50 protein-coding genes (1 of these 50 cut by a window edge) are annotated in these 57119 nt (G+C 57.5%); 24 read left to right on the top strand and 26 right to left on the bottom strand.

Going from position 1 to position 57119, the window contains the following annotated elements; genetic code table 11:
* Positions 1–643, top strand: the 3' portion of a protein-coding gene (locus ACR0A1_RS13245; RefSeq protein ID WP_480751388.1) for a TenA family protein. 11 nt of this gene lie to the left of the window's left edge; only the last 643 of its 654 coding nucleotides appear in the window; its start codon lies beyond the left edge, outside the window; the stop codon is at positions 641–643.
* Positions 640–1383, top strand: coding sequence for an ABC transporter permease (locus ACR0A1_RS13240; RefSeq protein ID WP_480751391.1), 744 nt, complete (start codon positions 640–642; stop codon positions 1381–1383). Before ACR0A1_RS13245 ends, ACR0A1_RS13240 begins: the two co-directional genes overlap by 4 nt.
* Positions 1384–1641: 258 nt before the next feature.
* Here the strand turns inward: ACR0A1_RS13240 and ACR0A1_RS13235 are convergent, their stop codons facing one another.
* The 3 genes from ACR0A1_RS13235 to ACR0A1_RS13225 all read right to left on the bottom strand — a co-directional run bounded on the left by ACR0A1_RS13235 (position 1642) and on the right by ACR0A1_RS13225 (position 5130).
* Positions 1642–2571 carry a glycosyltransferase family 2 protein gene (locus ACR0A1_RS13235; protein WP_480867880.1) on the bottom strand — a complete coding sequence of 310 codons (930 nt, stop codon included), beginning with the start codon at positions 2569–2571 and terminating at the stop codon, positions 1642–1644.
* Entirely contained in the window at positions 2561–4309 is a 1749-nt protein-coding gene (locus ACR0A1_RS13230) for an ABC transporter ATP-binding protein (protein WP_480436466.1), read from the bottom strand. The genes ACR0A1_RS13235 and ACR0A1_RS13230 overlap by 11 nt, the downstream gene beginning before the upstream one ends.
* Before the next feature lie 137 nt (positions 4310–4446).
* Entirely contained in the window at positions 4447–5130 is a 684-nt protein-coding gene (locus ACR0A1_RS13225) for a DnaA N-terminal domain-containing protein (RefSeq protein WP_480867878.1), read from the bottom strand.
* A 470-nt stretch (positions 5131–5600) separates the two neighbouring features.
* Here ACR0A1_RS13225 and ACR0A1_RS13220 point away from each other — a divergent pair, with 470 nt between their 5' ends.
* Both ACR0A1_RS13220 and ACR0A1_RS13215 read left to right on the top strand, forming a co-directional pair.
* On the top strand, positions 5601–6908 hold the full coding sequence (locus ACR0A1_RS13220) for an AAA family ATPase (RefSeq protein ID WP_170423104.1): 1308 nt from the start codon (positions 5601–5603) through the stop codon (positions 6906–6908).
* Positions 6905–8011 (top strand): ParB/RepB/Spo0J family partition protein, encoded by a 1107-nt coding sequence (locus tag ACR0A1_RS13215; protein ID WP_480867876.1) that lies wholly within the window; start codon positions 6905–6907, stop codon positions 8009–8011. The genes ACR0A1_RS13220 and ACR0A1_RS13215 overlap by 4 nt, the downstream gene beginning before the upstream one ends.
* Positions 8012–8892: 881 nt before the next feature.
* Here the strand turns inward: ACR0A1_RS13215 and ACR0A1_RS13210 are convergent.
* The 8 genes from ACR0A1_RS13210 to ACR0A1_RS13175 are packed head-to-tail and all read right to left on the bottom strand — an operon-like array spanning position 8893 to position 16177.
* Positions 8893–9735: a fumarylacetoacetate hydrolase family protein gene (locus ACR0A1_RS13210; RefSeq protein ID WP_170423108.1), complete on the bottom strand. Its 843-nt coding sequence runs from the start codon at positions 9733–9735 to the stop codon at positions 8893–8895.
* 17 nt (positions 9736–9752) lie between these two features.
* Positions 9753–10508 (bottom strand): SDR family oxidoreductase, encoded by a 756-nt coding sequence (locus tag ACR0A1_RS13205; protein WP_480867873.1) that lies wholly within the window; start codon positions 10506–10508, stop codon positions 9753–9755.
* 8 nt (positions 10509–10516) lie between these two features.
* On the bottom strand, positions 10517–12019 hold the full coding sequence (locus ACR0A1_RS13200; RefSeq protein WP_480867872.1) for an aldehyde dehydrogenase (NADP(+)): 1503 nt from the start codon (positions 12017–12019) through the stop codon (positions 10517–10519).
* A gap of 12 nt (positions 12020–12031) precedes the next feature.
* Positions 12032–13144 (bottom strand): fumarylacetoacetate hydrolase family protein, encoded by a 1113-nt coding sequence (locus ACR0A1_RS13195; protein WP_480867870.1) that lies wholly within the window; start codon positions 13142–13144, stop codon positions 12032–12034.
* A gap of 1 nt (position 13145) precedes the next feature.
* A complete protein-coding gene (locus ACR0A1_RS13190) occupies positions 13146–13976 on the bottom strand; it encodes an amidohydrolase family protein (RefSeq protein WP_480867868.1) in 831 nt (276 codons plus the stop codon).
* Positions 13973–14401, bottom strand: a complete 429-nt coding sequence (locus ACR0A1_RS13185) for an RbsD/FucU domain-containing protein (RefSeq protein ID WP_170608945.1) — start codon at positions 14399–14401, stop codon at positions 13973–13975. Before ACR0A1_RS13185 ends, ACR0A1_RS13190 begins: the two co-directional genes overlap by 4 nt.
* Positions 14391–15443, bottom strand: a complete 1053-nt coding sequence (locus ACR0A1_RS13180; protein WP_480867866.1) for an aldo/keto reductase — start codon at positions 15441–15443, stop codon at positions 14391–14393. Before ACR0A1_RS13180 ends, ACR0A1_RS13185 begins: the two co-directional genes overlap by 11 nt.
* The gene (locus tag ACR0A1_RS13175; RefSeq protein ID WP_170561785.1) at positions 15440–16177 is read right to left on the bottom strand and encodes a GntR family transcriptional regulator; all 738 of its coding nucleotides are present in this window, start codon (positions 16175–16177) and stop codon (positions 15440–15442) included. Before ACR0A1_RS13175 ends, ACR0A1_RS13180 begins: the two co-directional genes overlap by 4 nt.
* A gap of 84 nt (positions 16178–16261) precedes the next feature.
* Between ACR0A1_RS13175 and ACR0A1_RS13170 the strand changes: the two genes are divergently transcribed.
* From ACR0A1_RS13170 to ACR0A1_RS13145, 6 genes are all read left to right on the top strand, one after another.
* Entirely contained in the window at positions 16262–17815 is a 1554-nt protein-coding gene (locus ACR0A1_RS13170; protein WP_480867864.1) for a UxaA family hydrolase, read from the top strand.
* A 29-nt stretch (positions 17816–17844) separates the two neighbouring features.
* The gene (locus ACR0A1_RS13165; RefSeq protein WP_480751418.1) at positions 17845–19383 is read left to right on the top strand and encodes a sugar ABC transporter ATP-binding protein; all 1539 of its coding nucleotides are present in this window, start codon (positions 17845–17847) and stop codon (positions 19381–19383) included.
* The gene (locus ACR0A1_RS13160) at positions 19380–20387 is read left to right on the top strand and encodes an ABC transporter permease (RefSeq protein ID WP_170394139.1); all 1008 of its coding nucleotides are present in this window, start codon (positions 19380–19382) and stop codon (positions 20385–20387) included. The genes ACR0A1_RS13165 and ACR0A1_RS13160 overlap by 4 nt, the downstream gene beginning before the upstream one ends.
* Before the next feature lie 47 nt (positions 20388–20434).
* Positions 20435–21379 (top strand): ABC transporter substrate-binding protein, encoded by a 945-nt coding sequence (locus ACR0A1_RS13155; protein WP_170407420.1) that lies wholly within the window; start codon positions 20435–20437, stop codon positions 21377–21379.
* An 839-nt stretch (positions 21380–22218) separates the two neighbouring features.
* Entirely contained in the window at positions 22219–23469 is a 1251-nt protein-coding gene (locus ACR0A1_RS13150) for an aminotransferase class V-fold PLP-dependent enzyme (protein ID WP_480562151.1), read from the top strand.
* Positions 23470–23490: 21 nt separating this feature from the next.
* On the top strand, positions 23491–25935 hold the full coding sequence (locus ACR0A1_RS13145; RefSeq protein ID WP_480867860.1) for a GcvT family protein: 2445 nt from the start codon (positions 23491–23493) through the stop codon (positions 25933–25935).
* A 16-nt stretch (positions 25936–25951) separates the two neighbouring features.
* On the opposite strand, the gene ACR0A1_RS13140 is transcribed toward ACR0A1_RS13145, so the two are convergent.
* Entirely contained in the window at positions 25952–26839 is an 888-nt protein-coding gene (locus tag ACR0A1_RS13140; RefSeq protein WP_170394131.1) for a LysR substrate-binding domain-containing protein, read from the bottom strand.
* A gap of 203 nt (positions 26840–27042) precedes the next feature.
* Here ACR0A1_RS13140 and ACR0A1_RS13135 point away from each other — a divergent pair, with 203 nt between their 5' ends.
* From ACR0A1_RS13135 to ACR0A1_RS13105, 7 genes are read left to right on the top strand one after another with little or no spacing between them, the layout of a single operon-like run.
* Positions 27043–28398 carry an MmgE/PrpD family protein gene (locus ACR0A1_RS13135; RefSeq protein ID WP_480867859.1) on the top strand — a complete coding sequence of 452 codons (1356 nt, stop codon included), beginning with the start codon at positions 27043–27045 and terminating at the stop codon, positions 28396–28398.
* A 16-nt stretch (positions 28399–28414) separates the two neighbouring features.
* Positions 28415–29656 (top strand): FAD-dependent oxidoreductase, encoded by a 1242-nt coding sequence (locus tag ACR0A1_RS13130; protein WP_480867857.1) that lies wholly within the window; start codon positions 28415–28417, stop codon positions 29654–29656.
* A 1-nt stretch (position 29657) separates the two neighbouring features.
* Positions 29658–29921, top strand: coding sequence for a sarcosine oxidase subunit delta (locus ACR0A1_RS13125; RefSeq protein ID WP_170423136.1), 264 nt, complete (start codon positions 29658–29660; stop codon positions 29919–29921).
* Entirely contained in the window at positions 29921–32758 is a 2838-nt protein-coding gene (locus ACR0A1_RS13120) for a 2Fe-2S iron-sulfur cluster-binding protein (protein WP_480867855.1), read from the top strand. The genes ACR0A1_RS13125 and ACR0A1_RS13120 overlap by 1 nt, the downstream gene beginning before the upstream one ends.
* Positions 32758–33309: a hypothetical protein gene (locus ACR0A1_RS13115; protein ID WP_480867853.1), complete on the top strand. Its 552-nt coding sequence runs from the start codon at positions 32758–32760 to the stop codon at positions 33307–33309. Before ACR0A1_RS13120 ends, ACR0A1_RS13115 begins: the two co-directional genes overlap by 1 nt.
* On the top strand, positions 33306–34271 hold the full coding sequence (locus ACR0A1_RS13110) for a D-2-hydroxyacid dehydrogenase (protein ID WP_480867851.1): 966 nt from the start codon (positions 33306–33308) through the stop codon (positions 34269–34271). Before ACR0A1_RS13115 ends, ACR0A1_RS13110 begins: the two co-directional genes overlap by 4 nt.
* A gap of 4 nt (positions 34272–34275) precedes the next feature.
* On the top strand, positions 34276–35814 hold the full coding sequence (locus ACR0A1_RS13105; protein WP_480568324.1) for a trimethylamine methyltransferase family protein: 1539 nt from the start codon (positions 34276–34278) through the stop codon (positions 35812–35814).
* 42 nt (positions 35815–35856) lie between these two features.
* On the opposite strand, the gene ACR0A1_RS13100 is transcribed toward ACR0A1_RS13105, so the two are convergent.
* The 6 genes from ACR0A1_RS13100 to ACR0A1_RS13075 form a co-directional block, all read right to left on the bottom strand.
* On the bottom strand, positions 35857–36597 hold the full coding sequence (locus tag ACR0A1_RS13100) for a maleate cis-trans isomerase family protein (protein ID WP_480867848.1): 741 nt from the start codon (positions 36595–36597) through the stop codon (positions 35857–35859).
* Positions 36594–37661, bottom strand: coding sequence for a pyridoxal phosphate-dependent aminotransferase (locus ACR0A1_RS13095; protein ID WP_480867847.1), 1068 nt, complete (start codon positions 37659–37661; stop codon positions 36594–36596). The genes ACR0A1_RS13100 and ACR0A1_RS13095 overlap by 4 nt, the downstream gene beginning before the upstream one ends.
* Entirely contained in the window at positions 37658–39310 is a 1653-nt protein-coding gene (locus ACR0A1_RS13090) for a hydantoinase B/oxoprolinase family protein (RefSeq protein ID WP_480867845.1), read from the bottom strand. The genes ACR0A1_RS13095 and ACR0A1_RS13090 overlap by 4 nt, the downstream gene beginning before the upstream one ends.
* Complete coding sequence (locus ACR0A1_RS13085; RefSeq protein ID WP_480867843.1) at positions 39310–41406, bottom strand: hydantoinase/oxoprolinase family protein; 2097 nt, start codon at positions 41404–41406, stop codon at positions 39310–39312. Before ACR0A1_RS13085 ends, ACR0A1_RS13090 begins: the two co-directional genes overlap by 1 nt.
* A 257-nt stretch (positions 41407–41663) precedes the next feature.
* The gene (locus tag ACR0A1_RS13080; protein ID WP_480439034.1) at positions 41664–41873 is read right to left on the bottom strand and encodes a hypothetical protein; all 210 of its coding nucleotides are present in this window, start codon (positions 41871–41873) and stop codon (positions 41664–41666) included.
* 94 nt (positions 41874–41967) lie between these two features.
* Positions 41968–42534 carry an ABC transporter substrate-binding protein gene (locus ACR0A1_RS13075; RefSeq protein WP_480706409.1) on the bottom strand — a complete coding sequence of 189 codons (567 nt, stop codon included), beginning with the start codon at positions 42532–42534 and terminating at the stop codon, positions 41968–41970.
* A gap of 17 nt (positions 42535–42551) precedes the next feature.
* On the opposite strand from ACR0A1_RS13075, the gene ACR0A1_RS13070 reads away from it, so the two are divergent.
* Genes ACR0A1_RS13070 through ACR0A1_RS13060 form a run of 3 tightly spaced genes read left to right on the top strand, consistent with a single transcriptional unit; the run spans position 42552 to position 45923 of the window.
* The gene (locus tag ACR0A1_RS13070) at positions 42552–43376 is read left to right on the top strand and encodes an ABC transporter permease (protein ID WP_480586088.1); all 825 of its coding nucleotides are present in this window, start codon (positions 42552–42554) and stop codon (positions 43374–43376) included.
* Entirely contained in the window at positions 43373–44293 is a 921-nt protein-coding gene (locus ACR0A1_RS13065; RefSeq protein ID WP_223118569.1) for an ABC transporter permease, read from the top strand. Before ACR0A1_RS13070 ends, ACR0A1_RS13065 begins: the two co-directional genes overlap by 4 nt.
* On the top strand, positions 44283–45923 hold the full coding sequence (locus ACR0A1_RS13060; RefSeq protein WP_480867840.1) for an ABC transporter ATP-binding protein: 1641 nt from the start codon (positions 44283–44285) through the stop codon (positions 45921–45923). Before ACR0A1_RS13065 ends, ACR0A1_RS13060 begins: the two co-directional genes overlap by 11 nt.
* 46 nt (positions 45924–45969) lie before the next feature.
* Here the strand turns inward: ACR0A1_RS13060 and ACR0A1_RS13055 are convergent, their stop codons facing one another.
* The gene (locus ACR0A1_RS13055; RefSeq protein WP_170511620.1) at positions 45970–46212 is read right to left on the bottom strand and encodes a hypothetical protein; all 243 of its coding nucleotides are present in this window, start codon (positions 46210–46212) and stop codon (positions 45970–45972) included.
* Between the two features lie 506 nt (positions 46213–46718).
* Here ACR0A1_RS13055 and ACR0A1_RS13050 point away from each other — a divergent pair.
* On the top strand, positions 46719–47030 hold the full coding sequence (locus ACR0A1_RS13050) for a helix-turn-helix domain-containing protein (RefSeq protein WP_480867837.1): 312 nt from the start codon (positions 46719–46721) through the stop codon (positions 47028–47030).
* An 83-nt stretch (positions 47031–47113) separates the two neighbouring features.
* Here the strand turns inward: ACR0A1_RS13050 and ACR0A1_RS13045 are convergent, their stop codons facing one another.
* The 7 genes from ACR0A1_RS13045 to dctP form a co-directional block, all read right to left on the bottom strand.
* Positions 47114–47764, bottom strand: coding sequence for an adenylate kinase (locus ACR0A1_RS13045; RefSeq protein WP_480459561.1), 651 nt, complete (start codon positions 47762–47764; stop codon positions 47114–47116).
* 145 nt (positions 47765–47909) lie between these two features.
* Entirely contained in the window at positions 47910–48317 is a 408-nt protein-coding gene (locus ACR0A1_RS13040; RefSeq protein WP_170423167.1) for a universal stress protein, read from the bottom strand.
* Between the two features lie 127 nt (positions 48318–48444).
* Positions 48445–49959 carry a malonate--CoA ligase gene (locus ACR0A1_RS13035; RefSeq protein WP_170465649.1) on the bottom strand — a complete coding sequence of 505 codons (1515 nt, stop codon included), beginning with the start codon at positions 49957–49959 and terminating at the stop codon, positions 48445–48447.
* A gap of 5 nt (positions 49960–49964) precedes the next feature.
* Positions 49965–51221: a malonyl-CoA decarboxylase gene (locus ACR0A1_RS13030; RefSeq protein WP_480762848.1), complete on the bottom strand. Its 1257-nt coding sequence runs from the start codon at positions 51219–51221 to the stop codon at positions 49965–49967.
* Positions 51218–52534 carry a TRAP transporter large permease gene (locus ACR0A1_RS13025; protein ID WP_170423173.1) on the bottom strand — a complete coding sequence of 439 codons (1317 nt, stop codon included), beginning with the start codon at positions 52532–52534 and terminating at the stop codon, positions 51218–51220. The genes ACR0A1_RS13030 and ACR0A1_RS13025 overlap by 4 nt, the downstream gene beginning before the upstream one ends.
* A 5-nt stretch (positions 52535–52539) precedes the next feature.
* Complete coding sequence (locus ACR0A1_RS13020) at positions 52540–53082, bottom strand: TRAP transporter small permease (protein WP_170423175.1); 543 nt, start codon at positions 53080–53082, stop codon at positions 52540–52542.
* A gap of 101 nt (positions 53083–53183) precedes the next feature.
* Positions 53184–54170 (bottom strand): TRAP transporter substrate-binding protein DctP, encoded by a 987-nt coding sequence (gene dctP, locus ACR0A1_RS13015; protein ID WP_170596400.1) that lies wholly within the window; start codon positions 54168–54170, stop codon positions 53184–53186.
* Positions 54171–54308: 138 nt separating this feature from the next.
* On the opposite strand from dctP, the gene ACR0A1_RS13010 reads away from it, so the two are divergent.
* From ACR0A1_RS13010 to ACR0A1_RS13000, 3 genes are all read left to right on the top strand, one after another.
* The gene (locus tag ACR0A1_RS13010) at positions 54309–54965 is read left to right on the top strand and encodes a GntR family transcriptional regulator (protein WP_170423179.1); all 657 of its coding nucleotides are present in this window, start codon (positions 54309–54311) and stop codon (positions 54963–54965) included.
* Between the two features lie 180 nt (positions 54966–55145).
* Positions 55146–55403: a metal-sensing transcriptional repressor gene (locus tag ACR0A1_RS13005; protein WP_170465639.1), complete on the top strand. Its 258-nt coding sequence runs from the start codon at positions 55146–55148 to the stop codon at positions 55401–55403.
* A gap of 4 nt (positions 55404–55407) precedes the next feature.
* Positions 55408–56745, top strand: a complete 1338-nt coding sequence (locus ACR0A1_RS13000; RefSeq protein ID WP_480867833.1) for an MFS transporter — start codon at positions 55408–55410, stop codon at positions 56743–56745.
* The last annotated feature ends 374 nt before the right edge of the window (positions 56746–57119 follow it).

Genomic DNA, 57119 nt, shown 5'->3' with positions numbered 1-57119 from the left:
CGAAACTCTCAGGGCGCTGAACCAGGACAACTGGACAGCGGCCACGACACATGACTTTACCAATGCGCTGGCTACCGGAACGCTCGATCACGGCAAAATGGCTGGCTATTTACAGCAGGATTACCTTTTCGTGGAAGGCTTCGTGCGTCTGCTGGCCTCAGCAGTGGCGCATGCACCCAACCTCGCCGATGCTGTGCCGGGCGCGCGCTTTCTGGGCCAGATCTGCGGGCCAGAGAACACGTACTTCCTGCGTGCATTAGACGCGCTGGACGTGCCCCAGGCAAGCGAAGCCGCACCAGAAACCCTGGCGTTTCAGGCCCTGATGGACGAAGCCCGCACATCCGGGCGCTACGAGCGGATGCTGGCGGTGTTGGTGGTCGCGGAATGGGTCTATCTGGATTGGGCCAGCCCGGTCGAAGCCCGCGCCGAAGATCTGCCGTTCTGGCTGGGGGAATGGATCACTCTGCACTCAGGCGACGGGTTCGAAAGTGTGGTCGCCTACCTACGTGGACAATTGGACGCGATCTGGTCGACCCTTTCGGACCAGGCACAGGCCGAGGTCGCTGAAGCCTTCGGCAAGGCCGTCGCCCTTGAACGTGCCTTTTTCGATGCCGCATGGGCAGGCTTCCCGGTAGCCCGATGACAGGTTGGCGTGCGGGTATCGCCGCCACCGCAATGGCAGTAGCGCTTTGGCAACTGGTGGTTTGGGCCACCGGCTTGCCGCGTTTTATCTTGCCCCCGCCAGCGCTGGTTTCCGAAACCATTTGGAACAGCCGCAACCTTCTGCTGGAGCATGGGCTGGTCACCGCGACCGAAGTGCTGATCGGGCTGGCCCTTGGCGCAGTGCTGGGCGGGCTGTCGGCCATCGGCCTTGCCGCCTCACCGCTAGTACGCGCGCTGGTGCGACCAATTTTGGTGTTTTCCCAGACCATCCCCGTCTTTGCCCTCGCACCGATTCTGACCCTGTGGCTTGGCTTCGGGCTCGAGGCCAAAATCGCCATGGCGCTGCTGATCATTTATTTCCCGGTTACTTCGTCTTTCTTTGATGCACTGATGCGCAGTAATCGCGACTGGCTGGATCTGGCTCGGGTCATGGGGGCGTCACCTGCCCGAGTAATGTGGCACATCCGTATTCCATCTGCTCTGCCCGGATTTGCCAGCGGCCTGCGTCTGGCTGCCGTCTATGCCCCGATCGGTGCCGTCATCGGTGAATGGGTCGGAGCGTCGCGTGGGCTGGGATATCTGATGTTGCTGGCCAATGGCCGTGCCAAAACCGATCTGATGTTCGCCGCGCTGATCGTGTTGGCGGTACTCACCATCATCCTGCACGCAACGGTCAACGCCCTGTGCAATCGGTACCTGGATCAGCGTGATCAGATATGAACAAAGTACTGACCATCAATATACGCGAACGCGGAGATCGACTTTAATCGTGCCACCAGCTGTGATGAAAGAGCTCAAAGCTAGAGTACATTGATTTCCAGAGCGCCAAGTTAAACAAAGCTAATTGGTCGAGCGGCGAACACAGAGTGTGCCGCAGTCACTTGTCCAAGAGTCCTACCTTAAGGATCAACTTGAATTAAGCCGAACCAGAACGCGTAGCGTCATGGTCTGAAGGTGGTTTATCATTGCCAGTGGCCACTACTTCCGCTGGTCAGGCCTCCGCAGCCAGAGAAGCCGAATGGTTTCCGTAATCTTTGCAACGCGGATCACATAGTGAACGCCCCACACACCAAAAGCCTGTTTGGTTGACAGATTCTGATTCCTCAGAAGGTTTTTCAACGTCTTGAAGGAAGGGATCAATTTCTGCACAGGCGGGATGTAATTTACGATGCCGCGCTTGGCATTGCGGCGCAGCCTAGCCCCCTCAATACGACGGGCTTTGGTGATGTGATCCTCAAGACTGTCGCGCGCCGGATGACGGACGATGGCGTCTTCGGCAAACACAATCGCTTCGCCCGCAGATTGAGCACGATCATTCCATTCCATGTCCCCGCCGGACAACACCGTGTCGTTGAACCGACCGATGCGATCCATAAGCTCCCGCCGAACGATCAGATTGGCCGTAACCGCGCGCCCACGCTCCACCCATTTTTTTTGCTCTAATCCCAAATGAACATCATAGAGTTCGGTCGTCTTCCAATCCTGCCCGTTCGGGATCAGCACAACATTGCCGCCAAAGCGATTAACCTCGGGGTGGTCTTCGGCTATTTTCAACCCGGCCTCTAGATAGAGCGGGTCAGGCTGACAATCGGAGTCGGTGAAAAACAGTAGCTCCGAGGCGGCTTCTTCGATTCCCCGGTTGCGCGCTGCGTATGAGCCGGGTTTTGCCTCACTTAGGATGCGGGCGTTGGCGGGCAGGCGAAACCCGTCTGGCATGGGGTCGGTCGGATCATTGTTGACTGCAAGTATCTCGAACTGGTTTGTGTTCAGTGTCTGAGAGGCGAGCCCATCCAGACAAAGCTGCAATTGGTCCCAGCTTTGATAGGTCGGGATGATCACTGACGCGCTCAGGGGCGAACGCGCCGGTGTAATGTCAGGCCGCTGGATCACGTCGGGATCATTCGGCATTGACGGCGTTCGAGTACTGATGGTCATACAGGGTTTTGAATGGTCCCGGTTTCTTCAGCAACTGTTGGGCGCTGCCCTGCTCAAGAACTTCACCAGCCTCAATCACGACGATCTTGTCCGCATGCATGATGGTTGAAAGCCTGTGAGCCACAATGATTGTCGTGCGCCCCTCGGTCAGGCGGCCCAATGCCTCCTGAACCAGATGTTCCGACCGCGAGTCCAGCGCACTAGTTGGTTCGTCCAGCAGCAGGATCGGGCTGTCGCGCAGAAGCGCGCGCGCAATCGCAAGGCGCTGTTTTTGACCACCGGACAGGAAGGCACCATTTTCACCAACCAGAGTGTCAAAGCCTTTCTCAAGCGACATGATGAAGTCATAGGCATTCGCGGCCTTGGCAGCCTCGATCACGTCGTCTTGCGAGGCACCCTCACGGCCAAAACGGATGTTGTCGGCGATTGAGGCCGAAAACAGAAACGTCTCTTGCCCGACGAACGACATGTTCTGGCGCAGTGATTTGAACGAGGCGTACTTGATATCCTGACCATCGATCGATACCGAACCACTGCTCGGGTCATAAAGGCGCAGGGCCAAATTCAAAATGGTCGACTTGCCGCCGCCGGACAGACCAACCAGAGCGGTGGTCTTGCCAGCTTCGAACGTCAACGAAAGCCCTTTCAGGATCGGATCGCGACGACGGTAGCCGAAAGTGACGGCGTCGAACACCACCTCTCGCGGACCATCAGGCAGGCTTTTGGGATTGGCCTCTTCCGGCAGAGTTTCAGGCTCGTCCAACATATTGAACAACATCTGCACCCGGCGCAGACCCAGCTCCATCTTCACCCGCACCTTCGTCAGGCGCTTCGCGGGCTCATAGGCCATCATCACAGCGGTCACGAACGACATCAGTTCACCCGGAGTGGACGCTGCAGCGCCAAACAGCTTACCAGCGCTCAACCCGATGACCGAGGCAATTGCAAACCCGGCCAGGATATCCGTCAGCGGGCTCGTCGCAGCTTGCAAACGCGCAAGCTTGTTGCGGCGCTTCTCAACGCTTTTCACCGCCGAATTCATTTCGAGGGCCATGCGCTCTTCCAATCCGAAGGACTTGACCACACGTATACCAGCCGAGGTTTCTTGAATGACCTTCATGATCGCGCCCATCGATTGCAGCTCCATATCCGCAATCTCTCGCACTTTGCGAAGCAGCATGCGAACACCCAAGATCGCCAAAGGGCCGACGATAAGCGTAAACAAAGACAAGATCGGTTGCTGGTAGAACATCACGGCCAAAAGACCAATCAATGTAAGCATATCGCGCACCGCAGTGGTCACCATGATCTCGATCACCGTGCGCGCAGCCTGGGCGGTTTGTGTCACCTTCAACAACAGATCCGAGCTTTCGGTCAAATTGAAGAATGACACCCCTTGCCGCAAAAGTTTGTCGTAAAGCTTGATCTGCTGTTTCGAGACGATCCGGTTACCGGCACGGGTCAGAGCCACAATCTGGACGTAAGTCGCAATCCCTTTGACCAGGAAGATCGAGAATACAGCCATCGAAACGCCGAAAATCTTGGCTGAGTTTTCACTGTCAAACAGCGAATCCACCACATCACGCATGATAAAGGCGATACCTGCAGTGGTTGCCGCAACAAATACCATCGCGATGATCGCGATGGTATAAGGGACCGCTTGCTCGCGCATATTTTCGGAGAGCAGTCGCCACAGGACGGAATCACTCAATACGGCCGCAAATTTTGATTTGATCTTTTGCAATGCACATGTCCACTGTGATCAGGATCGAGCTATGTCACATCTGACGCGCTCATAAACAGTTTCCGCTAGATAGTCGCCTGTTGCCAGTTGAGCAAGCCCGCGCCCTATTCTGCCGCTTCAATGCGAATTGTTCGAACCGAAGGGTCTACACGCGAATAAGCGGCCAAAACCCTCCCCGACCATTTCTGTGCAATGTAATCCGCCATGAAACGCGTTGGCGCAATCAGAATCGCCAGGCCCCCTGCCCTTTCGGCTTCGTTCAGATGCTTGAACCAACTGGACCAAAGTTCTGGGTCACGCTCATGTAGGATCGATTGAACCTGTGCCCAAACGTCTTCACCCTGTGGCGGTGGGATCGATGGCTTTGACTGAAATGGCACAACATTGGTATCGCGCTCTGGCTTCTGCTGCATTCGTTCTTGGAAATCCGTCCCGATGACGGGCCAGGTTTCGATTGTGTCCAGCATGATCTGCTTGAGGTCGAGTTCATAAACCGCAACCCGACCCCGAGCGGCGGGTCGTTTGACCGCAATCCAGCGTGCGCTGCGCAGCTTAGCCATCTCACGTTTAACTGTGCGTTCGTTCACGGACCACAACCGAGCGATCTCTTCCCGACCAATCGACAGTTCATTGGAGCGCCAGTTATAGCGCGTGGTAATTAATGTCATGATGCGAAGAACACTGCGATGACGATGCTTGTCACCTGATAAGGCGTGAACGGCGAGCGCCGACAAGATATCGTACTTCAGTGCAGGCGCATTTCGCCCGACCGGTTTCGCAACCTGCATCCGTTTCCTCACCGCTCTTTTTTGCCTCATGCGGGTTGATCCCGCCGTAATCGCGCCGTTTCTCAACGCTTTTCGTGATTGTTCACTGATTAGCGTCCAATACTTCGATTCTGTCAAGAGTTCGTTGAGATCACGCTATTTGGTAGCTGCTATTCGCTATCAAAAAATAAAAGAAATAGGTGAATTTATGGTGATGGGGGACATACTGGGTGTCCCCTTATCGAGCAATAATGTCCCCCTATATGCCGTATTTGCTTGAGTTGTGTCCCCCTAAATCTGGTAGGATATCCGAAGTCAGGACGATCGCAGAAAGAAGCAGCGTTCCGAATCGGTCAGCACTAGATACGGCCATATTTTCTTACCCGTGGGTAACATCACAACCTTACAATAATTTCTTTTGCCAAATATGCAAATCGGGCGTAAATAACAAAAGAGAGAAAAATAACGTCCAGAAGAATGAGAACTGAGGCATGTACACGCACGAAGACCTGAATGCATTGCGCACCCAGTCCCTGAAATTGCAGGGCTGGATTCGCCAGCAGACTTTCAGCCCTGAGATGGAGAAGACGCTAAGGCGGTTCTCAAGCTGGGAGGTGTCTGAGCTGATCTTTAAGGTGAACCAATCGACTTTCCGAGGAAAGCTGGCTGCCGATCCTTCATTGCCGGGAGGCGAGGTCGAGCCTGATGGGCGGCAGCGTTGGTTTAGTCTGGAAGAGGTAAATGAGCTCAGGCGGCGGCTTAAGGTTAATCGCAAAGCGCTCACTCCTCCACGCCCTGCGGGCAAGCGGGCGGTTCGGGCCGCTGTTGCCAATTTCAAAGGGGGGGCCGGCAAGTCGACCGTGGCGTTGCATCTTGCGCACGCCGCTGCTCTGGACGGCTACCGAGTATTAGTGGTGGATTTTGACCCTCAGGCGACGCTCAGCCATTCGATGGGTCTGACCGATGTCGCTGAAGATTTCACCGTCTGGGGTATCATGGCGCGGGATCTAATCCGTGAAACCGAGCGCATGAATAACCGCCCTGCGGCTGCGGAGTCAGGAACTGCCCTGCCCCGCCGAGAATTACCACCTTCTATAACGGATATGGGCCTCGGCGAACTGCGCATTTCTGATTTTATCAAGCAGACCTCATGGTCAACGATTGATGCAATCCCTTCTTGCGCCAATGCTGCTTTCGTCGAATTCGCATCAGCACAATATCGGCACCTGAATCCTGAGTGGTCTTTTTTTGCAGCTGTGTCTCGCTATCTGGATCAAATACCGAATGATGCTTATGACCTGATCCTGTTCGATTGCCCGCCTGCGATAGGATACCAATCCATGAATGCGGTGTTCGCAGCAGACATGTTGTATATCCCGTCGGGGCCCGGATACTGGGAATACGATTCAACCACCTCATTCATTGGACAGTTGGCTGAAGCCCTCGAAGATCTGGCCTATGGTTTCGACAAGACCTTACCCACGGGTAAGATTGGTTTACCCAAGACATTCTGCGAAATTCGGTTTTTGCTTACGCGCTACGAACCGGGGAACGCACTGCACACAGCGATGTATGACGCATTCCGCAAAGTCTTTGGTGAGCACCTCGCCGAGCACCCGGTCGAGATGACGCGTGCGGTCGAGCAATCGGGTCGATTCCTGAGTTCAGTTTATGAGATGGATTACCGTGAGATGACGAGGGAAACCTGGCGTCGCGCGCGTTCGACATTTGATAATGTTTATGATGAATTCCGGGGCGTCATGCTATCGGCCTGGGACAAGCTGGAGGATGACGTATGAGCCGAAAACGCAGAATGTTCGATATCGATATGCCAGCGATGGAAGAAATCCCGGTTGGCAAGGTTCCGGATAAAGCGCTTGAGAAAAGGCGCGGACCAATGGCCACTGCAATCTCCGAGAACGCTAATGCGCTACGCGACCAGCAAACTACCGAAGATGCAATCAGAGTCGAAAATGACAGGTTAGCGCACGAGCTTGTGCGACTACGTTCCGAAGGGTATGTTACTGAACAGATCGCATTGGCGGATGTTGTTACCGAGCGCCTGACGCGCGACCGCAAGCCTGGCCCTGATCCTGAGTTGGATGAGTTGAAGGCTTCTATTCAGGATGTGGGTCTTTCGAACCCGATCCGGGTCGAGCGTCGCAACGATGGACGCTTTGAGTTAATTCAAGGAATGCGCAGATTATCGGCATTTCGCGCATTACTTGAGGAAACTGGCGACGCGCGATTTGCGACGATTCCGGCCGGTGTTTCTGACGTTGCAGAGCTGGATGATAGCTATCGTCGCATGGTCGATGAAAACCTGATCCGAAAGGATATCTCGTTTGCGGAAATGGGCGCGCTTGCGCGTACCTATGCGGAAGACCCCGCCAATGATTGTCCGGATGTCGACAAAGCGGTTTCAACCTTGTTCAAATCTGCAAGCTATACCAAGCGCAGCTATATTCGGGCGTTTGCGAGTTTGCTGGCCATGTTGGAAAAGGTTCTTATGCACCCAAACGACATTCCACGGAATGTGGGGGTTGAACTCAAACGAAAGCTCGACTCTGATCCTGGATTGATCCGACAAGTCAGTGCGGCTTTGGTGAGTGAACCAAATCGCGACAGCGTGCGCGAAGTGGCCATTCTTCGCGATTTTCTCACAATCGAAAATGCGACCGCCGCTAAGCCAAAGGCTGAAGCCGTAGGTAAACCACGCCGCGCGAAGACAACGTTTCAGGTAAGGGGCAGGGCAGGGATTGCAAAATGTTCTGCATCCAGCGGAAGGATCGAACTTCGCTATGATCTCGATTTCACCCGTGTCGATAGGGCGAAATTAGAACGTGCTGTGGCCACTTTGATCGAGGATCTGCGAGAAGAAGACGATCTTACCCACGGGTAAGACGGGCTTAGCGAGATAGATCCGAAGCGCGGCGCTGGTTAATCTCAGCGCCGTTTTTTTGCATAAAAAGACCAATCGTGTAATACGGTACCCTGGGAGACCATCTAAACGCTTAGCTTTTACCGCCCGGCCTCAAATTCTTGTTTTGTAGTTCGGGCAGGTACGTTCCGAGCAGAGTTGACGAATACAAGTTCAGGCCATCAGTAGAAGGTTTCTTAACGTATTGATATGGAACTAGGGCAGATAATCTACAGTTTATGTAGTTAGTCGCGGATGAACAGATACACAGTTTTCGCGGCAGGGCAGGGACGACGCGATCGCTTCTATCTTCGAGCGCCCCGGCACTACATTTCAACGGGAAGACCAACATAGCGTACCGAAACATATTCGAGGCGCGTGAGCATATAACGGATTGGCCGTGAGCACCTATCAATGATGGATATGATTGCGCTGTGGCTTGCCAAAGAAAGGGCGGCGATGGGTTGAATGATTGACTGAGTAGAAGGTCATTTGGGCGTAGTGTGCAAAATACTTTAATAAGTATTATTAAGAGCTGTATCGGTCTGCCTACTTTAATGCGAAGGCGCCCCATCTAGCCGGCTTAGGGGCCTGCTGAATCGTGATTTAAGGACAGGCTTTGTTAAAGCTTGCTAAAAAAACAATGACTCTTCTCAGTATTGAAACGCCCTAAGCAACCAGAAAGATGTTCGGTAACCTGATCCGATACTACAAATACCGGATTAATCGCGCGAGAAGCGCCTATAAGAATATATACTGGCCTGATAGATAATCAGTATACGGGCGGCGTTATCTGAGACAAAACCTTCTCGCTTACTTTTGTTGCTTCAAGGCTACTTATGGCATTCGCCAACAGCGCGCTCTCATCCCTGGATGACGTTCTGACGTTGCGTGCCCAAACCCTGAATACCAAGCTCCATTTTGTCGCCGGGATTCAAGTAGGTCTGCGGGTTCTGTCCCATACCAACACCCGGGGGTGTGCCTGTAGAAATTACGTCACCGGGTTGCAAAGACATAAATTGCGACAGATGCGAGATGACCGTCGCTACGCCAAAATGCATCGTTTTGGTTGATCCGTCCTGATATCGGTGCCCGTTTACCTCAAGATACATCGGAAGGTTCTGCGGGTCGGGGACTTCGTCTCGTGTTACCAGCCAAGGGCCAATTGGGCCGAACGTGTCCGCAGACTTTCCTTTGACCCATTGGCCAGAGCGATGAAGCTGAAAGTCACGTTCTGACAAATCGTTCACTACGCAGTAGCCGGCGACGTGGTCTATGGCTTCCGCCTCAGAGACATATTTGGCCTCTTTGCCGATAACGACGCCCAGCTCAACTTCCCAATCGGTTTTGACCGATCCGCGCGGGATTTCTACGGTATCGTCGGGGCCGGCGATGGCCGAGGTGGCTTTGAAGAAGATTACGGGCTCAGCAGGCAATTCCATGCCGCTTTCTGCTGCGTGATCGGCATAATTCAGGCCAATGCATATGAACTTTCCAACATTGCCAACGCAAGGACCGATGCGCGGGTTGCTGTCTACCAATGGCAGGCTGGCCAAATCTAGTGCGCGGAGCTTTTCAAGAACGACATCGCCAAGAGTATCGCCCGAAATATCATCCACCACACCGGAAAGGTCGCGAACCGAACCGTCTGAGGCCAAAATGCCGGGTTTCTCAGCGCCCTTCGGGCCATAGCGTAGTAGTTTCATTGTCAGGTCCTTCCTGCTCAGATCGTCCAGCCGCCATCTATGGCAAAGGGCTGGCCCGAAGTGTATTTGCTGGCATCACTGGCCAAATACAGAGCCAGTTCAGCGATCTCCTCCGCTGTGCCAATACGGCCCATCGGTTGACGGGCGATGAAATCAGTCATTGCCTGCTCATAATCCCCGGTGGTGCGAAGCCGGTCATGCAGGCTGGGGCTGTCCACCGTACCTGGACAAATCGCGTTGCACCGAATGCCCTGGGTCACAAAATCGGTTGCCACAGACTTGGTCAGGCCAATCACCGCTGCTTTTGACGCGCAATACGCAAATCGGTTGGGCACGCCTTTCATGGACGATGCGACCGACGACATATTGATGATCGATCCTCCGCCTGCTTTCAGCATTCCGGGTAGAGTCAGTTGGATCAGTCTGAACATGGCCTTTACGTTGAGGTCAAAGCTGAAATCCCAATCCCTTTCAGTGCATTCAAGAATTGATCCCCCCGCTACATAACCTGCGCAGTTAAACAGAATGTCCAGTTGCGGCAGATTGACCGCTGCATCTGTAACGGCCTTATCGTCCATTACGTCCAGTTGCAGCGGTTCGATACCCGGAATACCGCCCAATTCGGCAAGCGCAGCATCGTTGATGTCGCTGGCTATCACCCGTGCGCCTTCGGCAGCGAATAATTCGGCGGTTGCACGGCCAATGCCTTGGCCAGCTGCTGTGATGAGAGCGGTCTTATCTGCAAGCCGGTTGGATGGGTTGATTGTCGACATGAACAACCTCACAATTTCTCGGGTAGAAGCTCGGATGGGATGTCCTGATAACAAACCGGCCGCAGGAAACGGCGTATCGACAATGTTCCCACGGATGTTGCGCCAAAGTTGGTTGAGGCGGGGTAGGGGCCTCCGTGAACCATGCTGTCGCAAACTTCGACCCCGGTCGGAAAGCTGTTGGCCAACAATCGCCCAGCCTTTCGTTCAAGCAGCGGTAGCAGTGCCTGAGCGTCCGCTTTGTCACCTGCGTCCAGATGTAGTGTGCAGGTCAACTGCCCTTCGATGGCCCGCGCGATCTGTTGCATCTGAGAGCTGTCGTTCACGAGCACGATGATGCCCAATGGTCCGAAGACTTCTTCTTGCAGCTCCCGATTGGCGAGCCAGTCATCACCTGAAACAGTGAACAGGTATGGGGCCGCATCGCGTGACTTGCGGCTTGTGCCGATAATCTTCGATACACCGGTACCAGCAGCTACACGCGAAACTCCGTTTCGGTATGCCTGCGCAATTCCATCGGTCAGCATTGTCTGCTCGGCCACCGAAGACAGGCCAGCCTCTGCCGCTGCTTGAAACGCGTCAGCATCCGGACCTTCGATGATCACGGCGATACCGGGATTGGTGCAGAACTGTCCAGCGCCCATGGTTAGGGACGCGGCCCAGCCATTGCCGATTTCAGCACCGCGCGCGGCCGCCGCTTGCGGCAGTATGAACATCGGATTGATTGAACCCAGTTCGCCAAAAAACGGAATGGGTTCATCGCGTTGCGCGCATAAATCGAACAGCGCCCGTCCACCTCCGAGGCTGCCCGTAAAGCCAACCGCCCGGATCAAGGGATGTTGCACCAATCGCGTGCCCACATCCCGTTTGCCACCCTGTACCAATGAAAACACTCCGGGATGAATCCCTGTCGCTTTGATGGCGGCGTCGATTGCCTGGGCGACAATTTCGCCAGTGCCGGGATGGGCCGAATGGCCTTTGACAACGACAGGGCATCCTGCGGCTAATGCTGCGGCTGTATCACCCCCTGCGACTGAGAAGGCCAATGGGAAGTTCGAAGCGCCGAACACCGCAACAGGACCCAGCGGGCGCTGTATCATGCGCAGGTCGGGGCGGGGCAGGGGTGCACGATCCGGCATGGCCGGGTCATGGCGCATGTCCAGGTAATCGCCCGCTTCGATGTGATCGGCGAAGAGGCGCAGCTGGCCGACGGTACGGCCACGTTCCCCCTGCAGGCGTGCCTCGGGCAAGCCGGTTTCCTGCGTGCCGATTTCGGTGATGGCATCCCCGCGGGCATCAATCTCATCTGCGATCTTGCGCAACAGCGCGGCACGTTCGGTACGCGAGGACCACCCGAAAGTGGCAAATGCCGACTCTGCTGCCTCCACTGCGCTATCAATCATCGCCGCTGTCCCCACAGAAAAGTCATGGCTTGGTCCATGCGCTGGTTCCGACGCAAAAGTAGTGTCTGCGCCGATCCATTCGCCAGCAATCAGGTGTTTTCCGGTCAACATATTCGTTCTCTCTTACAGCAGGCCGCGATGGGCGAGGTTTCGCATCAGGTGTGAGGCCCCAAAGGACCATTCGGGGCATTCCGTCGACAGGCGCACGGTGTTTGTCAGCGCTCCAAGGCGCGTATTGGAGATAGTGACGACATCGCCAATTTTGTGAGTGAACCCACCGCCAGGTGTGTCACGGTCTTGGGTCGGGGCGAACAGAGTGCCAAGGAAAAGCATCAGCCCATCAGGATATTGGTGATGGCGCCCGATAGTCTGCTTCACAAGGTCTGCAGGATCGCGACTGATCTGGGACATAGATGAGCTTCCGTTCAGCACAAATCCATCCGATCCGGTCACGGTTAGCGCAAGTTCAGCCTGGCGTACATCGTCCAGTGTGAACCCATCATCGAACAACCGGATCATCGGTCCGATCGCGCAAGAGGCATTGTTGTCCTTTGCTTTGCTCAGCAATAAAGCCGAACGACCTTCAACGTCACGCAGATTGACGTCGTTCCCCAGCGTAGCGCCCTTAATCTCGCCCTTAGAAGTAACGGCCAGAACGACCTCGGGCTCGGGGTTGTTCCAGGTCGAAATCGGGTGAAGACCGATTTCTGAACCGAACCCGACCGAAGACAAAACTTGTGCTTTGGAGAACACCTCGGCATCGGGGCCGATCCCGACTTCCAGATACTGGCTCCAGAGGCCTTCAGCGATCAGTGCTTCTTTGACCTCTGCGGCCGCGTCCGATCCAGGTAGGATGTTCGAGAGGCTGTCTCCGATCCGGTCTCCGATGCGCGCCCGGATCGCGTCGGCTTTGGCAGGATCACCGGCGGCTTGTTCCTCGATTACGCGTTCGACCATGGACCCGGCAAATGTGACACCACAGGCCTTGACCGCCTGCAGGTCACACGGGGCCAGCCATTGGTGGTCGGCGTCCAAAGGGCCGATATCTTCACCTTGAGCGTTGCGCACATGATCTGCTTCATCGTCGCGTTCCAGAATGTCCCTGACAGTTGGTGCCGTTTTTGACGTGATATCGATAATCCGCCCATTGCGCAGGGTCACCACGCTGGGGCCGATTCCGCCGCGCTCAATACGGCCGAGCCACAGCCCGTTCGAATCCAATGTACCTATGGTCATTTCAATTCCTGAGGTTGTAGGCGCAGGCGGCGTTGCCACCCATTATTGCCTGTCGTTCTGCGCTGCTCAGATGTTTCAGCAACATGTCGGTGGTTTCACACCAGCGCTCATAGCTACTGGCCAAGGTGCAAACTGGCCAATCGCTACCCCAGATCAGACGCGATGGACCGAAGGTGTTCAGCAGGTGATCCACGTACGGGCGCAGATCGTCGATCGTCCAGTCTGTAGCAGCCTCAGTCACAAGGCCTGAAAGCTTGCACCATGCATTTGTATCTCGGGCCAAGGCGGTCATGTTGTCGGACCAGTCACCCAAGATTGCGTCTTTGATCAATGGTTTCGACCCATGGTCAATGACAATACTCATATCGGAATGGTGCTGAAGAAGTTGCCTGAGCGGGCCCAGGTGTTGAGGCAAGGTCAAGGCATCAAATGTCAGGCCATGCCGCTGAGCTGCCTCGAAAGCGGGCGTTAGCGCGTCGCCTAGCATCCAAAGCGGGTCGGCGATGTCCTGTATCATCGGACGTAGACCGACAAATGCCTTGTGGGTAGCCAACGCGGAAATCTTTGCAGGTGCATCAGTGGCTTCAAAGTCAACCCAGCCCACAACACCTTTGATAAACGCATTCTGATCGGCCAGAGCGAGCATATATTCGGTCTCGGCCACTGTGGGTGCTGCCTGCACAAGGACCGTGCCATCAATCCCGGCGGCGCTGAGCAGAGGCATCAGATCGTGCGGTGCAAAATCCCGGTAGATCTCGCTCAGATCGGGCGTCAGCCAGCCATAGTCGCCCCGCGCCAAAGCCCAGAAATGCTGATGCGCGTCGATCCTCATGCGATCACACCCTTTTTCAGGATGATGTTGCCATAAAGCCTGCGTTCGCCCGTTTGAACGATGGCAAACGCGTTGGCTGCACGCTCGTAGAATGCAAACCGTTCCAAGCCCTGAACTTTGGCCGGGTTGTCGGCGGTCGTGTCGATGATGCGTTGAAAGTCCGCGACTGCGTCGGGAACCGCCTCCGCGTCGCCGACAACCTGCATGGTCAACGCCGGATCAGGAACGAATGTGTCCAAGGGCATCACCGACAAGACCGCTTGCAACACTTCACTGGCCGAAGATCCATCCGCCCGAATGCAGTCCGGCCCGCTGCTGGAACCCGGGAAGTTCGCATCTGCAATAACGATTTCATCCCCGTGGCCCATGGCTCTGAGGGTATACAGCAGCTCCGGCGACAGGATCGGATCGATGTTACGCAGCATCTGCAGTCTCGCTTGGCAGAGGCGCATCCGGTCGGATCAGACCTTCGGATCGTAGGTCTGCCCACAGGCCCGGGGGAATGTCACGCTCCATCAATGCCACATTGGATTGGACTTCGGATGCGTTTACAGCCCCGGGTACAACTGTTTTGACGCAAGGATGGCCCAGAACAAATTGCAACGCCGCCGCAATCAGCGGAGTGTTGTGGGCTGCGCACACGGCTTCGATCTTGCGGACCCGGTCCAGAATGTCTTCGGGCGCGTCAGCATAATTGTACTTGGCACCGGGCACTGCTCCGGTCGCGAGAATGCCTGAATTGTAAGGTCCTCCGAGGATTATCCCGACGTCGCGCTGCTCGCAGAGTGGCAGGAAACTGTCGAGGGCCTCTTGTTCAAGCAATGTATAGCGCCCAGCCAAAAGGAACCCGTCAAAGTCGCCCAGCCCAAGAAGTTTCTCGCAAACCTGCCATTCGTTTACACCTGCGCCGATTGCTGCGATTTCACCCGCATCGCGCAGCTCGGTCAAAGCCTTGTAACCTCCGCCATCAAAAAGTTCGCGCACCTTGGCGTCCGACATTTCCTGACTGCCCTGGCTGAAGACACAGACATCATGGACCAGAAGAATGTCAGAATTGGCAACGCCGATCCTGTCGCGGCTGGCCTCGTAAGACCGCATGACCCCGTCATAGGTATAGTCGAACACAATCCGTTTCTGCGGCACATCGACAAAGGCTTCGGGTGTCACTTCATGCGGTTTGCAATCCAGTAATAAACGCCCGATTTTGGTCGAAAGCTGAATGTTCTTGCGACCGAACCGGTCGATCGCCTGCCCAAACCGATGCTCTGACCGGCCAAGCCCGTATTGCGGCGCGGTGTCGAAAAAACGGATGCCTGCGTCATAGGCGGCTTGCAATGCAGCCTGCGCGTCCTCGTCCGTGACTTTGCGGTACAGGTTCCCCAATGGCGCTCCGCCGAACCCCATGCGGGTCAGGGGAACGGGCCGCGTGGTCCGGTTGTTCAGTAATTCTGTTTGGGAAACGGTCATCCTGCCTCGCTATTCAGCTGTGGGGTGAGGTTGAACAGATGCGGCTTCAGTTGCTCCAACTGCTCAATGCGCGGCATCAACTGCCCGAGGTGGGCGCGCATAGCGACCTGCGCGGCCTGTTCGTCGCGATTGCTGATTGCCTCGAAAATGGCCCTGTGTTCTGCCAGTGTTTCAGCGATCCGGCCAGGGGTGGGCAGCAATAGCATGCGTGCGCGACTGACCTGTAAGGAAACGGTTTGGGCAACGTCGGCGAGGCGACGGAAGCCAGTAAATTCCATCAGAAGACTGTGGAACTCTTCATCAGCCTGATAAAAGCCTGGGATATCATCATCCATAATCAACAGTTCCTGCAGACGCATGTTGCGGCTTAACCTTTTACGCTGATCGTCGGTTATGTCGCGCGCGACTTTGGCGACAGTTGCAAGTTCAAGCGCTTCACGCAGGAATACGCCTTCGCGGATCTCGTCCATCGAAAAGTAGGATACGCGAGTGCCTGACTGCGGTACCACATCCACCAGCCCTTCCGAGGCCAAACGCGCGATCGCATCGGCCACAGGTGCGCGCGACACTCCCAATCTCTCACACACAGGTGCCTTCCTAAGGTTCGCTCCGGGTGGGAAATCCAGTGAGAGAATCGCCTGCTTCAATGAGTGGTGAACCCGCTGAGCGAGCGGTCCTTCGATCGTTGTGATCTCGGGCAACAGTTCGGCATCAATATCTTGGTGTTTGTTCATACTGCATAAGTTAGCATTCTAACATGTTAGTTGACAAGTAGTGATATTGGATTTAGCAACATTGACCAAGCAAGTGGAGAAGAGATGCGAGCGAACGGCGGCATAAACGTTTTGGAAGAGGCGACTCGCGATGTCGTGAAGCTAAATCCGCAGGACAACATCGTTATTGCTTTGCGTGACTTGCAGGCGGGTGAGCAGCCGGCACATGTTCCCGTGCAATTGGCTGCGCCCGTTACCCGCGGCCACAAGCTAGCCGTGTCATCAATCCAATCTGGCGAGAATATTGTCCGCTACGGTCAGATCATCGGGCAGGCCAAATGCGATATAGCGCCTGGCGAACATATCCATGTGCACAACCTTGGCATGGGGGCGCATCAGCAGGATTATGCGCATGCCAGCGCCAACACCCCGCTGCCTGTTCTGACTGAAAAGCGTACATTCGACGGATACCATCGATCTGACGGTAAAGTGGGAACCCGAAACTACATCGGGATTCTAACCACCGTGAACTGCTCGGGTTCGGTAGCGCGTTTTATCGCCGACGCAGCGGAAAAGACCGGGTTGTTGGAAAGCTATCCCAATGTTGACGGTGTGGTCCCGATTGTGCACGGGACCGGATGTGGAATGTCCAGCAAGGATGAGGGCTATGCTACCCTGTTTCGGACGTTGGCCGGCTATGCACAGCATCCGAATTTCGGGGGTATTCTGCTGATCGGTCTGGGCTGCGAAGTCATGCAGGTGGCAGATCTTGTCGGCGGTCGACCAATCCGCGCTGACGGTGCGCTGCGTTATATGACCATTCAGAACGAGGGCGGAACACGCCGCACTATCGACCGGGGGCTGGCGGAGTTGCGCGGCATCGCCCATCTGGCCAATCAAGCCGAACGCGCCCCGGCTCCGATCAGTGCCATCACGGTCGGTATGCAATGCGGCGGCTCAGACGGGTATTCTGGGATAACCGCGAACCCGGCGCTGGGGTATGCGTCGGATTTACTTGTGCGCCATGGTGGAACAACGATCCTGTCGGAAACCTCGGAAATCTACGGTGCCGAACACCTGCTGACCCGGCGGGCCGAGACTGCTGAGGTGGGTAAAAAACTGATCGAACGCATCCACTGGTGGGAGGACTACACGGCCCTAAACGGCGGTGAGATGGACAACAACCCAAGCCCCGGCAACAAGCGCGGGGGGCTCACAACCATTCTTGAGAAATCGCTTGGTGCCGTAGCTAAGGGAGGCACCGCGCCACTGCGAGACGTCTACAAATTCGGTGAGATGATCGACAAGAGCGGGTTTGTCTTCATGGATAGCCCCGGGTTTGATCCGTGTTCGGTCACCGGACAAGTCGCTTCGGGTGCGAACCTGATTGTGTTTACCACCGGGCGTGGTTCGGTGTCTGGATATCAGCCAACGCCCTGCATCAAGCTGGCCACCAATTCCGAAATGTATGCCCGCATGGCCGAGGATATGGATCTGAACTGCGGTGACATCGTGACAGACGGGATCAGCATCGAGAGCAAGGGCGAAGAACTGTTCGAAATACTGATCCGTGTCGCCTCAGGCAAGAAAACCAAAAGCGAGGAACTTGGATTTGGGGGCGTTGAATTCGTCCCCTGGCAAATTGGTGCGGTGATGTAAACCGCGTTGGCCCAAGGGGAGAGGGGCAAATGGGAGGCAACAAAAATAGACTGGTCGAAATGACGGGGATTGATAAGTTTTTCCCCGGCGTGCACGCGCTGAAATCCGTGCAATTCGATCTTGAACCGGGTGAAGTTCACGCGCTGATGGGCGAGAACGGTGCCGGCAAAAGTACGTTGATGAAAATCCTGTCGGGTATTTATCAACGTGACGGTGGGACCTTGAAGATCGAAGGGTGCGAAGTCAGTCCGACAACCCCGCGCGAGGCGCAGGATCTAGGTATTGGGATCATCCATCAGGAACTGAGCCTGATGAACGACCTGACTGTAGCCCAGAACATTTTTATCGGACGCGAACCGCGTAAGAGCTTTGGCCGTTTGGACGAGGCGGCGCTGAATGCGCAGACTGCCGAAATCTTTGCTTCGATGAACCTCAGCCTTGATCCCAAGGCGTTGGTTGGCAGCCTGACCATCGCAAAACAGCAAATGGTCGAGATCGCCAAGGCACTGTCCTTTCGGTCCAAGGTGCTCATCATGGACGAGCCAACAGCGGCCCTGAATGACGCCGAGATTGCCGAGCTGTTCGTGATCATCCGCCGCCTCAAGGCTGAAGGTGTAGGCATCGTTTACATTAGCCACAAGATGGACGAGCTGAAGCAGATCTCGGATCGCGTGACGGTTATGCGCGATGGGGAATATGTCGGAACAGTTGGGGCTGCTGAAACCCCGATCAGCCAGATCATCGCCATGATGGTGGGCCGAGAGGTCAAGGAAGAACCGCTGGACGTGCCCGATCTGGGTGATGCGGAGATGTCTTTGCAAGTCACCGGGCTGTGCCGGAGCAACGAAATTCAGGACGTCAGTTTCTCGGTCCAAAAGGGTGAAATTCTGGGCTTTGCCGGTCTGATGGGCGCAGGTCGTACAGAGGTTGCACGGGCTATCTTCGGGGCCGATCCCAAGGATTGCGGCGAAATCCGGGTACATGGTCAGGTGGTGTCGATCAAATCACCCACCGACGCCGTCAAAGCGGGGATTGGATACCTGTCCGAGGACCGAAAGCACTTCGGTCTCGCCACTGGTATGAATGTACGCGACAACATCGCGCTTGCCTCGATGGACCTATTCACCGGCGCAGGCGGGGTTCTGCACGATGGTGAAATCAGCGACACCGCCAAAAGCTACATCCAGCAATTGGGCATTAGAACGCCATCGGATGTGCAAGAGGTTCGTCTGCTGTCAGGCGGCAATCAGCAGAAGGTTGTCATCGCCAAATGGCTGCTGCGCGACTGCGATATTCTGATCTTTGACGAACCGACCCGCGGTATCGACGTCGGCGCGAAATCCGAGATTTACAAATTGCTGGAAGAACTGGCAGGGCAGGGCAAGACGATCATCGTGATCTCGTCTGAACTGCCCGAAATCATGCGCCTCAGCCATCGCATCGCCGTGATGTGCGAAGGGCGGCTGACCGGCATTTTGCCCGGCGGAAAAGACACAACTCAGGAAGACATCATGCATCTGGCCACGCAACGTGCGGCGGCGATGCAGGTAACAGGGACAGTCCAATGACCACAGCAACCGACATCGAAAAGAAAAAGCCACTATCGGGCCTCGCGGACAGTGGCGCCTATCAAAAGCTGTTGGCCTTTGCCAGTTTGATCGTCCTGCTGATCGGATTTTCTATTGCGTCGCCGAATTTCATGCAGACATCGAACATGATCGCCATTCTGCAGGCGACATCAGTAAATGGCGTTCTGGCCGTCGCCGCGACGCTGGTCATTATCACCGGCGGGATCGACCTTTCAGTCGGAACACTGATGACCTTCTGTGCTGTGATCGCCGGGGTGGTCCTGACATATCTCGGCATGCCCTTGCTGTTGGGTGTGGCCGCAGCCATTGCGGCGGGCGCATTTTGCGGACTTTGCTCGGGCACTTTCGTAGCGAAAATGAAAATTCCGCCCTTCATCGCCACACTTGGGATGATGCTGATTCTCAAAGGCCTGTCGCTGGTGATCTCTGGGACACGGCCGATCTACTTCAATGACACGCCGGGCTTTGACCAGATCTCGCGCGGGTCGCTGATCGGAGAGGTTTTCCCGTCACTGCCCATCCCCAACGGTGTGCTGATCCTGTTCCTGGTTGCCATCGCGGCTTCGTACATTCTGGGGCGCACAGTTCTGGGTCGTTACACCTTTGCGCTTGGCTCTAACGAGGAAGCGGTGCGTCTGTCAGGCGTGAACACCGACATGTGGAAGATGCGCATTTATGCGCTGGCCGGAGCGATCTGCGGCATCGCCGGTATCCTGATCGCCTCGCGCCTGAACTCGGCGCAACCGGCATTGGGTTTGGGATACGAATTGGAGGCGATCGCAGCCGTGGTGATCGGTGGCACGTCTTTGTCCGGTGGGCGCGGCACGATCCTGGGCACGCTGATCGGCGCCCTGATCATGGCTGTACTGACCAACGGATTGCGCGTGCTGTCAGTCGCGCAGGAATGGCAGACCGTTGTCACCGGCGCGATCATCATTCTGGCCGTCTATGCCGACATGGCGCGGCGCAAGAAATCGGGATGACCAAGCAACTAAATCAAAGACCAAAACGACCAACTGGAGGAGAAAACATGTTAACACGTCGTTTCATTCTGGGTGCGCTCAGCGCAGCCACCCTGGCAGGTCCCGCCTCGATGGCGGTAGCCGAAGAGATTTACATTCCACTGGTATCCAAAGGGTTCCAACATCAGTTCTGGCAAGCGGTGAAGTCCGGCGCCGAACAGGCAGCAGACGAGTTTGATGTCACCATCACGTTCGAAGGTCCGGATAACGAAACAATGGTGGACCGCCAAATCGACATGCTGGCTGCCGCTTTGGCCAACAACCCCAAAGCCATTGGGTTTGCCGCTCTGGACAGTCAGGCCGCAATTCCGCTTTTGAAGCAGGCCAATGAAAAGGGCATTCCGATCATCGCCTTCGACAGCGGCGTTGACAGTGACATCCCGCTTTCAACTGCGACAACAGACAATCTGGCGGCGGCTGGGCTTGCAGCCGACAAGATGGCCGAAAAAATCGGCGGCAAGGGTAAAGTTGCGGTTGTCGCGCATGACCAGACCAGCCGAACCGGCATCGACCGCCGCGACGGTTTCGTCAATCGCATGGCCGAGAAGTACCCGGATATCGAAGTCGTCACAGTTCAGTACGGTCAGGGCGACCACCTGAAGTCGACCGAGGTCACAAAGGCGATCCTGACAGCAAACCCCGATCTGAATGGCATCTTCGGCACCAACGAGGGCTCGGCCATCGGCGTTGTGAATGGCGTTCAGGAGCTGGGCACCGAGGGTTTGGTGATCATCGGTTATGACAGTGGCAAGGCCCAGAAAGACGCAATCAAGAGCGGCCTGATGGCGGGTGCGATCACGCAAAACCCTGTGGGCATCGGCTATGAGACTGTGAAAGCAGCGGTTGCGGCTCTGAATGGGGAAGAGGTTCCAGGTCTGATCGACACAGGCTTCTACTACTACGATGCCTCGAATATTGACGACCCGAAGATCTCGGCCGTTCTGTACGACTAAAAGTACTTATTAACTCTGTTCGGCCTGCCTTTTTGGTGGGCCGGACAACCAATGTTCATCGTTCAGGTGGGTTATGTCAGGTTTTGCGGGGCAACGGCGTTTGGGTCGCAACACCGGTCTGTCGCTGCTCCGCGTATGTCCTTGGTGCGTCGATGATGGGTTTAAGCCTAATTAGCAGAAATTTTGGCAAATTGATTTAATACTCGAAGTCTGGACATAAGCTAACCTGTTGCAGACGATTAACTTTTCAGCTTTCAATCAGCAAGCTCTATACACCAATATGTTACAAGCTATTGACCATCGACGAATGCGCCACCAGCGCGTGAGTGGTTCGCGGTATCGCCGCGTCGAAGGCAAGTTCGTGATCTCTTACAATGGCGATTAGTCAGGTCTGAAAGGCGTGACGAAATCCCAAACTGCTGTAAACAAATGCATGAATCGCTATCAATCTAAATACCCCTGCCGATATGGGAATATCTGGAATGCAGGATGCATGCCCGCTTCTACGATGTCTGGTTTGTGATCGCGGTACAGGCTGCGCCAATGAGGTTGGATCGTCACTCTCTCAACACCGTCCTGCAAAGCGATGTCTCTAGAACAACGCTCAGGTTACAAACCGTCGGCCTGACCAGCGGTTTCTCAACCAAGCGAAGGCATGCGTGAGGGTGTGATCGGGCCGACGAAATTGAAATTCGCGAACCATATCGTTCTTGTGGCTGAGTTCTCTTGGCTCGATGGTCTCAATTTCCACCCACAATGCCCCAAGTTTTTTTGTGAGTAGTTTTGCAAAAGGGCGCATATATCTTGCCAGAATGACATTTTCGCAGGAATGGTTCCCGATGACCAAGATCACTCCAGAATTGCTTGAACAAATCCGTGCCCGATTTGCGCAGGTCGACCACTGCCCGCAGCAGGGACCGCGTATTTTCTTTGAAAACGCGGGTGGCGCGCTGACGCTGAATTCGGTTGTGGGCACCTCGCAGGCTTATGCTGCGATCCCTGACAATCAGGGCCGCGACAACCCGGGAAGTCACGAACTGGTGCGGGTAATCAACAAGGCCAAAGAAGATATGGCCGTGTTCATGAACGCCCCCGGTGGCCAGTTCTTTGTCGGCGAAAGCGGGACCGAGCTGCTGTTTCGTTTGATAATGAACGCCTGTCTGGGCACAGGCACCGGTCGGGTGCTTGGCACAACGCTGGAACATCCCGCGACCCGAAGCGCTTGCGCGCGTTGGGCCGGGGTGGCCGGGCAAGTTCATGTTCTGGTGGTCCATGACGACGCCACAGGCACCGTCACCGCAGATGCTTATGCGGCGCAGGTAACGCCGGACACAAAGGTTGCGACTATCGTGCACACCTCGCCGGTGACCGGTATGGGCGTGGATGTAGCGGCTGTGGCTGCCGAGATCCGCGCCGTTGCGCCCAATTGCTTCATCATAATCGACGGTATCCAGCACGCCGCGCATGGCCGGATCGACCTGACCGCCTATGATGTCGATGGCTATGTGATCTCGCCTTACAAGGTGTTCTCGCGCCATGGTTACGGGGTGGCCTGGATTTCTGACCGGCTGACCAAGCTGCCACATAACAGCTTGATCGACGGCCCCGCCGACAATTGGGAAATGGGGACACGCGATACCGGCTCTTACGCTACAATGTCTGACGTAATCAGCTATTTCGAATGGCTGGGCGCACAGGTCAGCGACGCCACCGACCGGCGCGCAAAATTCGTCGCTGCCGGAGAGGCGATCCATGAGCAGGAAAAAGCGCTGACTGATGCGATGATCCGCGGAACCGGCAACCTGCCTGGGCTGGCCGAGATGGAGAAGGTGACCATTCTGGGCGGTGTCGATAACCCTGCACGCGAGGGGCTGGTGTCACTGCAGGTCGAGGGCGTGCCGTCGGTCGATGTGGTCAAGCAACTGAACGAACAAGGCATCCGTACGCATTTGCGCAAGGCCGATCACTACTCGGGCAACATCTTGACACCGCTTGGCATGGACAGCTGCGTGCGTGTTTCGATGTGCCACTACAACAGCGTCGCCGAAGTGGCCCAGTTTCTGGGTGCAATGAAAACCATCGCCGCCTGAGGCATTTGAGAGGGGAAGCACATGAAAACGCATGCGCAAGCGGTTGTAATCGGCGGTGGCCTAGCCGGCTGTTCAATTCTGTATCATCTCGCCAAGTTGGGTTGGACCGATGTGGTCCTGCTAGAGCGGGACGAACTGACCAGCGGCTCGACCTGGCACGCGGCGGCCAACATTCATGGGCTGCATGACAACAACAATATCACCCGCATCCAGCACTATACGATGAATCTATATAAAGAGCTGGAACAGGAAACCGGTCAGAGCTGCGGCGTGTTCCAGCCAGGTTCGCTCTATTTAGCGCAAACCGAAGAACGCGAGCATCAGCTGCGCCTACAGGAAGCCAAGGCTAAATTCTATGGTTTGAACTTCCACGAGGTCAGTCGCGAGCAGGCCAAGGAACTGCACCCGCTGGCGCAGTTCGACGATATCCGCTGCATCATGTATGAACCCGATGGCGGCAATGTGGATCCCTCGGGCGTGCCCCACGCCTATGCTGCCGGTGCCCGCGCCATGGGAGCAACCATAGAACGGTTCTGTCCGGTACTAGGTACGGATCAGCAACCCGACGGGTCTTGGATCGTGCGTACCGCAAAGGGCGATATTCACACGCAATGGGTGGTGAATGCCGCTGGTCTTTGGGGCCGCGAAGTTGCGGCGCTGGCGGGGCTGACTCTGCCGTTGCAACCGACCGAGCACCAGTACTTCGTGACTGAATCCATCGAAGAAGTTGCCAATCTGGGCCGTCGCCTTCCGTCAATTGCAGACCGGGATGGCGAGTACTATTTCCGTCAGGAAGGCAACGGATTGCTCATCGGGGCCTATGAGAAGGACATGAAGTTCTGGGCCGAGGACGGTACGCCGCTGGACTTTGCCCATGACCTGTTCCCCGACGATTTGGATCGGATCATGGAAAACGTGATCCGCGCTACCGAACGTGTGCCAGTTGCCGCCACCGCGGGGGTCAAACGGGTGATCAACGGGCCGATGATCTGGTCTCCGGACTCCAGCGCCTTGTGGGGTCCGGTGCCCGAACTGAAGAACTATTTCCTCTGCGGCGGACTGATCCCGGGTTTCTCGCAATCGGGTGGTCTGGGCCTGCTGGCGGCGCAGTGGATGATCGAGGGCGAGCCGCAATACGACATGTTTGCATGGGATCTGGCCCGCTTCGGCGACTGGGCCGACAAAAAATTCACCAAGGCACGGGTTGAGGACCAGTATACCCACCGTTTTGCCATCCACTTCCCGAACGAGGAGCGTAGTGCAGGTCGCCCCGCCCGAGTCCGCCCTGCCTTTGAAATGCAGAAAGACATGGGCTGTGTCTTTGGTCTGAACTGCGGCTGGGAGCATCCCCTATGGTTCGCCGATCAGCCCGGCGTGCAGGAAACCAACGGCTTCACACGCCAGAACTGGTGGGAGCCGGTGGGACGTGAGGTACAGATGCTGCGGGAGAATGTGGGCGTCATCGACATATCGAATTTTGCGAACTACATCATCAAAGGACCCGGTGCGCAAGATTGGCTGGATCGCTTGGTCGCCAACCGCGTACCGACCGTGATTGGGCGGTCTTGCCTGACGCCGCTGATCTCTGTCCGTGGCGGCGTGGCTGGCGATTTCACCATAACCAAGGTGGCCGATGACGAATACATGATGATCGGATCGGGCATGGCCGAGCGCTATCATCAACGCTTTTTCAACATGATCGACCTGCCAAAGGACACAACCTTCGAAGTCGCCACCGACCGCATAGCCGGGTTCAACGTCGCCGGTCCGAAAGCGCGTGACCTGCTGCAGCGGCTGACCAATGCAGACCTGTCGAACGAGGCGTTCCGCTTTATGCGCTCGGCCACAATCGAGGTTGCGGGTGTCACCTGTCTGGCCATCCGCGTCAGCTTTACCGGCGATCTAGGGTGGGAGTTGCACTGCGCCGAAGAAGATCAGACCCGGCTTTACGCTGCGCTGCTGGATGCGGCCAAGCTGCTGGATGGCGGCCCCGTTGGCGGCCGCGCGCTGGGGTCGTTGCGGATCGAAAAAGGTTATGGCTCATGGGGCCGTGAGTATTCGCAGGAATACTGGCCGCAAGAGGTCGGGCTGGCGGGCCTGATCAAGCTGGACAAGGATTTCCTGCACAAGGATGCGTATCTGTCGGTCAAGGACAACGCCGCGCGCGAAGTGCTGTCAATCTTCGAGGTCGAAGTCTCCGAGGATGCCGACGCTACCGGCGGTGAGCCGATTTTTAACCCGGATGGTACCCCGGTTGGCCGCGTGACATCCGGTGCATACGGCTATTCGGTCGGCAAATCGCTAGCGCTTGGCTATATAAACCCTGAGGTCGCACAACCTGGTGATACGGTCGAAGTGTTCATCCTTGGCAATCCCCATAAAGCGAAAATCCTGTCCGAGCCCCCATTTGACCCGGATGGAAACCGCCTGCGTGATGTTAAACCGGCACTGGAAGGGGCTGCTTGAGCAGCCCCGTTGCAGGTCAGCGGTTCATGCTGGCGGCGGCGTTTAGCAGCCAGTCCTGAAACAGCCTGACCGACGGTGAAACGGGTTTTTCCTTGAGACGCACGAAATAGGCCCAGGGGCTGTCCAAATCGAATTCGAACGGTTCGATCAGCAGCCCCCGGTCCACATAAGACCCGGCCAGAGAGCGGGGCAGGGCGACGCAGCCCAACGACTGCGCCGCCATCTCCATTGCCAGATTTGAAGCGTTGGTCCGCAGCCCTTCCTTCTGGTTCAGGTCTGCCAGATCAAAATGACGTGCGACCCGTTCCCAATAAGCTGGACGACCCAGAATATGGATCAGAGGTGCCTCTTGCAGTTGCGCCGGATCGGTCAGCTGCGCGCCATTGACTGTGAATTCGGGCGCACACACGACCGCAAGCTTTTCGGCCCACAGCTGCCGTGCGCCCACCGTCACATCGTCAATATGATTGACCGTTATCGAAATGTCCGAGACGTTCGGCTCGACATCAATCCAGACGGTGCCGTGTACCGTCAGGTCGATATCTGGGTGCTGGTCGCTAAAACCCCGGATTACGTCCGGTAGCCAATTCTCGGCCAGGCTGACCGGGCAAGACACGACGACTTTGCGGGTGTGTGACCGCTGGATGACCGATTGTGTGGCCACGTCAATCTCATGCAGAGCATGCCGCACTGAAGGCAGATACGCCTCGCCCACGTCGGTCAGCGACAATGACCGGGCATGGCGCACGAACAGAGGCCGCTGCAAAAACTCTTCGAGCGAACGCACATGGTTGCTGACGGCGGATTGGGTGCAGTTCAGCTCATCTGCCGCGCTGGTAAAGCTGAGGTACCGGGCGGCGGCCTCGAAGGAGCGCAGGAAGATCAGGTGGGGCAGGTTCATCATGGCGATAGGTTCCTGGGCGAGCGGGTAGGTGGTGCGCCGGGAATTCTGTTTCGCGGCGGGAATTGATCTGGTTCATATGCTACAATGGAGCGGAGCCAAAGCTACAAATTTTCCGGGGCCATTGCCCTCGTATTGTTTTCGTGCTGCGATGGGCAAACACACTTAGGTTTTGGCCGAACCCGAAACCTCATCTGTAGGGCATCGTGACCAACACATTTCAAACTATCGCAAAGTTTGCGCTAAATCGAAGGGTGCAGGATTTCCCCGACAGCGCGCTCGAAGCGGCGGCACTGATGCTGCTGGACACGATGGGGATCACCATCGGGTCCGGACCGATGCAGGCCGGTCAGATCGCGCGTGACAGCGCAGTGGCGCTTTACGGTGCGGGCGATCCGGGCCTCAGCGCACGGATGCTGTTCGATGGCCGCAAGGTTAGCGTTGCCGGCGCGGCTTATGCCGCTGCGACTCAGACCGATAATCTGGATGGCCATGACGGCTATAACCCCACCAAGGGCCATATCGGTGTTGCCGTTGTGCCGGCTCTGGCGGCTTTGGCGGAAACGGTCGCGGATTTTTCCGGCCCCGAGGCGTTGGCGACCGTAACTATTGGATACGAAATCGCCGGGCGCGCCGGGATTTCGTTGCATGACACAGTCAGCGACTACCACACTTCCGGCGCATGGAACGCGTTGGGAGTTGTGGCCGTTGTCGCCCGTCTGCGCGGGCTGAGCGCGGAACAGATGCGGCAGGCCATGGGCATCGCCGAATATCACGGGCCGCGGAGTCAAATGATGCGCGAGATTGCCAACCCCACCATGCTGCATGACGGCTCGGGCTGGGGCGCGCTGGTGGGTGTATCCTCGGCAGTGCTGGCCGAGAAGGGATTTACCGGCGCGCCGGCGATCACAATAGAGGCGGATGAGGTCGCGCATCACTGGCGGAATCTGGGCAGCTTCTGGCAGATGGAACATCAATATGTGAAGCCCTATCCGATCTGTCGTTGGGCCCATGCAGCGATCGACGCCACCAGGGTGCTGATGCGTGAATATGGCCTGTCTCATCAGGACATTGCCGCGATTCAGGTGAACACTTTCCACGAAAGTGCCTGCCTGTTTCAGGGTATGCCGGATGACACTTCGAAGGCGCAGTATTCGCTGTCCTTCGCTGTGGCGACGATGGTGGCGCACGGCCGTATCGGGGTCGAGCATATCACCGGCGAGGGCCTCTCCGATCCGCTGGTCGCGGCGATTGTCGACCGTATCTCGGTGGCCGAGACCGCGCGCCATTCCAACCGCTTTCCTCAAAGCCGCGTTGCTGATGTCGTCATGACCCTGACGGATGGGCGGGAACTGGCGTCGGGCGACGTCCACGCGCGCGGCGGGCCCGAGGCACCCATGGACCGTGACGAAGTGATCGCCAAGTTCATGGAGTTCGCCACTCCACCGCTGGGGGTCAGCCGTGCCGCCGCCATACGCGACGCGGTTCTGGGGTTGCAGTCGCCGGGCGCCAAATTCTCGGATCTCGGCGCGCTGATTTATGACGCCGCTGACAACCGCTGAAATCAGGACAACAAAAATGCCGCTAAGGCTGCTGAAATACGGGCTATCCGCCGATTACCCTGTCACCGGAGACATTCCGGCCACGCCAGAGCTTAAATCCAGTTACGATGTGGTCATCGTAGGTGGTGGCGGCCACGGACTGGCCTGTGCCCACTACCTGTCAAAGTATCACGGCATCACCAATGTGGCTGTGCTGGAAAAGGGTTATCTGGCGGGCGGCAACACCGCGCGGAACACCACTACCATCCGCTCGAACTACATCACCAAAGAGGGCATCGCGTTCTACAAGGAAGGTGTGCAGCTTTACGGGGAGATGAGCGAAGAGCTGGATTTCAACGTCATGTTCAGCCAGCGCGGTCAACTGACGCTGGCCCATACCGAGGCGACGCTACGCTCGTTCCATCTGCGGGCCGAGATGGGTAAACACGCGGGCACCCGGATCGAGGTCGTTGATGCGCAGACGGTCAAGGACCTGTCCCCGCATCTGAATATGGATGAGGGCGGGCCGCTGGAAATCATCGGCGGTTTGTGGCACGCCGATGGAGGCACTGCGCGGCATGATGCGGTGGCCTGGGGCTATGCAGCGCAAGCCAGCAGGCGCGGGGTGGAAATTCATCAACGTACCGAGGTTGAAGGGTTCGACACTGCCGGTGGCAAGATCACAAAGGTGCGCACCAATCGCGGTGATATCAGTGCCGGTCAGGTGATGATTGCTGTCGGGGGCATGAACTACGACATGGCGATGAAAGCCGGGGTAGAATTGCCGATCCGTTGCTATCCGTTGCAGGCGATGGTTACGCAGCCGCTGAAACCGTGGCTGCACGCGCTGGTCAGCTCGGTCAGCCTGCACACCTATCTGGTGCAGTCTTCGCGAGGCGAGATCGTGATCGGCGGTGGCTCGGACCCTTATCAGCTATATTCCACCCGCTCGACACTGGAGATGAAAGAACATCTGGCCGAAGGCGCGGTACATTTATTCCCGTTCCTGCACGGGGTGCGTCTGCTGCGACAATGGGCCGGGATTACCGACATGACGCCCGATTACTCACCCATCATGGGTGCCAGCCCATTGTCCAACCTATGGCTAGATTGCGGTTGGGGCACTTGGGGGTTCAAAGCCACTCCGGTGGCGGGCAAGTACATGGCGCAGTCCATCGCCAACCAGAAGGTCGCGCCGATACTCGAACCCTTCACAATGGAGCGTTTCGCCACCTTTGATCTGCTCAATGAAATGGGCGCAACTGCCGCGAGCCACTGACATGAAGATCCTGATCTGCCCGATGAACGGGCCCCGCAATATTAATGAATTCCAGAGCTTCGGCCCTCTGCGCGCCAACCCCGACCCGGATGCAACCAGCGATCAGGACTGGGCACGTCACCTGTTCCGCGCCGACAATTCACGCGGAACGCTGGTGGAATGGTGGCGGCACGTGCCCTCGAACTATTTCTTTCTGGCCGAGCGCAACGCCACCACGAACGAGGTGATCCGCACTTTTGACCCCTCAGGGTTGGAGCAAAGGTGATGGCCCGACTTCCCGCACCCTGGGGCAACAGGATCAATCGAGATGCGCCGGTATCGTTCAGCTTTGAAGGGCAGGCGTTTCAGGGATACGAAGGTGATGTGATCGCCTCGGCTTTGGCCGGTCAGGGGAAGTGGATGCTGTCGCGCTCGTTCAAATACCATCGACCGCGCGGTGCGATGTCGATGGCGGGCACCGAGGCCGATACGCTGGTGCAACTGCCCTCGGACCCGAACGTGCAGGCCGACCGGCATCCGATTTCGGCAGGGCTGCAAGTTACGGCGCAGAACGTCAACGGAACACTGGCGCGAGACCGCGACGCATTCATGGACAAGCTGGGGCGATTCATGCCGGTGGGGTTCTATTATCGCACCTTCATGGGCCCGACGCGCAATAGCTGGCTGAAACTGTGGGAGCCGCTGATCCGCAAGAAGGCGGGGCTGGGCGTTCTGGATATCCACGCACCGCATGAAGACTACGAAAAGGCCAACCTGTTTTGCGATCTGCTGGTCGTCGGCGCGGGGCTGGCCGGGTTGACCGCCGCCATCGAAGCCGCCGAGGCCGGGGCTGACGTCATTCTGGCCGAGCAGGAGCCGGTCTTGGGCGGTGCGCTGACCTATGGCCGCGATGCCAACAGGCTGTCCGACCTACTGGCGAAAGTGCAAAGTCTGCCGAACCTCCGCATCATGACCGGTACAGTGGTGAACGGCTGGTTCGAGGACAACTGGCTGCCGCTGATCCGGGGCAACAAGCTGTTCAAGACGCGCGCGCGCGAGGTTCTGCTGGCCACCGGCTGCATCGAACAGCCCGCGATCTTCCGAAACAATGACCTGCCGGGCATCTTGCTGGGCACTGGCGCGCAACGGCTTATGCGGCACTATGGTGTGAAACCGGGCAAGCGCGCGGTGGTACTGGCCGCCAATCTCGACGGTTATCGGGTGGCGCTGGATCTGTTGGACGCAGGCGTAGAACTGGCGGCTGTGGTTGATCCGCGCCCCGGCGGCAGCGGCGGCGAGCTTGGCCAGCAACTGGCAACAAGGGGAACGCGTGTCATTCACGGCGCCGTGGGCGAGGCGCGTGGCAAGACCCATGTTACCGGCGTAAAGGTCGGAGGCGACTGGCTAGATTGCGATCTGTTGGTAATTTCGGTCGGCTATGCGCCAATGTGGCAACTGCCCTGTCATGCTGGCGCGAAACTTGGCTACAATGAAACGGCGGCGCGGTTTTCCCTGTCTCTGCCAGACGCTACGCTGGGCATTGCCGGGGGTGTTGCCGGTGTCTTTGCGCCTGATGCGGTGGTGGCCGATGCGCAACGCGCGGCACAGACGGCGTTGACTCGTCTGGGGCTGCCAACCCGCGACATCGCGCAGGTCGAAGATGTCGAGGCTGCGTTGACGAATTTCGAACCGGCAATCGCCGGGCATCCCAAGGGCAAGGATTTTGTCGACCGGGACGAGGATATTCAAATCAAGGACCTGCAAAACGCGGTTAAGGAAGGCTATCGCGAGTTGGAGCTGATCAAGCGCTTTACCACCGTCGGTATGGGGCCGTCACAAGGGCGGCACTCGGCGCTGGCCACCGCCCGGGTGGTGGCCAAGGCGACCGACCGCACCATCGGGCAGATCGGCGTGACTACCGCCCGTCCGCCCTTTGGCCCCGAAACGCTGGGCGGGCTGTCTGGTCATCATCACCCGGCAGACAGGCGCACCGCGCTGCATCACGAACATATCCGGTTGGGGGCGGACATGCGCCCGGTCGGAGCGTGGTGGCGGCCTTATTTCTACGGCCCCAAACAAGACGCCAAGCGCCTTATCGAAGAAGAGGTGCATGCGGTGCGCAATGGGGTCGGCGTGCTGGATGTTTCAACTCTGGGCGGGCTCGAGGTGCGTGGCCCGGATGCGGGCGAATTCCTCAACCGCATTTACACCATGGCCTATAAAAAGCAGCCTGTGGGCCGTTGCCGGTACTGCCTGATGACAAACGAAATGGGCACGGTGATCGACGATGGCGTGGCGTATCGGCTGGCCGAGGATTTGTTCTATGTCACCGCCACCACCGGGGCCGTGGCGCGGGTTTATTCGGATATGTTGTTCTGGAATGCGCAGTGGCGGTTGGATGTGGATGTGCTGAACGTCACCTCGGCCTTCTCGGGCTTCAACATTACCGGTCCCAAGGCGCGCTCCGTGGTCGAGGCGCTGGACAGCGATATCGATTTCTCGCGCGATAGCTTTGCCTATCTCGACGGGCGCAGCGGCATGGTGGCCGGGGTGCCAGTGCGCGCCATGCGGATTGGGTTCACCGGCGAGTTGAGCTACGAGCTGCACTGCCCCACCAGCTATGCCCACACCCTGTGGGATGCGGTGATGGCGGCGGGTCACGCGCACGAGTTGCGCCCTTACGGGCTGGAAGCCAGCCGGATTCTGCGGTTGGAGAAAGGCCATATCCTGATTGGTCAGGACACCGACGCGCTGACCTCGCCGGATGAGCTGGGGTTCGAATGGGCGATCTCGAAGACCAAGCCGTTTTTCGTGGGCAAGCGCTCAACCGAGATGCGCCGAAACAAAGGCCTGCCGCGCAAGCTGGTCGGGCTGACATTCGACGGGCCAGATGTACCGGGGGAAAGCTGTCTGGTACTGAGGAATGATGTACCGGTGGGGCATGTGACCTCGGTCCTGTGGTCGCCGACGCTGAACACCCATATCGCGCTGGCATATGTGCATGGCGATGACGCTACGCAAGGATCGCAGGTCACGGTGAAGTGCCGCAATGGCAAGCGCGTCGTTGCAACTGTGCGCGGCCACACCTTTTTTGATCCTGAAAACAAACGGCAGGAGGTGTGATGATGCGAACCTATCCGCTTGACCCAAAGGGCGCTGCTGAAGGCACACTACTGGTTTCCGGGCAGATTATCGTGCAGGACCTGACCCATACGCCGCGTTTTGGCCTCAAGGGCCGAGGCACCGTGGCGTTTTTGCAATCGCAGGGCCTGAAGGTGCCATACGTCAACGAAACCGCCGATGGCCTTCTGCGTCTGGGTCAGGAAGAGGTGGTGGTACTGGATGCGCCTGCCGACCTGTATGCCCGGTGGCAGGTCGCCGCCACGCCAAAGGGCTATTATTCCTGGCGCGAGGAAACCTGGGCCATGATGCACCTGACCGGCCCGCGCCTGTTCGATCTGCTGGCCAAGATTTGCCCGGTCGACCTGTCGCCCGGTGCCTTTCCAGTGGGAAAGATCGCCCAGACCCGCGTGGGCTATGTCGAGGCAATCACATGGCGCAACGACCGCAAAGGTGTGGGGTTCGATGTCCTTTTCGACGTCGCCGCCACTGCTTTTTTCGCCAACGCGGTAGCCATTGCCAGCGCCGAGTTCCAACCGGAGGTACCCGCATGAAATCCCCCACCGTGATCTTGCACACCGATAACCCCGACGCTGCCCGTGCGGTTCTTGCTGAAGGTCATCCCGATCTGCCGATCCACACCTGCGACAGCTACGAGGCGCTCACGGGTTTGATCAAGGATACAGGGGCTGAAGTTGTCTATTCCGTTCGCTTTGCGGGCACCCCCGGCTTTCCACGCGCAGCACTGGTCGAGAACCCGCAAATCAAATGGGCTTCGGTCGGCGGCTCAGGTACCGATCACCTGAACCCTTGGAACCCTGATGAGGTAACGGTGACAAATGCCGCCGGGGTCGCCGCCGATATGATGGCACAATATGCGCTGGGGGCGATGCTGCATTTCACGCTGGATTTCCCGGGCTTTCGTGCCGCGCAGGCGCGGCGGGACTGGATCGGCGGCAAAGTCGAGCCCATCGACAGCAAGACGGTGCTGATCATCGGCCTTGGCAAAACAGGAGAGGCTGTTGCGGCACGAGCCAAAGCTATGGGGCTGAACACAATCGGTGTACGGGCCCGCCCGAAACCGACCCCCAACGTGGACGAGGTACACGGGATGGAGGCTTTGCCTGATCTCTGGCCACGCGCTGACTTTATCGTCGTTTGCGTACCACTGCTGGACAGCACGCGCGGTCTGGTCGGGGCGGAGGCTTTTGCCGCCATGAAACCGACGACGGTGATAATCGACGTCTCGCGAGGTGGGGTAATTGACGAAGCACCTCTACTGGCCGCGCTGGAACAGAACCGGATCAGAGGCGCGGCGCTGGACGTGTTCGTTACCGAACCGCTGCCTCAGGGGCACAGGTTCTGGGAACTGGACAACGTGATCGTCACACCGCACTGCAGCTCGGTCTATGACGGCTGGGATCTGAAATCGGTCCGCATGTTTTCCGAGAACCTGATGCGCTATCGCAAGGGCGAGGTGCTGAACAACATCGTAAATCCACAACGGGGATACTAGGTCAATGGCACGAGACAGACGCAGCGGCGGGCGACGCGGCAAATCCGGGCGCGCGGCGGCGGGAATCGAACAGCTGCCCTGGCAACAGGTGCGCAACAGCTATCCGCCGTTCGAGCTGTTGAACCCTGAACAGATGGATCAGCTGCATACAACCTCGATGCGCATTCTGTCCGAGGCCGGAATCCGGGTGATGGGCGACAATGTTATGGACATTTTCGAACGCGCGGGGGCCATCGTAGACCGCGACACCAAGACCATCCGTATGGACGAAACCATTGTCGCAGAAGCGTTAAAAACGGTGCCCTCGGAATTCACGCTGACCTCTCGCAACCGCGCGAAACAGATTACGCTGGGCGGCGATCATGTGAATTTTGGTTTGGTTGCCGGGCCGCCGAACGTACATGACTGTATCAATGGCCGCCGTCAGGGTAATTACGATGACTATTGCAACTTCATCCGGTTGGCGCATCACTTCAACGCTATCCATCTGATCGGCAATCAGGTGATGGCCCCGATCGAAATGCCCGCCAACAACCGCCATCTGGACACCTACAACGCCAACCTTAGCTATAGCGACCTGAGCTTTCACTGCACCGCTATCGGGCGCGGGCGGGCGATGGATGGCATCAACATGATGGCGATTTCGCGCGGTCAGAAACCCGAGGACATGCGCGGCGATCCGGGGGTGATCACAATCATTTCGGTGAACTCTCCGCGCCTGTTCGACGATGCCATGGGTGACGGCCTGATCGCGATGGCCGAGTATGGTCAACCGGTGACGGTCACGCCGTTCACTCTGATGGGGGCCATGACACCGGTCACGCTGCCTGCCGCGCTGGCGCAACAGAACGCCGAGGCGCTGTTCGGTGTGGTGCTGACGCAGTTGGTCAGCCCGGGAGCGCCTGTCATGTATGGCTCGTTCACCTCGAATGTGGACATGAAATCTGGGGCTCCGGCCTTTGGTACACCGGAGAATGCCAAGGCGAATATTGTCGGCGGGCAGTTGGCGCGGCGCTATGGCATTCCGTACCGGACATCGAATGCAAATGCGTCCAACGTGGTGGATTTGCAGGCGGCATACGAAACGATGATGGCCACCTGGGGCGCGGTTCTGGGAGGGGCTAATATCGTCTATCATGCCGCCGGCTGGCTTGAAGGCGGGCTGACCGCATCTTACGAGAAATTCGTTATGGATATCGAGATCATCCAGAACATGATGGAATTCCTCAAACCGATGAAATTTAACACGGATGAACTGGGCCTGGACACCATCAAATCGGTGCCCACTGGCGGCCATTTCTTTGGCGTCGATCACACGATGGAACGCTATGAAACCGCGTTCTACAAACCGATGCTGTCCGACTGGCAGAACTATGAAAACTGGGAGGCGGCCGGAGCCAAGGACGCCCTGCAACGCGCCACCGAGGTTTGGCAGCAGGCGCTACGCGAGTATCAGATGCCCGAGATGGATCCCTCCGTGCGTGAGGAGCTGGATGCCTATATCGCCAAACGCAAGGAAGAGATCGGCAGCGGCGAACCCTGATGGAATATCGGGGCAGGGGGGTCGACCGCTGCCCCGGTTCGGTTACAGCAGATCGAACAACCGGCCCGGCAGCGCCTCGTGGCGTGGCAGACCCAGCGCCCGCATCATGCAGAACATCATCGCCTGATTTGAGGTCACTACCGGCTTGTCCAGCGTGTCCTCGATCTGCGCGATGGCCTCGACTGCGCGCATGTCGGTGCAGCTGAGCACGACGGCTTGCGCGTTCGGGTGGTCTGCCTCACAGGCGAGGTCGTAAACCTCGTCCGGGGTCAGCTCTCCCTGTCCGTAATTGCCCAGCTCGCGGCCAACATCGGCGCAACGCACGGTTTCGATGTCGTTTGCGGCCATGAAATCCATCGCCTGCGTGTTGATCTCGCCCAGATAGGGCGAGGAAAAGCCCACTTTCGTCACCCCAAGCGCCTGAATGGCGGCGATCAGCGATCCGGCGGCTGTCAGCGATTGCGCTCCCGATCCGGCCTTGATCTGCTGCGCCAGATCGGCGTCGAAAGTCGGCCCATGGGTCAGCGTGGCCGAGGTGCAGCCGTACAGCACCACATCTGGCCGCACGCCCGAAATCATCCGCAGATCGTGGCTGATGTCCGAGGCCCCAAGCCCCGCCATCTGGTCCGAGCCGGGGATTTCATCCACGTCATAACCACCCATGCGCTGGAAATGCACGGTGGTGTGCGGGCAGCGCATCAAGGCCATGTCGGCCTCGAGGTTGGTGTTGGTGAAGGGCACCAGCACTCCGATCTTGGCCCGGGTACGCGTTTCGTGGCTCATGACGTTACCTTTCTCAGAACGGCCAGACAGCGATCCATCACCGGTGTGTTGCAGATCGTGGCGCGCAGGCAGTCGGACAGACCATAGCCGCCCATACCGCGCATCAGCAGTTTCTCGGCCCGTAGCGCGGCGTCGGCCTGTTGCGCCTGCTCGGTCGAGGCAAAGTGGATCAGCACGAAATTGGTGTGGCTATCCGGCACGATCAGCCCCAGATCGCGGCAGTCCTGCGCGAACCGATCGCGAATAGTTGCCGTTTTCGCGACCACGTCCCGCATATGCGCCTGATCGCGCATCGCTGCCGCTGCCGCAGCCTGCGAGGCAATCGAGATGTTGTTGGGGTTCAACAGCTTGCGCAGCTCTCTGGCGATGTCGGTGGGGAAATAGCCCCACCCGGCGCGTGCCCCGGCCAGCCCGTAAGCCTTGGAGAAGGTGCGCGTGATAACGGTATCTCCCCGGTCCGCCAGCCCGAAAACCTCAGTCGGATCGTTGGCGGCATCGGCGAACTCGGCATAGGCCTGATCGACCACCAGCAGCACGTCGCCGGGTAGCGCGTTGCGCAGGCGCAGGATCTCGGAATTCGGGATCAGGGTGCCGGTGGGATTGCCCGGATTACAGACGAACACGATACGGGTCGCCGGGGTGACGGCGGCCAGAACCGCATCGACCGAGACGGTCAGATCGACCTCGGGCGCGGCGACGTATTTGGCCTGCGCCTGCGCCGTGGCCGAGGCCACGAAGGCATAGCCATACTGCGTGCCCAGCACGTGATCGCCGGGCCCGGCAAAGGCGCGGATCAGGCAGCCGATCAACTCCATCGAGCCCGCGCCACACAGCACCCGCGCCGGGTCGACCCCGTGTACCCCGGCAATGGCCGCGCGCATGTCGGGCCATTCGGGATCGGGGTAGAGCGTCAGATCAGCCAGCGCTGCCTGCCCGGCCGCCACGGCGGACGGACTGGCCGGAAAGGCGCTTTCGTTCTGCGCCAGCGAGATGGTGCCTTCACCACCCAGATCGGCCAGCGCATAGGCGCCCATGGCGCCGACATGAGAAACCGGACGGATCATGCGTCACCTCCGTAGGCTTTGGCGCCCTCGGCGCTGACCAGACCGCGTTTGAGGTCCAGCGCCAGCGAGTCCCGATCACGGTCTGCCGGGTCGCCGAAACCGCCGCCGCCCGGGGTGTCGAAGATCAGGTAATCGCCACCTTCGACCCGCAGCTCTCCCTTGCCGGGAATGTCGCTGTCGCCATCACGGAACCGGATGCGCCCCGGCGCGCCGGGCTGACCGCCCATGCGGCCCAGGGCGGGGAATTTCAGCCGCTCGACCGACAGGAACACGATGAAGGGTGCGCCGTTGGCCGATGTCATCTCGATCCGCTGCCCAAGCCCGCCGCGATACTTGCCCGCGCCACCGGAATCCGCGCGCAACTCGCGTCGCCAGATGGTCACCGGCGCGACGCTTTCGGTGATCTCCACCTGCGAACCGAACACGCCCGAGGGGTAGGCGGTGGCTGACAGACCATCCGCATGCGGCCGTGCACCGGTGCCGCCATTATGTACCGGTTCCACTGCGAATTCGCGCCCACCGTCGCGGGCCACCTCGGGGGCGTGGCGCATGGGCAGGTCGAACATGCAGCTTGCGCCCTCGGCGGGCACTGCATCAGGCAGTGCCTGATGCAGACAGCCCAGCACCAGATCGGGTGTCACCTGACCCAGCGTGTGCCGCATCGCGACCGGCACCGGGCGCTGTGCGTTCAGGATGCAGCCCTTGGGGCCGTCGACGGTGAACGGCTCCAGCGATCCGGCATTGTTGGGGATGTCCGAGCCGACGATGCAGCGCAGCGCAAACACCGTATAGGCGGTAGCATAGTTCAGCGGCACGTTGATGCCCTTGCGCGAACAACCCGAGGTGCCGGTGAAATCCACATGCATCCCCGATTTACTGACGGTCAGGGTTGCGTGCAACTCCAGCTCATTCTCATAGCCATCCATTTTCAGGACGTTTTTGTAGATACCTTTGGGCACCTCGGCGATGGCCTCAAGCGTGCCACGGCGCGAAGTGTCGATGATGTAGGACCCCAGCGCATCCAGATCGGTCAGGCCGAACTCTTCCATCATACTGACCAGCCGGTTCACCCCGGCCTCGCAACAGGCAATCAAGGCATAGATGTCGCCCTCGTTGGCGATGGGCTCGCGGCTGTTGGCGCGGATGATGTCCAGCAGCAGCGCGTTTGGGGTGCCTTCCTCGACCAGTTTGCAGGGCGGAATCAGCAGCCCCTCGTCATAGATGTCGGAGCCTTCCGGCCCCATGCCCAGACCACCCAGATCAACCAGATGTGAGGTGCACGAGGTAAAGCCCACCACCTTGCCATCCTTGAACGCGGGCATCATCAACAGGAAGTCGTTCAGATGCCCCGAGGCCAGCCACGGATCGTTGGTCATGTAGATATCGCCCGGTTTCATGGTCTGAACCGGGAAGGCGGCGCGCAGATGCTGCGCCGCTTCGGCCATGGTGTTGATATGGCCCGGCGTACCGGTTACCGCCTGTGCCAGCATCCGGCCGTTGACGTCGAAGATCCCGGCGGAGATATCGCCGCATTCGCGCACGATGGGCGAAAAGGCGGCGCGGATCAGGGTCTGGCCCTGTTCCTCGACCACCGCCAGCAAACGGTTCCACATCACTTGTAGGCGGGCGGGGGACAGATCGGTTGTCATCAAGCGCCTCCTTTCTGGTCCTGAACCAGGACGAGGTTTCCTATGGCATCCACATGGGCCGAGAAATCGGCCGAGACCAGCGTGGTGGTCTGCGGTTCGTGGATCAGGGCGGGGCCTTGTATGCGATCGCCGGGGTGTAGGTCAGCCCGCGCCACGAATGCGGCTTGTTTCAGCGCCCCGTCCACATCGCAGGTGATCGGGCGGGATTCGGTTGCGGAGATAGTAGCCAACGCCGGAGTTTCCGGCACTGGCGGCACGGCGCTGTCGCTTGTGGCGACGCGCACCGCCCAGTTGAGAATCTCGATCTGCATCCCCGGCACCGGGCGTGAGAACTGCTTGCGATATTCTTCCTCAAAGGCGGTGGTCAGCGGTGCAATATCGTCTGCCGTCAGATGCCGGTCGGGCAGGGTGATCTCGATCTCGTGACCCTGACCGTTGTAGCGCATGAAGGCGGTGCGCTGGGTTTCGGTCGGGGCATCGCCCGCGCCCTGGGCAACCACGCCTTTGGCTTCGAAAATCATTGCGTCGAACAGCGCGTTGATCTCATCCATGTCCATGCTGTCCAACAACGAATAGCGCGAGCGGACGATTTCGAACGACACGGGTGCGAACAGGAAGCCCACGGCAGACCCCACGCCCGGATTGGGCGGGATTACAATGCGGCTGACCCCGGCGGATCGTGCCACCCGACCGGCATGCAACGGCCCGTTGCCGCCAAAGGCAATCATCGTGCGCGGTCCAAGATCCTTGCCCGATTCCACCGCGTGCATCCGGCCCGCGCTGGCCATGCTTTCGTCGACGATGCGGCTGACGCCGTCGGCTGAGCCAACGGCATCGAGATCTAGTTTCGACCCGATCACCCGGCTTAGCGACTGTTTGGAGCCTTCGGGGTCCAGCTTGATATGCCCCTCGGCAAATGTGTCGGGCACGATGTAGCCCAGCGTAATGTCGCTGTCTGTCACCGTGGGCTCGGTGCCGCCGCGCATGAAGGCCACGGGTCCGGGTTCAGACCCCGCCGATTTCGGACCTACGGTCAGGCGTCCCAACCGATCCACCCCGGCGATGGAGCCACCGCCCGCGCCGATCTCGATCATCTCGATCACCGGGATGCGCACTGGCATGCCCGAGCCCTTTATGAACCGCGCGGCGCGGGCGATCTCGAACTGGCGCGAGGTCTGCGGGCGGGCCTTGTCGATCAGGCACAGCTTAGCGGTGGTGCCGCCAACGTCAAAGGACAGCACCTGATCCAGCCCGGTGCGGGCGGCGATGCGGGCGGCCAGAATGGCCCCTCCGGCGGGGCCGGATTCCACCAGCCGGATCGGAAAACGCGCGGCGGTGCGCACGGTGCACATGCCGCCGCCCGCCGTCATCATCAGGATCGGACAGGTCACGCCCTCGGCCTCGAACCGGTCGACGAAACGGGCCAGATAGGTCTGCATCAGCGGCTGGATATAAGCATTGGCGACGGTGGTGCACAGCCGGTCGAACTCGCGCGCCTCGGGGCTGACCTCGGACGAGATCGAGACGGTCAGATCGGGGCGCTTTTCGGCCAGCACATCGCGTAGGCGGCGTTCATGGGCGGGGTTGGCATAAGCGTGCATCAGGCAGATCGCTATGGCCTCTGCGCCGCTCGCGTCGATATCGGCCAGCAGTGCGTCGATGGCCGAGTCTTCGAGCTCGATCAATACCTGACCACCTGCCGACATGCGTTCGCGCACTGTCAGAGCACGCTCGCGCGGCACCAGCAGGTCAGGCTTCTCGAGGTTGATATCGTATTGCGAATAACGCCGCTCATACGCGATTTCCAGGATGTCGCGAAAGCCTTCGGTGGTCACCGTCGCCACCACCGCGCCGCGACGTTCGATCAGCGCATTGGTCGCCAGGGTGGTGCCGTGGATAAAGCCGGTCACCTGATCCAGCGTCCGGCCCGATTGCTGCATTACTCGCGCGGCCCCTTCCATGGCGCCGTCGGCAGGGTTCTGATGGCTGGTCAGGGTCTTGGTGGAGGCCAGGATTGTCTCTTCGCCAGAGACAAGGACCGTATCGGTAAAGGTGCCGCCAATATCGATGGCCAGGCGCAGCGTTTGAGTTGTCATGAGGTCTTCCGAAATTTCTGTAATCGCAGCGTGAAGCAAAAGGCCCGAGGCCCTGCTTTATGCAAGGATCACAAGATCACAGCCGGTTGCGCGGCGGTCCGTAGGATTCGGAATATCAGTCTGTGTCATGGGCGAAATGTGCAGTTTCAAGATAGCGGCAGCAAGCTGGATTGCGACAGAAAGGCCTGCAAGCGACATCTATCGTCTCTGCAGGCCAGAAATCTGCCGACACGGGCCACCAGACGGAGAGCGCGCGATCAGGCAAGCCACCAGCGTTCAGGGGCTTTGGCACCATCCATTTCCCAATTCGCGGCGATCTCGCCCTGGGCGACGGTTTTGGCAACACCCATGATATGATTGGCGAACATCGGAACGATCGCACCGCCATCATCATGAACCAAAGTCTGCGCTTCGGCATACAGAGTGCGGCGTTTGGCGTCGTCCAGCTCTGCACGGGCCTCGACCACGATGGCGTTGAAGCGATCGGCGGCTTCGCCTGTGCGCCAGGCTCGTACACCTCAATGAATTAGCCACCGGTGCCAATTCCGGATTGTGGGTCGGTCAATTTGCCATCGGTCGAAGGCATAATGACCAAGTGATAGCCAGACAGGATGATGGGAAGTCGGCATTTGCCGGATCCAGCTCGAACACCACGTTGTTGCCATCGGCGCGCATCGATTTGATTTGGGCAACCAAACCGTTCACCGCAGATTTCGATCCTTCGCCACAGTGGTGGTCGATTGTGGCGATGACAACGGCAGGGGTAAGGGTTTGGTCGTTGTGGAACTCGACCCCTTCACGCAGGGTGAATACCCAAGTGATTGCGTCGTTCGAGGAATACTCGGTCGCGAGTTCGGGCACTAAATTTCCGTTTGCGTCTAATTCGACCAAGTTGTTGCCGAACAGATAGGCGACAGCGGTTTTGATCGTGCCTTCATAGGTTGCTGGGTCTAAAAAGTCGGTAGTCGAACCGCTGCCAAAGCCAAATTTGATCGCTCCGCCTTTTTTAGGGACCTGCGCAAGTGCTTGTCCGGATAGGCTCAGTGCCGCCGGAATGGCAAGGCCCGCAGCCAGAGCGCTTGATATGAAGATACGACGCGAAATCCGGCCGCTCTGCAGTTTCTGCATCTGAGAGGACAGGAAAGGTGATCCGGGCGGAGCTTGGCCTCGATAAACCTGCCTATATCCGATATTTCGATTGGATCGGTGCGTTGGCGACCGGGGATCTGGGAACGTCGTTCTCAGGTCGGGCGAGTTCGGGTGTTGATCGATCACGTCCGGTAGTGGAACTGGTCGCACCGCGCTTATGGAACACATTGTTTCTTGCGGGTATGGCGGCGCTGATCTCGGTTCCGCTAGCGCTGTTTCTGGGTATTACCACCGCGCTGTGGCGCAATTCGCGCTATGATAAGCTGGCCAGCGCCAGCACCTTGACGGCGATCTCGTTCCCCGAGTTTTTTGTGGCATATATCCTAATTTTGCTGTTCGGAACGCTATGGCCGGTGTTGCCGTCGTTGGCCAATGTGGAGCCAGGGATGCCGCTGGTCGAGCGGATCGTCAAATGCATATTACCTGCGCTTACACTGACACTTGTAATCGTCGCGCACATGATGCGTATGACGCGGGCTTCGCTGATCAGTCTTCTAGCTTCACCCTATGTCGAGATGGCGCGGTTGAAAGGAGAGAACGCCCGCCGCGTGGTTCTGCATCACGCGCTGCCCAATGCGTGGGCGCCAATTTCAACGGTGGTCGCGTTCAACCTGGCCTATCTGGTAGTTGGAGTGGTCGTGGTCGAGGTGGTGTTCGTCTATCCCGGCGTCGGCCAACTGATGGTCGATGCTGTCAGCTCGCGCGATATCCCGGTGGTTCAGGCGTGCGCCCTGATATTCGCCGCCACATATGTCCTTCTGAACCTGATTGCCGACATCATTGGAATCGTCACCAACCCGAGGCTTCTGCACCCAAAATGAGCCAGACAAGCAAGACATATTCAGCCGCCGCCGAGGTGGGTCGCGTGCGGACCCGTCGCAGCAAGCGCGAGCGTATTTGGATCGAGCTGAAGAAAGCGCCGCCGACAGCAATTTTCGGCATGTTTGTGATCCTGTTCTATCTAATCATGGCAATCGGAGCGCCGGTCATCGCGCCTTATGGTGAGGCCGAGGTATTCCCGACGCCTTACGCACCCTGGTCGTCCGAGCATTGGCTGGGTACCGACCAGATCGGGCGTGATATCCTGTCGCGGCTGATCTATGGCGCGCGCAACACCATCGGTATCGCTTTTTTCACTACGCTGCTGGCGTTCTTCATCGGAGGCGGTCTGGGGCTGATCGCTGCGATTAACCGCAGTTGGCTGGATCAATTGATCAGCCGGGGCGTAGATGTATTTATGGCCATTCCCAGCCTGATTTTCGCGCTGATGCTGCTGTCGATTTTCGGCTCGTCGGCGCTGTCGTTGATTTTGATTATTGCGATTCTGGATTCAACCCGCGTGTTCCGCCTGACTCGCGCTGTGGCGGTGAACGTGGCAGTGATGGATTATGTCGAGGCAGCCCGGCTGCGCGGCGAAAAACTGCCTTGGGTGATGCGTCGCGAGATTTTGCCCAACATCATGCCTCCGCTGGTGGCCGAGTTCGGGCTGCGATTCTGTTTCGTTTTCCTAACCATCGCTGCGCTCAGCTTTCTGGGCGTCGGTATTCAGCCCCCCACCGCCGATTGGGGCACAATGGTGCGCGAGACCGCCAACCTGATCCAGTTCGCCAAATATGATTTCAAGGCCGGGATCACGCCGCTGCTGCCCGCTGCCTCGATCGCGTTGATCACTGTGGCGGTCAACTTTGTCGTCGACTGGTTCTTGCACAAAACAAGTGGATTACGCGATGAACACTGAGACTGACCTTCTGCTGGATATGCGCGACATCCGTATCGAGGGGTTCTCGGACGAAAAGTGGAATCCGATCATCAGAGGTGTCAACCTGACCCTGAAGCGCGGTGAGGTGCTGGGCCTGATAGGCGAAAGTGGCGCGGGCAAGTCGACGCTGGGCAAAGCGGCTATGGGATACACTCAGCCCGGCTGTCGTATCACGGGCGGTTCGATCCGGTTCAAGGGGCAGGAGTTGCGGGATCTGGACGACCACGTGCTGCAGCATCTGTGGGGATCGCGGATAGCCTATGTGGCCCAATCGGCGGCTGCGTCGTTCAACCCGGCGCATAAGTTGTTGGATCAGACCGTTGCTGCAACGGTGCGCGAGGGACTGCAACCCGAGAATGTCGCGCGTGAGGATGCCCGCGCGCTTTATGCCTCGTTGTCGTTACCGCATCCCGAAACGATTGGTGACCGCTATCCGCATCAGGTCTCCGGTGGCCAGTTACAGCGGATCATGACAGCCATGGCGATGTCACCCCGTCCCGATTTGATCATTTTCGACGAACCGACAACTGCGCTGGATGTGACGACCCAGGTCGAAGTTCTGACTGCTATGCGCCGGATCGTCGAAGAATTTCATACCGCCGCAATCTACATAACCCATGACCTGGCGGTGGTCGCGCAGATGGCGGACCGGATCAAGGTGCTGCGCTATGGAGAAGAGGTAGAAGAGGCGGAAACGCGCAAAATGCTGTCTGCGCCCGAGCAAGAGTATACCAAATCCCTCTGGTCCGTGCGTCTGTTGCAAAAACAAGCCGAGACTTCGGATGATATCATCCTTAAAATTGACGGTGTGGATGCGGCCTATGGCAAGAGCGCCAAGGTGTTGCACAATGTGTCAATCAGCCTGCCGCGGGGGCGCACGGTGTCGATTGTCGGCGAATCCGGATCTGGTAAATCGACCACGGCGCGGGTGATCACCGGCTTGCTGCCCGCCACAAGCGGGCAGGTCACGTTCAATGGCGAGGTCCTGCCAAACGAACTGAAAAACCGCAGCCGTGATCAGCTGCGCAGAATTCAGATGATCTATCAGATGGCCGATACCGCGATGAACCCGCGTCAAACCGTAGGCGAAATCATTGGACGTCCGCTGGAATTTTATCATGGTCTGCGGGGCCGGGCGCAGGAGGACCGGGTCATCGAACTGCTTGAAGCCATCGAGTTGTCGGAAGACTTCTATGATCGTCTTCCCAGCGAATTGTCCGGCGGACAAAAACAGAGAATTTGCATTGCTCGCGCTCTGGCCGCCGACCCTGAGGTGATTATTTGTGACGAAGTGACGTCCGCACTGGACCAGCTTGTGCAGGAAGGCATACTGCAATTGCTGATGCGCCTACAAAAGGAGCGCGGAATTTCCTATCTGTTCATCACGCATGACATTGCCACGGTCGAGGCTATTTCGGACGAGATTGTTGTGATGCTGAATGGTCAAGTCGTTGAGCAGGGATTGAAGAATACCGTTCTATCCGAACCCTTCCCGGACTATACAAAGCTGCTGCTAAGTTCGGTTCCCGAGATGGACCCGGATTGGTTGACGAACCTGCTGAAAGAGCGAAAAGAAAATCACTTAAATACAAAACATGACACTGCGTAGGCGCGGGCAATAACAACACTTGCGAAGCTCAGTCGCAGTGGACTTCTCATTTTGCTTGTATTCCGAAACTCTTTTTTACCGGCATAACAATAGATCGATACGCAGATAACCTGAAACTCAGGAGCAACTCGCGAATTAAGGTGGCTTTTGACTGGATCGCATTGATGTTCTTGTTCACAATCAGTTCGATCCTCTTTTGGGCTGCCATAGGGTTAATACTTGAGGTCACCGCAGGCCGTGTAATTGCCCCGTTCTTCGACACCCCATTGGTGACATGGGCTGCAGTCATCACAACCTTCCTCGCCGGGTTTTCCTCAGACAGTGCGCGCGAAGCCTTGTCGCAAAATACGAGTGCAAGGCTGCGATCAATAATGTGCGAGCGGCGCTTGTCGTGATGACTGTCCCAATGGCATCATCTCCGACGGTCATGGCACTGCTCTCCGTAATGGGTGCTCAAGTAGTGGCTGGAATGCTGCAGAGCGCACCTTACATGCGTCGCAAAGATCTTATCGACTAAACCTCCTAGCACGACATCGTCCAATTTGGTGATGCCTTATGAACAATAGATCTGGGACCGAGTGAACGTCGATCTCAATCTGGCATCCCCTGTCTTGTTCGTTGGAGGTGGTAGTAGCACTTTGCCCACCAACCTGCTCGCACCGCGACCACTGATGCAGGTCGCCCGGTTTTTTTCTGATCGACCCTGGCGAGCGGGCGCAGAGCTTTTACATCTCGTTTTCGCCCAACCTGACTCATGGGGGCAACGCAATCCTTCGAACTCAGCATTGGGTGCAAATGCGTTATGCGGGCCCGATCCCGGTTTCCGAATTGGCCCGCACCGCTCGACTTGAGCTGCGCACTTTTGGATTCCGATTCCTGACGGCCACGGGTTTCACGCCATCGGAATACCTGCGACAGCTTCGCATCACCAATGCCTGTCAGAGGCTGGAACTATCCCAGTCCAGTATCGAAACCATCGCGCGGGATATAAGGTATATGGATGTTTCAGCATTCCGCCGAATGTTTCACGAAATAGTCGACCTCTCGCCAGGAGATTACCGCAAGCGCTTTTCTTTTCTTAAAGACGCTTCGCATTTAAGAAAATGACGTCTGAACAGCCTTTCTTGGGTCTGTTTTTGCTTTGGCTAAGCGTAATTGCAAAGGTCTTATTCCTCTGCTTTCTTTTGTCATCACGACCTTGACGATATGGCGGCCTCGATGCTTCGATTGATTGCCTCGATCGGTCCCATTGCGTCAACATTCGCCAAAACGCCCATATGGCTATAGTAGTCGATCAAGGGTGAAGTCTGTTTATGATATTCAGTCAGTCGTGCGGCGACTGTTTCGGCCCTGTCGTCAGCGCGGCGCTTGAACTCAGAGCCTCCGCAATTGTCGCAGCGTTCCGCTGCCTCAAGCGGTTTGAATGTATCATGGTAACCTTCGCCACATCCTGCACAAGTAAAGCGACCGGAAATGCGGTCGACCATCTTCTTGTCATCCACCGCAAGACTGACGACAGCACTGATCTGCTGCCCCGTTTCCGCCAATAGTTGATCCAATGCGCGCGCCTGACTAAGCGTGCGTGGAAATCCGTCTAATATCACCCCTCCGGCACAGTCCGAATCCCTCATACGGTCACGCAAGATCGAAATGACGATGTCATCTCCGACGAGCCTGCCTTCAGCCATGATGGATTCCACCGCCTTGCCTGTTTCGCTGCCGCTTTCAATCGATCTGCGGAGCAAATCGCCTGTCGACAACTGAACCAAGTCAAATTTTTGCTCAAGCAGTCGGGATTGCGTTCCCTTACCGGCACCAGGAGGGCCGAGAAGGATTAACACTTTAGACGTATTCGGGCTGGTCACTCTTTTTCCTCTTAGAGAATATCGTAAACACGACTTGGAATAGACCGCTCAGTGCCATTTCAGATGTATTAGCGGTGTATGACGGTCGTGTGTGGGCGTTGCTTCTGATCCCTAGACCAGACTATCTCACCACGTGTACGGAACAATTTGCATGCCTGACTACGCGTGCCGCTGTGGACCCCAGAAGATAATCCTGCAATCCAGGCTGGTGGCTTGCGATAACGATGCAGTCTGCATTGTTATTCGTTGCATAATCGAGAATTCCACGGCCCGACTGTCCTTCGACAATTTCAATTTTGGAGTCCGCAACCCCGTCGACTAGTGGGCCCAGTTTGTCAGTAACGCTGGTCTTTGCGATATCCAGATGGTTTTCAGGAAGCAGGTCGCTTGTGTATTGCGGAAGGTGCTCAATGACATGCAATAGAGTAATATGACCACCATCCGAGCGGAGAGTTTGTGCGACATCCAGCGCTCTTTGCGCGTCGCGGTCGGTATCAAAGGAAACAGGGACTAGAATATTTCCATACATTTCTGGTTCTCCAGCAGGTAGAAAAATTCAACAACCAGAGAAGGGAACAGGTCCGCCTGCCCTGGTTGTTGAAGCTAGGCCCGTAGCATTATCGAGAAGAGGGGCTACTGGGCCGGGGAGGGTCATCTTACGCTGCCACGAACATGTCTTTGTATCGGTCGCGCAGGATGTTCTTTTGAACTTTGCCCATGGTGTTGCGGGGCAGTTCGTCCAGCAGGATCAGTTTGCGTGGATGCTTGAACCGCGCCAAGCTACCGCGCACGGCCTCCATCATTGCGTCCAGATCGGGGGTTTGGCCCCGCTCTGCAACGATCACGCCCAGAACAGTTTCGCCGAAATCGGGATGTGGAACGCCCACAACGGCGCTTTCCAGCACGCCGGACTGGTCATCCAGAATCAGCTCGATTTCTTTGGGATAGATGTTGTAACCGCCTGAAATAATAAGGTCTTTGTTGCGGCCAACAATATGAACATAGCCGTCTTCGTCGATCCGACCCAAATCGCCAGTGATGAAAAACCCGTTCTCGCGCAGTTCGGCGGCAGTCTTCTCCGGCATCTGCCAGTAACCTTTGAACACGTTGGGCCCGCGCACCTCGATCTCGCCGATCTCGCCCTGAGCCAGCGCATTGCCGTCTGAATCACAGATCTGCAGCTCGACCCCAGGCAATGGAAAGCCCACCGTGCCTGCGCGGCGGTCACCGTCATAGGGGTTCGAGGTGTTCATGTTAGTTTCGGTCATGCCATAGCGTTCAAGGATGCGATGGCCGGTGCGTTCTTCGAACTGTACATGGGTTTCGGCCAGCAAGGGTGCCGAGCCTGAAACAAACAGGCGCATATGTGCGGCCAGATTCTTGGTGAAGCGGTCATCGTCCAGAAGGCGGGTGTAGAAGGTTGGCACGCCCATCATGGTCGTGGCATTGGGCATCCGCCCGATGATCTCATCCAGATCGAACTTGGGCATAAAAACGATGCTACTGCCTGCAGCCAGCGTGACATTGGTGGCCACGAATAGTCCGTGAGTGTGAAAGATCGGCAGCGCATGCAGCAGCACGTCGTCGGATGTGAAGCGCCATTCTTTGACCAGCGTCTGTGCATTCGACAACAGGTTGTTCTGGGTCAGCATCGCACCCTTCGATCGGCCTGTAGTCCCCGATGTATAGAGGAATGCGGCCAGATCGTCGCCATCACGGTCAACGGTCTCAAAGCTGGCAGGCATTGCTGCAGCCTGCTCCATCAGGCTGCCGCTGCCATCGGCGTTCAGGGTTTCCACCTTCGCGCCTAGCTGCGCACCAACCGGGGCGAGTTTCTCTTCGCTGCGGCTGTCACAAACGATCAGCGAGGCGCCACTGTTTTCGATGAAATAGGTCAATTCATCCACAGTGTAAGCGGTATTGAGCGGCAGGAATACAAGACCTGCCTGCGCACAGGCAGCATATAGCGCCAGCGCTTCGGGCGATTTCTCGATCTGTGCCGCAACCCGGTCGCCGGGTTTCAGGCCCAGCTGCGTCGCCACATGGGCGATTTGTGCCGCGGTGCTCAGGAAGTCCTGATGGGTGATGGTCGTTCCGTCGAGCAACTGCAAGAAGGCTGTGTCTTTACCGGCATGTGCGCCGAACAAACCGTCATAGAGAGGATTGGCCATAAGGGTTACCTTTCCTGTGTCGTGGTGAGAGAGGCTGACGCGGCAAGCGATTTGGCCTCGGACGAGGCGATTACCTCGCGGGTGTTGGCGAACTGTTCGTGGTTCTGCGCTACGCGGCCAAGGTCATAAAGATAGTTGACCATGGTGCCACCGGACTGTGCCCGGCCCTTGTCCGAAACATCCGCGTCGGCATGAACCGCATGGACCAGTGCACCGTTGCCAAGATGGAACCGTGCCACCGGATCGAACGGCAGATCGCCCCGACCTTTGGCGTTCAACAGGTAATGTGCGGCCAGTGCTTTCATCTGATCGGGCTCTTCGATGTTCCAATCGATGCCTTCCTGCGACAACCATTTGGTCAGCCCCGGAATTGGCGAGAGCGTGACGAAGGTTTTCAGCCCCGCCAACTCAGCCGACAGGTCCGAGGCCACCTGTTTGATCAGCGAATTGCCGAAAGAGATGCTGGCCAACCCGGCCTGACAGTTGGAGATCGAGTAGAACACAGCCGTATCGGCCTGATCTTCGGGCAACGGATCGCGGTCTTCGGCGAGCAAGGCCTGTACGGAACCCGGAATACCGCTGTTCAGCGCCACTTCGACAAAGATCAGCGGCTCATCAGGCATCGAGGGATGAAAAAAGGCAAAGCAGCGCCGGTCAGTGGGTTCCAGCCTGCGGCGCAGGTCGTCCCAGCTGTCGATGGCATGGACCGCCTCATACGCAATGATCTTTTCCAGAATATGCGCCGGGCTTTCCCAGTTGATCGGGCGCAGCACCAGAAAGCCACGGTTGAACCAGCTGGCAAACAGGTGCCGGAAGTCCAGGTCAAGCGCCTGCAATTCGGGCTCCTTGCCGCCCAGCCGCAGCAGATCAGCGCGCATCTGTACCAGTGCGCCGGTGGCACCGGGCACGCGGTTCAACCGGCGGATCATTTCCTGCCGGGCCGGTTCCACCGCAGCCGCAAAGCTGCGATAGGTCGCTTTCGATGGGTCGCGTTCGTATTCATCCAGCGACGACCGCACCGCCTCGGGGTCGATATTCATAGCCGAGGCGATATAGCGGAAGAACTCCAGCTTTTCGTCGTCGTCCAGAGTATCGAACCGGGTCAGGATTTCCTCGGCCAGCGCCAGCCCCGAAGTTTCTCCCGCTGACCCAACCAGCGCGTCGGCCAGTTCGGTCAGCGGTCGGCCATCCGGAGCCACCGCGCTGTCGCGGCGGTAACGCCGCTCGAACACGGTGGATAGAAGATCCGCCAGCAGGGTCATACCGCTGCTCCCATCACCAAGTCAGGCAGCCATGTGGCCAGACCGGGGAACAGGCACAGCAGGACAATCGCGATCACCATGCAGGCCACGAAGGGGAGAGAGCCTGTCAGGATGGTCTTGAGCGAGATGTCGGGCGCAATGCCGTTGATCACATAGAGGTTCAGGCCGACAGGGGGCGAGATCAGGCCAATCTCCATGTTGATGGTCAGTACAACCGCAAACCAGATCGGATCGAAGCCAGCGGTGGTGATGATCGGCAGCAGGATCGGTGCCGCCATCAGGATCACAGCGACGGGCGGCAGGAAGAACCCGGCGATCAGCAGGAACACGTTGACCGCACCCATCAGAACCCAGCGGTTCACGTCCAGCGTACCAATCCATTCGGCAATCGCCTGTGTGATGAACAGCGAGCTGAGCATGTAAGAGAACACACCGGCAGCGGCGATGATGAACAGGATCATCACGCTTTCCTTGGTGCTGTCGCGCAGCACGACCCAGATGTCCTTGGGGTTCCACAGCTTGTAGATGATCATCGCGATCAACAGGCAGAGCAGGGCACCGACCGCAGCCGTTTCCGACGGGGTGGCGATACCGCCATACATGGCGTAAAGCACACCCAGAATGATGCCGAGGAAGGGCAGCACGCGCGGCAGGATCTCGAACCGTTCGGCCCAGGTGTAGCTGCCCGAACCCAGACGGGTCGCGTCACCGGATTTCCAGGTCGAATACAGCGACCAGGCCATGAACAGACCCACCAGCATAAGGCCTGGGATCACACCGGCCAGAAACAGACGGCCAATCGAGGTTTCGGTGGCAATACCGTAAACGATCATAGTGACCGATGGCGGGATCAGGATTCCCAGTGTACCGCCTGCAGCGATCGAACCGGCGGCGACGCCGTCAGGATAGCCACGTTTGCGCATCTCCGGGATACCCATCTTGCCGATGGCGGCACAGGTCGCGGGTGACGAACCGGACATAGCCGCAAATAGGGCACAGGCACCGAGGTTTGATACGACGAGACCGCCGGGAACACGGGTCAGCCAGCGTTCCAGCGCTTCGTACAAATCTGCTCCGGCTCTGGTAGAGGCGATTGAGGCCCCCATGATGATGAACATCGGTATAGATAGAAGGGCGAAGTTATCGAGTTTGCCGAACAGGATTTCCGGCATCAGTTCCAGCGAGCGCGGGCCGTCGAAGACGATCAGGAACCCAGCCGAGACGATCAGCAGGCCGATGGCCACGGACACGCCCGAGAAAAGAACAAGGATGGTGGCGATGGCGACAATAGCGCCGAGCAGAAGGGGATCCATCGGCTTTACTCCAGACCAAATGGTTTATCGATGCCAAGCAGGACGGCGACGAGATCGGCGATCAGTTGCAACAACAGCAGACCAAAGCCAACTGGGATGGCGAGGTAGGGGATCCACAGACGAACGCCCCAAACGGTGTCGGATTTCCATCCGCGCTCCCATGCGAAGTGCCAATATTCGTAGCCGTAGAACAGCATGACTGAGACGATGGCGATGGACAGAACCGAAGTCAGGATCGCCATGTAAAAGCGGGCTCGAGGTGCGAGCGAAATCGGGATCAGGTCAACATTCACGTGACCGCGCAGGCGCTGCACATAAGGCAGACCGACCAGGGTTGCGGCGATGACCAGATAAATGACCGCTTCGGTTTGCCAAATGGTCGATTGATTCAGCACGAAGCGCACGATGATCATCTGGCAGGTGATGGCGACAGCAGCGACGATCATGCCTGCGGAACACCATCCAGCCAGAGTTGAAAGTGCAGCGACAAAGCGAAGGAAGGGATTGTTCCCTGTGTGGGAAGCAACGGCAGAGCTATGACCGGCCATTTGCGCCTCCTGTGATTGAGATGCAATTAAGTCTGAAGATCAGAGAAGATCAGAACCAAGATCGGATGCCGAGCGGCGGCAGGCCGCCCGACAAGATGGGGTCATTCGACCGCCAGAGCCTTGTCCAGCAGGTCCTGCCCATCAGGAACCTCTTCTACGAAGGCCTTGTAAGATGTTTCCATTGCCAGCGTACGCCATGCTTCGAAGTCTTCGGCGCTCATCTCCGCAATCTCAACACCGGCGTCGGCAAAAACTTTGGCCGAGTTGGCGTCCTGTTTCTTGGCCTCTTCCAAATAGAAGGCCTGTGCCTTTTCCGATGCAGCCAGCAATGCGGCTTGCTGATCTTCGTTCAGTCCGTCGAAGGTGGATTTGTTCATCAGCAGCGGCTGATACATGAACCACAGCGCCACATCGCCCGCAGGAGTATAGCAGGCAACCTGCTCGTAGATGCGGTAGCTGACAAAGGACGAGGACGACGTGTTGGCCGCCTGCAAAACGCCGGTTTGCATGGCGTTATAGATTTCCGACGACGCCATTGATGCGATCGAGGCATCAGCGCCGGCCAGCATCTGCTCAAAGGATTTACCTGCCGCGCGAGTCTGCAGGCCTGCGACATCCTCAGGGTTCGTGATGCACTTGTCTTTACCGGCGAAGCCACCGGCCAGATAGCCATGCACCAGCACCATCACGTCGTCCTGAGCCATTTTCTCTTCCAACGCCTCCATGAAGGGCGAGTCGGCCAGACGGGCAGCGTGATCGTGGTTTTTCACCAATCCCGGCATCAGCGTCAGATTATAGGCAGGCTGCTGACCGCCGGCGTAGGACAGCGGCAGTATGGTCATATCCAATTGACCGCGGCTGAGCGGCTTGTACTGCTCGCGCGGCTTGAACAGCGATTTCGAGCCGAAAATCTTGATTTCCAGATCAACGTCCGCCGCCGCAACCTCGTCTGCAACAATCTGTGCTACTTGATGGCGAATGTCCTTGTTCGACCACTGATGTGACAGGCGCAGTTCCTCCGCTGACCCCAATGTACCTGCGGATGCAAGCGCCAACGCAGCGACGGCCGTTTTGAACACTGATTTCATTTTTTCCTCCCGTTTTCAGTCCCGGATGAGCCGGGGATGAATAGAAGCATAGGGCAGTAATGTTTTTTTAGTCAAGGTTTTTGTATACAAGATATGATTTCTTGAGTTCTCGCCTAATCACAAGTAAAACAGAAACCTATGGACCAACGACTTGCAGATACCATCGCTCAGGATTTGGAAGAGCTGATTTTTGACGGGACATTTTCGGACGGTGACCGTCTAGATGAGGTCAAACTGGCTGAGCAGTTCGGGGTCTCACGAACGCCACTTAGGGAAGCATTCCAGAGACTTGCCTTGTCGGGGTTGGTCGATCTGATAGCGCGGCGGGGCGCTTTTGTCCGACAGCCCGGCCCGGTGGAACTGATGGAGATGTTCGAGGTCATGGCCGAGCTTGAAGCCGTTTGTGGTCGACTTGCGGCGTTGCGCATTTCCGATGAAGCTTTGCTTGAACTGACCGAAGCTAACAGCAAATGCCAACTGGCCGTGGATGCGGGCAATCCCGATGCGTACTACCTGGAAAACGAGCGGTTCCATCGAATCATCTATCAACAGTCCGGCAATGCATTCTTAGAGCAAGAAACTTCCAAGCTGCACAGAAGGCTCAAACCATTCCGTCGACAGCAGCTTCGGTTCCGTGGTCGTATGGCCCAGTCCATGGCCGAACACGAAGAAATTGTCAGAGCCCTGAAAAAAGGCGTACCGGAAGAAACAGCGAATGCGCTGCGTGACCATGTCGCCGTACAAGGTGAGAAGTTTCGCAACCTTATGGCTTCACTCAAGAGCGCCGCTGAGTAGCAGTTGCCATTAATACACGCGGAATTTCATTGTGAGCGCGACTGGGCTGGTCAGCTAGCGTTGATGCCAGTGCGCCTTTGAACCAGATCTCTAGTATAATCGAGTCAAATTTCGAACCCATATTGACGCGGCAGGATTTCCTGTTGTCCTATCCCCCTGGTAGGGATATATGGTTGTGATATGAATCACAAGCACACCTCACACCCAACGATTATCGCGCGGCTTAAGCGGGCCGAAGGCCATCTTGCGAAAGTCATCAAGATGTTAGAACAGCAGAGTCCCTGCGCAGACGTCGCGCAGCAACTACACGCGGTTGAAAAAGCAGTTACGAACGCAAAACGAGCGCTTATTCACGACCATATCGATCACTGTCTGACGGGCAGGGATGATTCCAGGCAAGCCGCGGAAGAATTGAAGAGTATTAGCAAATATCTTTGATCCGATGCTTTCAGTTCTGAAAAATCGAACATATCGCCGTCTGTTCTTCGCCCAAATCGTAGCGTTGTCGGGCACTGGTTTGGCAACAGTGGCTCTCGGTTTGCTCGCCTTTCAGCTTGCCGAAGATTCTGCTGCGTTGGTGCTGGGAACTGCGCTTACGATCAAGATGGTCGCATATGTCACGGTGGCGCCTTTAGCTGCCGCATTCTCGGAACGTCTGGACCGGCGCGCAATGTTGGTCGCGTTAGATCTGGTCAGAGCGGCAGTCGGCTTGGCGTTGCCTTTTGTTTCCGAGGTATGGCAGATTTATGTGCTGATCTTCATCCTCCAATCGGCATCCGCCGGATTCACACCGGCCTTTCAGGCAACCATTCCTGATGTCTTGCCGGATGAGAAAGAATACACCAAAGCACTTTCTCTTTCGCGATTGGCCGTGGATATGGAGAGCTTGTTGAGCCCGATTTTGGCTGCCGCACTGCTAACGTTCATGAGCTATGATAATCTGTTCTGGGGCACCGTCTTGGGCTTCATTGCATCAGCCGTTCTGGTTGCATCCGTATTGCTGCCATCGCCGAAACCTTCCAAACCGAGAGGTATCTACGATCGGACAACACGCGGAATGCGGTTATATCTCAGATCGCCCCGATTGCGAGGATTGCTGGCGGTAAATTGGGTCATCTCTGCTACGGGCGCCATGGTCATTGTCAACACAGTTGTCATTGTCCGCAGTGATTTGGGATTGTCAGAAAGTGCCGTCGCTTTGGTTCTTGCCGCTTTCGGGGCAGGGTCAATGATGATGGCGATGACTATCCCGAGCTTGCTGGATCACCACAGCGCGCGCGCGGTCATGCTATCCGGTGCAATACTGAACATACTTGCATTGGCGCTATTGGCCCTCAGCGTTGTAGCCATTCCTATATCAATGTCGACCATCATGGTTGGCTGGTTTACGATCGGCGCGGGGTACTCAGCAATGCTCACTCCTGGGGGGCGTGTTCTGACGCGGTCCGCCCATCCTGAAGATCGGCCTTCCGTGTTTGCAGCGCAGTTTGCATTGTCACACGCCTGCTGGTTGGTCTTTTACCCGGTTTCCGGCTGGTTGATCACTGAATTCGGAACCCTGGTTACGATGCTCGTGCTGGCGGGTCTGGCGTGCCTCGGCTTAATTACGGCATGGCGTATCTGGCCAATAGACGCAGATCTACCTGTAAAGCATGAGCATCCTGATTTGCCGCCCGACCACCCTCACCTGAAAGGTGCGGGGCCGCACAAACATGTGATCATCGTCGACAGTTTGCATCGCCAGCTGACGCGCTCGGTGCAAGCCTCTGATCGCCGATGAGGTGCTGCGATTCGAAAAGCCAATAATAAATGTGTAGACATAATGATATATTGCATGTTTATAAAAGATGGTATTGGACGTGTTTATCCGTCTTCACTAGGCATTCAGTGCCAAAGGTAAACGCCTTTTGTCTGAACCACCCATGGATGGGAGCGAAGTTGGTTGCAGAGGTAAAACGTATAGAAGCACCACCCCGCTTCACTTTACGGGCTGTCTATACTGGGCCCGCACAGTGTATTTTGGACTGCTTCTTGATTGTCTGACAGCCTCACTTGTAGCTGGTTCTCATGTTCATTAAGATCCGGCAGTCACCCATCAGGCAGAAGCGTCAGCCAAATCGGCTCCTGTGGCTTCTGGGCTGGGTGCTCAATTCG

The organism is Ruegeria sp. D6 (assembly GCF_056534365.1).
The sequence above is the reverse complement of the archived record's forward strand: the minus strand, read 5'-3'. Positions and strand labels throughout refer to the sequence as shown.

What these genes read in the sequence shown, in the direction of transcription:
- ACR0A1_RS13240 (WP_480751391.1), top strand. Translation starts at nt 640, where the DNA reads ATGACAGGTTGGCGTGCGGGTATCGCCGCCACCGCAATGGCAGTAGCG.
- ACR0A1_RS13235 (WP_480867880.1), bottom strand. Translation starts at nt 2,571, where the DNA reads ATGCCGAATGATCCCGACGTGATCCAGCGGCCTGACATTACACCGGCG.
- ACR0A1_RS13225 (WP_480867878.1), bottom strand. Translation starts at nt 5,130, where the DNA reads ATGCAGGTTGCGAAACCGGTCGGGCGAAATGCGCCTGCACTGAAGTAC.
- ACR0A1_RS13220 (WP_170423104.1), top strand. Translation starts at nt 5,601, where the DNA reads ATGTACACGCACGAAGACCTGAATGCATTGCGCACCCAGTCCCTGAAA.
- ACR0A1_RS13215 (WP_480867876.1), top strand. Translation starts at nt 6,905, where the DNA reads ATGAGCCGAAAACGCAGAATGTTCGATATCGATATGCCAGCGATGGAA.
- ACR0A1_RS13210 (WP_170423108.1), bottom strand. Translation starts at nt 9,735, where the DNA reads ATGAAACTACTACGCTATGGCCCGAAGGGCGCTGAGAAACCCGGCATT.
- ACR0A1_RS13205 (WP_480867873.1), bottom strand. Translation starts at nt 10,508, where the DNA reads ATGTCGACAATCAACCCATCCAACCGGCTTGCAGATAAGACCGCTCTC.
- ACR0A1_RS13200 (WP_480867872.1), bottom strand. Translation starts at nt 12,019, where the DNA reads ATGTTGACCGGAAAACACCTGATTGCTGGCGAATGGATCGGCGCAGAC.
- ACR0A1_RS13195 (WP_480867870.1), bottom strand. Translation starts at nt 13,144, where the DNA reads ATGACCATAGGTACATTGGATTCGAACGGGCTGTGGCTCGGCCGTATT.
- ACR0A1_RS13190 (WP_480867868.1), bottom strand. Translation starts at nt 13,976, where the DNA reads ATGAGGATCGACGCGCATCAGCATTTCTGGGCTTTGGCGCGGGGCGAC.
- ACR0A1_RS13185 (WP_170608945.1), bottom strand. Translation starts at nt 14,401, where the DNA reads ATGCTGCGTAACATCGATCCGATCCTGTCGCCGGAGCTGCTGTATACC.
- ACR0A1_RS13180 (WP_480867866.1), bottom strand. Translation starts at nt 15,443, where the DNA reads ATGACCGTTTCCCAAACAGAATTACTGAACAACCGGACCACGCGGCCC.
- ACR0A1_RS13175 (WP_170561785.1), bottom strand. Translation starts at nt 16,177, where the DNA reads ATGAACAAACACCAAGATATTGATGCCGAACTGTTGCCCGAGATCACA.
- ACR0A1_RS13170 (WP_480867864.1), top strand. Translation starts at nt 16,262, where the DNA reads ATGCGAGCGAACGGCGGCATAAACGTTTTGGAAGAGGCGACTCGCGAT.
- ACR0A1_RS13165 (WP_480751418.1), top strand. Translation starts at nt 17,845, where the DNA reads ATGGGAGGCAACAAAAATAGACTGGTCGAAATGACGGGGATTGATAAG.
- ACR0A1_RS13160 (WP_170394139.1), top strand. Translation starts at nt 19,380, where the DNA reads ATGACCACAGCAACCGACATCGAAAAGAAAAAGCCACTATCGGGCCTC.
- ACR0A1_RS13155 (WP_170407420.1), top strand. Translation starts at nt 20,435, where the DNA reads ATGTTAACACGTCGTTTCATTCTGGGTGCGCTCAGCGCAGCCACCCTG.
- ACR0A1_RS13150 (WP_480562151.1), top strand. Translation starts at nt 22,219, where the DNA reads ATGACCAAGATCACTCCAGAATTGCTTGAACAAATCCGTGCCCGATTT.
- ACR0A1_RS13145 (WP_480867860.1), top strand. Translation starts at nt 23,491, where the DNA reads ATGAAAACGCATGCGCAAGCGGTTGTAATCGGCGGTGGCCTAGCCGGC.
- ACR0A1_RS13140 (WP_170394131.1), bottom strand. Translation starts at nt 26,839, where the DNA reads ATGATGAACCTGCCCCACCTGATCTTCCTGCGCTCCTTCGAGGCCGCC.
- ACR0A1_RS13130 (WP_480867857.1), top strand. Translation starts at nt 28,415, where the DNA reads ATGCCGCTAAGGCTGCTGAAATACGGGCTATCCGCCGATTACCCTGTC.
- ACR0A1_RS13125 (WP_170423136.1), top strand. Translation starts at nt 29,658, where the DNA reads ATGAAGATCCTGATCTGCCCGATGAACGGGCCCCGCAATATTAATGAA.
- ACR0A1_RS13120 (WP_480867855.1), top strand. Translation starts at nt 29,921, where the DNA reads ATGGCCCGACTTCCCGCACCCTGGGGCAACAGGATCAATCGAGATGCG.
- ACR0A1_RS13115 (WP_480867853.1), top strand. Translation starts at nt 32,758, where the DNA reads ATGATGCGAACCTATCCGCTTGACCCAAAGGGCGCTGCTGAAGGCACA.
- ACR0A1_RS13110 (WP_480867851.1), top strand. Translation starts at nt 33,306, where the DNA reads ATGAAATCCCCCACCGTGATCTTGCACACCGATAACCCCGACGCTGCC.
- ACR0A1_RS13105 (WP_480568324.1), top strand. Translation starts at nt 34,276, where the DNA reads ATGGCACGAGACAGACGCAGCGGCGGGCGACGCGGCAAATCCGGGCGC.
- ACR0A1_RS13100 (WP_480867848.1), bottom strand. Translation starts at nt 36,597, where the DNA reads ATGAGCCACGAAACGCGTACCCGGGCCAAGATCGGAGTGCTGGTGCCC.
- ACR0A1_RS13095 (WP_480867847.1), bottom strand. Translation starts at nt 37,661, where the DNA reads ATGATCCGTCCGGTTTCTCATGTCGGCGCCATGGGCGCCTATGCGCTG.
- ACR0A1_RS13090 (WP_480867845.1), bottom strand. Translation starts at nt 39,310, where the DNA reads ATGACAACCGATCTGTCCCCCGCCCGCCTACAAGTGATGTGGAACCGT.
- ACR0A1_RS13085 (WP_480867843.1), bottom strand. Translation starts at nt 41,406, where the DNA reads ATGACAACTCAAACGCTGCGCCTGGCCATCGATATTGGCGGCACCTTT.
- ACR0A1_RS13075 (WP_480706409.1), bottom strand. Translation starts at nt 42,534, where the DNA reads ATGCAGAAACTGCAGAGCGGCCGGATTTCGCGTCGTATCTTCATATCA.
- ACR0A1_RS13065 (WP_223118569.1), top strand. Translation starts at nt 43,373, where the DNA reads ATGAGCCAGACAAGCAAGACATATTCAGCCGCCGCCGAGGTGGGTCGC.
- ACR0A1_RS13060 (WP_480867840.1), top strand. Translation starts at nt 44,283, where the DNA reads ATGAACACTGAGACTGACCTTCTGCTGGATATGCGCGACATCCGTATC.
- ACR0A1_RS13055 (WP_170511620.1), bottom strand. Translation starts at nt 46,212, where the DNA reads ATGACTGCAGCCCATGTCACCAATGGGGTGTCGAAGAACGGGGCAATT.
- ACR0A1_RS13050 (WP_480867837.1), top strand. Translation starts at nt 46,719, where the DNA reads ATGCGTTATGCGGGCCCGATCCCGGTTTCCGAATTGGCCCGCACCGCT.
- ACR0A1_RS13040 (WP_170423167.1), bottom strand. Translation starts at nt 48,317, where the DNA reads ATGTATGGAAATATTCTAGTCCCTGTTTCCTTTGATACCGACCGCGAC.
- ACR0A1_RS13035 (WP_170465649.1), bottom strand. Translation starts at nt 49,959, where the DNA reads ATGGCCAATCCTCTCTATGACGGTTTGTTCGGCGCACATGCCGGTAAA.
- ACR0A1_RS13030 (WP_480762848.1), bottom strand. Translation starts at nt 51,221, where the DNA reads ATGACCCTGCTGGCGGATCTTCTATCCACCGTGTTCGAGCGGCGTTAC.
- ACR0A1_RS13025 (WP_170423173.1), bottom strand. Translation starts at nt 52,534, where the DNA reads ATGGATCCCCTTCTGCTCGGCGCTATTGTCGCCATCGCCACCATCCTT.
- ACR0A1_RS13020 (WP_170423175.1), bottom strand. Translation starts at nt 53,082, where the DNA reads ATGGCCGGTCATAGCTCTGCCGTTGCTTCCCACACAGGGAACAATCCC.
- dctP (WP_170596400.1), bottom strand. Translation starts at nt 54,170, where the DNA reads ATGAAATCAGTGTTCAAAACGGCCGTCGCTGCGTTGGCGCTTGCATCC.
- ACR0A1_RS13010 (WP_170423179.1), top strand. Translation starts at nt 54,309, where the DNA reads ATGGACCAACGACTTGCAGATACCATCGCTCAGGATTTGGAAGAGCTG.
- ACR0A1_RS13005 (WP_170465639.1), top strand. Translation starts at nt 55,146, where the DNA reads ATGAATCACAAGCACACCTCACACCCAACGATTATCGCGCGGCTTAAG.
- ACR0A1_RS13000 (WP_480867833.1), top strand. Translation starts at nt 55,408, where the DNA reads ATGCTTTCAGTTCTGAAAAATCGAACATATCGCCGTCTGTTCTTCGCC.